General features: G+C 65.2%; 49 protein-coding genes and 2 tRNA genes (2 of these 51 running past the window's edge). 22 read left to right on the top strand and 29 right to left on the bottom strand.

Going from position 1 to position 57,671, the window contains the following annotated elements; translation table 11 throughout:
• On the bottom strand, positions 1-615 hold the 5' portion of the coding sequence (locus tag AB3X99_RS14645; protein WP_368617316.1) for a pyridoxamine 5'-phosphate oxidase family protein. It extends 75 nt beyond the left edge of the window; 615 of the gene's 690 nt are visible here — the first part of the coding sequence; its start codon is at positions 613-615; the stop codon falls past the left edge of the window.
• A gap of 185 nt (positions 616-800) precedes the next feature.
• On the opposite strand from AB3X99_RS14645, the gene AB3X99_RS14640 reads away from it, so the two are divergent.
• Together AB3X99_RS14640 and AB3X99_RS14635 are read left to right on the top strand one after the other, a co-directional pair.
• Positions 801-876, top strand: a tRNA-Asn gene (locus AB3X99_RS14640).
• Between the two features lie 5 nt (positions 877-881).
• A tRNA-Gly gene (locus AB3X99_RS14635) sits at positions 882-957 on the top strand.
• 27 nt (positions 958-984) lie between these two features.
• Here AB3X99_RS14635 and AB3X99_RS14630 read toward each other — a convergent pair.
• A complete protein-coding gene (locus AB3X99_RS14630) occupies positions 985-1,188 on the bottom strand; it encodes an ATP-binding protein (protein WP_368617315.1) in 204 nt (67 codons plus the stop codon).
• 149 nt (positions 1,189-1,337) lie between these two features.
• Between AB3X99_RS14630 and AB3X99_RS14625 the strand changes: the two genes are divergently transcribed.
• The 6 genes from AB3X99_RS14625 to AB3X99_RS14600 all read left to right on the top strand — a co-directional run bounded on the left by AB3X99_RS14625 (position 1,338) and on the right by AB3X99_RS14600 (position 7,231).
• On the top strand, positions 1,338-2,411 hold the full coding sequence (locus tag AB3X99_RS14625) for a catalase family peroxidase (protein ID WP_069268880.1): 1,074 nt from the start codon (positions 1,338-1,340) through the stop codon (positions 2,409-2,411).
• Between the two features lie 182 nt (positions 2,412-2,593).
• Positions 2,594-3,139 (top strand): RNA polymerase sigma factor, encoded by a 546-nt coding sequence (locus AB3X99_RS14620; protein WP_069268879.1) that lies wholly within the window; start codon positions 2,594-2,596, stop codon positions 3,137-3,139.
• Complete coding sequence (locus AB3X99_RS14615; RefSeq protein ID WP_368617314.1) at positions 3,136-4,068, top strand: anti-sigma factor; 933 nt, start codon at positions 3,136-3,138, stop codon at positions 4,066-4,068. The genes AB3X99_RS14620 and AB3X99_RS14615 overlap by 4 nt, the downstream gene beginning before the upstream one ends.
• Before the next feature lie 72 nt (positions 4,069-4,140).
• On the top strand, positions 4,141-4,977 hold the full coding sequence (locus tag AB3X99_RS14610; RefSeq protein ID WP_368617313.1) for a hypothetical protein: 837 nt from the start codon (positions 4,141-4,143) through the stop codon (positions 4,975-4,977).
• A gap of 19 nt (positions 4,978-4,996) precedes the next feature.
• Complete coding sequence (locus AB3X99_RS14605; RefSeq protein ID WP_368617312.1) at positions 4,997-5,890, top strand: DUF3365 domain-containing protein; 894 nt, start codon at positions 4,997-4,999, stop codon at positions 5,888-5,890.
• Between the two features lie 3 nt (positions 5,891-5,893).
• Positions 5,894-7,231 carry a serine/threonine-protein kinase gene (locus tag AB3X99_RS14600; RefSeq protein ID WP_368617311.1) on the top strand — a complete coding sequence of 446 codons (1,338 nt, stop codon included), beginning with the start codon at positions 5,894-5,896 and terminating at the stop codon, positions 7,229-7,231.
• Here AB3X99_RS14600 and tagF read toward each other — a convergent pair.
• The 15 genes from tagF to AB3X99_RS14525 all read right to left on the bottom strand — a co-directional run bounded on the left by tagF (position 7,228) and on the right by AB3X99_RS14525 (position 27,571).
• Positions 7,228-7,788 (bottom strand): type VI secretion system-associated protein TagF, encoded by a 561-nt coding sequence (gene tagF / locus AB3X99_RS14595; protein ID WP_368617310.1) that lies wholly within the window; start codon positions 7,786-7,788, stop codon positions 7,228-7,230. The genes AB3X99_RS14600 and tagF overlap by 4 nt on opposite strands.
• On the bottom strand, positions 7,785-11,309 hold the full coding sequence (gene tssM, locus AB3X99_RS14590; protein ID WP_368617309.1) for a type VI secretion system membrane subunit TssM: 3,525 nt from the start codon (positions 11,307-11,309) through the stop codon (positions 7,785-7,787). The genes tagF and tssM overlap by 4 nt, the downstream gene beginning before the upstream one ends.
• Positions 11,306-12,658: a type VI secretion system protein TssL, long form gene (gene tssL, locus AB3X99_RS14585; protein ID WP_368617308.1), complete on the bottom strand. Its 1,353-nt coding sequence runs from the start codon at positions 12,656-12,658 to the stop codon at positions 11,306-11,308. Before tssL ends, tssM begins: the two co-directional genes overlap by 4 nt.
• Before the next feature lie 25 nt (positions 12,659-12,683).
• Positions 12,684-14,006 carry a type VI secretion system baseplate subunit TssK gene (gene tssK / locus AB3X99_RS14580; protein WP_368617307.1) on the bottom strand — a complete coding sequence of 441 codons (1,323 nt, stop codon included), beginning with the start codon at positions 14,004-14,006 and terminating at the stop codon, positions 12,684-12,686.
• 8 nt (positions 14,007-14,014) lie between these two features.
• Positions 14,015-15,376 carry a type VI secretion system-associated FHA domain protein TagH gene (gene tagH, locus AB3X99_RS14575; RefSeq protein ID WP_368617306.1) on the bottom strand — a complete coding sequence of 454 codons (1,362 nt, stop codon included), beginning with the start codon at positions 15,374-15,376 and terminating at the stop codon, positions 14,015-14,017.
• Positions 15,373-17,358 (bottom strand): type VI secretion system Vgr family protein, encoded by a 1,986-nt coding sequence (locus tag AB3X99_RS14570; RefSeq protein WP_368617305.1) that lies wholly within the window; start codon positions 17,356-17,358, stop codon positions 15,373-15,375. The genes tagH and AB3X99_RS14570 overlap by 4 nt, the downstream gene beginning before the upstream one ends.
• Positions 17,345-19,948, bottom strand: coding sequence for a type VI secretion system ATPase TssH (gene tssH / locus AB3X99_RS14565; protein ID WP_368617304.1), 2,604 nt, complete (start codon positions 19,946-19,948; stop codon positions 17,345-17,347). Before tssH ends, AB3X99_RS14570 begins: the two co-directional genes overlap by 14 nt.
• Before the next feature lie 4 nt (positions 19,949-19,952).
• On the bottom strand, positions 19,953-20,969 hold the full coding sequence (tssG, locus tag AB3X99_RS14560; protein ID WP_368617303.1) for a type VI secretion system baseplate subunit TssG: 1,017 nt from the start codon (positions 20,967-20,969) through the stop codon (positions 19,953-19,955).
• A complete protein-coding gene (gene tssF, locus AB3X99_RS14555; RefSeq protein WP_368617302.1) occupies positions 20,954-22,804 on the bottom strand; it encodes a type VI secretion system baseplate subunit TssF in 1,851 nt (616 codons plus the stop codon). The genes tssG and tssF overlap by 16 nt, the downstream gene beginning before the upstream one ends.
• On the bottom strand, positions 22,801-23,310 hold the full coding sequence (gene tssE / locus AB3X99_RS14550; protein WP_069268865.1) for a type VI secretion system baseplate subunit TssE: 510 nt from the start codon (positions 23,308-23,310) through the stop codon (positions 22,801-22,803). The genes tssF and tssE overlap by 4 nt, the downstream gene beginning before the upstream one ends.
• 6 nt (positions 23,311-23,316) lie before the next feature.
• On the bottom strand, positions 23,317-23,808 hold the full coding sequence (locus AB3X99_RS14545) for a type VI secretion system tube protein Hcp (protein WP_069268864.1): 492 nt from the start codon (positions 23,806-23,808) through the stop codon (positions 23,317-23,319).
• A 50-nt stretch (positions 23,809-23,858) separates the two neighbouring features.
• Positions 23,859-25,373, bottom strand: coding sequence for a type VI secretion system contractile sheath large subunit (gene tssC, locus AB3X99_RS14540; protein WP_368617301.1), 1,515 nt, complete (start codon positions 25,371-25,373; stop codon positions 23,859-23,861).
• Between the two features lie 10 nt (positions 25,374-25,383).
• Positions 25,384-25,899, bottom strand: coding sequence for a type VI secretion system contractile sheath small subunit (gene tssB / locus AB3X99_RS14535; RefSeq protein WP_368606368.1), 516 nt, complete (start codon positions 25,897-25,899; stop codon positions 25,384-25,386).
• Between the two features lie 43 nt (positions 25,900-25,942).
• Entirely contained in the window at positions 25,943-26,986 is a 1,044-nt protein-coding gene (tssA, locus tag AB3X99_RS14530) for a type VI secretion system protein TssA (protein ID WP_368617300.1), read from the bottom strand.
• A gap of 81 nt (positions 26,987-27,067) precedes the next feature.
• Entirely contained in the window at positions 27,068-27,571 is a 504-nt protein-coding gene (locus AB3X99_RS14525) for a DUF3455 domain-containing protein (protein ID WP_368617299.1), read from the bottom strand.
• 184 nt (positions 27,572-27,755) lie between these two features.
• On the opposite strand from AB3X99_RS14525, the gene AB3X99_RS14520 reads away from it, so the two are divergent.
• Positions 27,756-28,442: a hypothetical protein gene (locus AB3X99_RS14520; protein WP_368617298.1), complete on the top strand. Its 687-nt coding sequence runs from the start codon at positions 27,756-27,758 to the stop codon at positions 28,440-28,442.
• A gap of 30 nt (positions 28,443-28,472) precedes the next feature.
• Here AB3X99_RS14520 and AB3X99_RS14515 read toward each other — a convergent pair whose 3' ends face one another.
• From AB3X99_RS14515 to hpnJ, 4 genes are all read right to left on the bottom strand, one after another.
• On the bottom strand, positions 28,473-29,360 hold the full coding sequence (locus AB3X99_RS14515) for a YopT-type cysteine protease domain-containing protein (protein WP_368617297.1): 888 nt from the start codon (positions 29,358-29,360) through the stop codon (positions 28,473-28,475).
• A 77-nt stretch (positions 29,361-29,437) separates the two neighbouring features.
• Entirely contained in the window at positions 29,438-30,448 is a 1,011-nt protein-coding gene (locus tag AB3X99_RS14510) for a lysylphosphatidylglycerol synthase domain-containing protein (RefSeq protein WP_069268857.1), read from the bottom strand.
• Between the two features lie 59 nt (positions 30,449-30,507).
• A complete protein-coding gene (gene hpnI, locus AB3X99_RS14505; RefSeq protein ID WP_368606401.1) occupies positions 30,508-31,683 on the bottom strand; it encodes a bacteriohopanetetrol glucosamine biosynthesis glycosyltransferase HpnI in 1,176 nt (391 codons plus the stop codon).
• 89 nt (positions 31,684-31,772) lie between these two features.
• Entirely contained in the window at positions 31,773-33,194 is a 1,422-nt protein-coding gene (hpnJ, locus tag AB3X99_RS14500) for a hopanoid biosynthesis associated radical SAM protein HpnJ (RefSeq protein ID WP_342945568.1), read from the bottom strand.
• 689 nt (positions 33,195-33,883) lie between these two features.
• Here hpnJ and AB3X99_RS14495 point away from each other — a divergent pair.
• Positions 33,884-35,074 (top strand): glycosyltransferase family 4 protein, encoded by a 1,191-nt coding sequence (locus tag AB3X99_RS14495; RefSeq protein WP_069269081.1) that lies wholly within the window; start codon positions 33,884-33,886, stop codon positions 35,072-35,074.
• 36 nt (positions 35,075-35,110) lie between these two features.
• Here AB3X99_RS14495 and AB3X99_RS14490 read toward each other — a convergent pair whose 3' ends face one another.
• Both AB3X99_RS14490 and AB3X99_RS14485 read right to left on the bottom strand, forming a co-directional pair.
• Positions 35,111-36,112 carry a GNAT family N-acetyltransferase gene (locus AB3X99_RS14490; protein WP_342947478.1) on the bottom strand — a complete coding sequence of 334 codons (1,002 nt, stop codon included), beginning with the start codon at positions 36,110-36,112 and terminating at the stop codon, positions 35,111-35,113.
• 502 nt (positions 36,113-36,614) lie between these two features.
• Positions 36,615-37,478: an IclR family transcriptional regulator gene (locus AB3X99_RS14485; RefSeq protein ID WP_069269080.1), complete on the bottom strand. Its 864-nt coding sequence runs from the start codon at positions 37,476-37,478 to the stop codon at positions 36,615-36,617.
• A gap of 321 nt (positions 37,479-37,799) precedes the next feature.
• Here AB3X99_RS14485 and AB3X99_RS14480 point away from each other — a divergent pair, with 321 nt between their 5' ends.
• From AB3X99_RS14480 to AB3X99_RS14435, 10 genes are all read left to right on the top strand, one after another.
• Positions 37,800-38,891: an ABC transporter ATP-binding protein gene (locus AB3X99_RS14480; RefSeq protein ID WP_069269079.1), complete on the top strand. Its 1,092-nt coding sequence runs from the start codon at positions 37,800-37,802 to the stop codon at positions 38,889-38,891.
• Positions 38,884-39,789 (top strand): ABC transporter permease, encoded by a 906-nt coding sequence (locus AB3X99_RS14475; protein WP_368617296.1) that lies wholly within the window; start codon positions 38,884-38,886, stop codon positions 39,787-39,789. Before AB3X99_RS14480 ends, AB3X99_RS14475 begins: the two co-directional genes overlap by 8 nt.
• Before the next feature lie 19 nt (positions 39,790-39,808).
• Positions 39,809-40,603 (top strand): ABC transporter permease, encoded by a 795-nt coding sequence (locus AB3X99_RS14470; RefSeq protein WP_368617295.1) that lies wholly within the window; start codon positions 39,809-39,811, stop codon positions 40,601-40,603.
• A 47-nt stretch (positions 40,604-40,650) separates the two neighbouring features.
• Positions 40,651-40,989, top strand: a complete 339-nt coding sequence (locus AB3X99_RS14465; RefSeq protein WP_342947474.1) for a (2Fe-2S)-binding protein — start codon at positions 40,651-40,653, stop codon at positions 40,987-40,989.
• Positions 40,986-42,422, top strand: a complete 1,437-nt coding sequence (locus AB3X99_RS14460) for an FAD-dependent oxidoreductase (RefSeq protein ID WP_368617294.1) — start codon at positions 40,986-40,988, stop codon at positions 42,420-42,422. The genes AB3X99_RS14465 and AB3X99_RS14460 overlap by 4 nt, the downstream gene beginning before the upstream one ends.
• On the top strand, positions 42,415-43,551 hold the full coding sequence (locus AB3X99_RS14455) for an NAD(P)/FAD-dependent oxidoreductase (protein ID WP_368617293.1): 1,137 nt from the start codon (positions 42,415-42,417) through the stop codon (positions 43,549-43,551). Before AB3X99_RS14460 ends, AB3X99_RS14455 begins: the two co-directional genes overlap by 8 nt.
• A 12-nt stretch (positions 43,552-43,563) precedes the next feature.
• Entirely contained in the window at positions 43,564-44,610 is a 1,047-nt protein-coding gene (locus tag AB3X99_RS14450) for an ABC transporter substrate-binding protein (RefSeq protein WP_368617292.1), read from the top strand.
• An 84-nt stretch (positions 44,611-44,694) separates the two neighbouring features.
• Positions 44,695-46,254 carry an SH3 domain-containing protein gene (locus AB3X99_RS14445; protein ID WP_368617291.1) on the top strand — a complete coding sequence of 520 codons (1,560 nt, stop codon included), beginning with the start codon at positions 44,695-44,697 and terminating at the stop codon, positions 46,252-46,254.
• 166 nt (positions 46,255-46,420) lie between these two features.
• Entirely contained in the window at positions 46,421-46,558 is a 138-nt protein-coding gene (locus tag AB3X99_RS14440) for a hypothetical protein (protein ID WP_176733017.1), read from the top strand.
• Between the two features lie 190 nt (positions 46,559-46,748).
• Positions 46,749-47,822 (top strand): porin, encoded by a 1,074-nt coding sequence (locus tag AB3X99_RS14435; protein ID WP_368617348.1) that lies wholly within the window; start codon positions 46,749-46,751, stop codon positions 47,820-47,822.
• 71 nt (positions 47,823-47,893) lie between these two features.
• Here AB3X99_RS14435 and AB3X99_RS14430 read toward each other — a convergent pair whose 3' ends face one another.
• From AB3X99_RS14430 to AB3X99_RS14410, 5 genes are all read right to left on the bottom strand, one after another.
• Positions 47,894-49,861, bottom strand: coding sequence for a beta-galactosidase (locus AB3X99_RS14430; protein ID WP_368617290.1), 1,968 nt, complete (start codon positions 49,859-49,861; stop codon positions 47,894-47,896).
• A gap of 77 nt (positions 49,862-49,938) precedes the next feature.
• Positions 49,939-50,790 carry a carbohydrate ABC transporter permease gene (locus AB3X99_RS14425; protein ID WP_368617289.1) on the bottom strand — a complete coding sequence of 284 codons (852 nt, stop codon included), beginning with the start codon at positions 50,788-50,790 and terminating at the stop codon, positions 49,939-49,941.
• Between the two features lie 43 nt (positions 50,791-50,833).
• Positions 50,834-51,739, bottom strand: a complete 906-nt coding sequence (locus AB3X99_RS14420) for a carbohydrate ABC transporter permease (RefSeq protein WP_069269069.1) — start codon at positions 51,737-51,739, stop codon at positions 50,834-50,836.
• Between the two features lie 67 nt (positions 51,740-51,806).
• Entirely contained in the window at positions 51,807-53,072 is a 1,266-nt protein-coding gene (locus tag AB3X99_RS14415; protein ID WP_069269068.1) for an ABC transporter substrate-binding protein, read from the bottom strand.
• A gap of 112 nt (positions 53,073-53,184) precedes the next feature.
• Entirely contained in the window at positions 53,185-54,321 is a 1,137-nt protein-coding gene (locus AB3X99_RS14410) for an ABC transporter ATP-binding protein (protein WP_368617288.1), read from the bottom strand.
• 206 nt (positions 54,322-54,527) lie between these two features.
• Here AB3X99_RS14410 and AB3X99_RS14405 point away from each other — a divergent pair, with 206 nt between their 5' ends.
• Positions 54,528-55,553 (top strand): LacI family DNA-binding transcriptional regulator, encoded by a 1,026-nt coding sequence (locus AB3X99_RS14405; protein WP_368617287.1) that lies wholly within the window; start codon positions 54,528-54,530, stop codon positions 55,551-55,553.
• Positions 55,554-55,686: 133 nt separating this feature from the next.
• Positions 55,687-56,844 (top strand): N-methyl-L-tryptophan oxidase, encoded by a 1,158-nt coding sequence (gene solA / locus AB3X99_RS14400; RefSeq protein ID WP_368617286.1) that lies wholly within the window; start codon positions 55,687-55,689, stop codon positions 56,842-56,844.
• A 15-nt stretch (positions 56,845-56,859) separates the two neighbouring features.
• On the opposite strand, the gene AB3X99_RS14395 is transcribed toward solA, so the two are convergent.
• Positions 56,860-57,671, bottom strand: the 3' portion of a protein-coding gene (locus tag AB3X99_RS14395) for a hypothetical protein (RefSeq protein ID WP_368617285.1). The gene runs 259 nt beyond the window's last position; only the last 812 of its 1,071 coding nucleotides appear in the window; its start codon lies off the right edge, out of view; it ends in the stop codon at positions 56,860-56,862.

Genomic DNA, 57,671 nt, shown 5'->3' with positions numbered 1-57,671 from the left:
GGGCGGCAACGGTGCGAGCGTCAACGGCAGCACACCTGCCCAGACCGGCCGATCCATGTCATCCTCGTCGTCCTTCGGGCCGCCCGCGCGGATCTTCGTCACGGACTCCGCGAGCGCAATGCGCATGACCGTGGTCGCTGCCAGTTCCTTGCGATTGCCCGCTCGCACTTCATGCCTGCGGCCCGGCGCGATGTGCTCCATGAAGGCATCGAGCACGGCAGCCTTGTGCTCTTCCGTCACCACCTCGAACACACCGTAAATCACGGCGGAACGATAGTTCATCGAATGGTTGAACGCCGAGCGCGCGAGCACGAGTCCATCGAGATGCGTGACGGTCACGCAAACCTCGGCGCCCTCGGCCGCCAGGCGCAGCATGCGGCTGCCGTTCGAACCGTGAATATAGAGATGATCGCCTTCGCGCCAGCATGCGGTGGGAATGCAATGCACGCCGTGCTCGTCGCTGAAGGCGACGTGGCAGACGTAGGCTTCGTCAAGAATCGCATTCAGCGTCGCCGCATCATAGTGCGCGCGCCGCGCGATCCGGCGCACACGTGTGCGTTGCGAAGGTGCTGCGCTGTCGGCGGCAGGGTCGTTGACGGCATCGGCAAGGGACATCGTTTGGCTTCCTCGATGGTTCGGGTTGAGATGCCGCCTACGATAGACAAGCCGTGGCCCCATGGGTAGATCCAGACTTGCCTGGTGCGGTGGAGCCACAAATCTTCCGCAAGACACCTCATCGAGATTTGTCAGGAAAAAGCTGCAGGATCAAAAAATCTCCTGTACAATCCGGCCTCCTTGATTCCCCGATAGCTCAGTCGGTAGAGCGCCGGACTGTTAATCCGTAGGTCCCTGGTTCGAGCCCAGGTCGGGGAGCCAGAGATGCGGGAGTAGCTCAGTTGGTAGAGCGCAACCTTGCCAAGGTTGAGGTCGCGAGTTCGAGACTCGTCTCCCGCTCCAGCATCCATTAAGGCCATCCGCCTGCGATCAGCACCGCGTCCAAGCGCGCGTGCCCCTGCCTCGAGGCAGCGAAAACCGGAAGCACGCCCCTTTCCCCTCCAGCGAAGTCGCTTCGATCTGTCCGCCGTGCGCCTCGACAATCGACTTGCAGATCGACAGTCCCATCCCCATGCCCGCGTCTTTGGTAGTCGCGAGCGAGTCGATCAGATGGGTGCGCGACCTTCGCGGCACCGATACATAGGAATACCTTCGTCGTTCAGTGCACACTGAATAGCCGCAAGCGGATTACCATAACGGCCTCGCCGCACGACGGCAACGCACGAGATTCATAGAGGGCCTTTCGATGCATCAGCGGCTGTATGAGGCCCCTGCGCTGATTTATGTCCCGTCTTTCGCTTTCGCAACTTCTTGTCCGGTACGCATTCATTGCGTTCACGCTAGCGGCATTTGCCGCGGCGTTCGCATGGACCGCGGGCTGGATACACTGGCCCGGCGCCCAGGCCGCGCTCACGCCTGACCGGCTCATCGACGTCTTCGAACGCACAGCCGGCAAGCATCCCGGATTTCGCCGCAATCATGCGAAAGGCATCTGCGTGAGCGGCTATTTCGACAGCAACGGCAACGGCACGGCGCTTTCTCGCGCGAGCGTATTCGAGCGCGGACGCACGCCGTTGATTGGTCGCTTCTCCGCGCCCGGCGGCAATCCTGCTGAAGACGACGCGGACACGACCGTGCGCAGCTTTGCGCTGCGCTTCGCGATGCGCGACGGCGAGCAATGGCGCACTGGCATGAATTCCGCGCCCGTATTCGCGGTGCGCACGCCGCAAGCGGTTTACGAACTGCAAGAGGCAATGGAGCACGACACGCTCACAGGCCGTCCCGACCCCGCGAGACTCGACGCGTTCTTTGCGAGCCACCCCGAAACTCGCGCACTGCGCGACTGGCTCGCCGCGCATGCGCCGTCCTCCGCGTTCTATAACGCGAGCTATTACAGCATCGATGCGTTTCGCTTCACTGACGCAAGCGGCAACATGCGATTCGTGCGCTGGAGTGTCGTGCCCGATACGCCTTACGCGGCGCTGGACACCCGGAACTCGAATGCGAGAGACCCCGACTTTCTCGCGCACGACCTGAAAGTGCAATTGAAGTCGGCTCCCGTGCGCTGGCACCTCATGCTGACGCCCGCGGGCGCGGGCGACCCGGTGGACGATGCCACCCGGACCTGGCCCGCCGAACGCGAGCAGCACCGCGTCGATGCGGGTACCATCGTCATCGAGCATGCACAGTCGCAGATCGACGGCCCCTGCCGCGACATCAATTTCGACCCAACGGTGCTGCCGGTGGGCATTGCGCCCTCGGACGACCCGCTGCTCGCCGCGCGCGCGGCCGCTTACGCGGTGTCGTTCGACCGCCGCACGAGCGAAGAAGCGCACGCCCGCGTCAAAGCCCGCTGAAGGCGGCGCAAACGCAACCCAAACGCAACCCAAACGAAAGCATGGAATAAAGTCCAACGGCCAGGTGTTTCGTTTCTAGTTCACCAAAATGGCCCGAGCCGCGCGCCCTTGACCAGACGGTCGCACACGACCGCAGCGCACGCCAGTCCGGATTGAACGGGGATCGTGGAGAAAACCCTTCGATGAGCGGTACAGACTTACCGGGCATGCTACCCGCCATGATTCCGCGGCTGTGGGCGTTTGCGCTGCGCCTGTCCGGGGACCAGCACGACGCCGAAGACCTCGTGCAACGCGCCTGCCTGCGCGGGCTCGAACGCGCTCATCAGCTTCGACCCGACACGGCTCCCCTGAGCTGGATGTACTCCATCATGCATTCCACATGGATCAACGAACTTCGAGCCCGCAGCGTGCGCAAGCGCGCGAGCTTCGAATGGGACGACGATTTCCTCGAAAATCTCCCCGATCCCGTCGATAACGGCCCCGAAACGCAACTCATGCACAGCCAGATCATCGAGGCAGTCGAGCGCCTGCCCGAAGCCCAGCGTGTGGTGATGCTACTCGTCGCGGTCGAAGGCATGACGTACCAGCAGGCCGCCGACGTGCTCAAGGTACCCATCGGCACCGTGATGAGCCGGCTCTCGCGAGCGCGGCAATCGGTCGGCGCCATGTTCAGCGGTGCAGCGCCCAAGGCGCCGCCCGCCCCGCAGCAGAAGGACTCACTCGCATGATTGCCGACGACGCACAGTTACTCGCCTATGTGGACGGCCGCCTGTCGCCGGACGAGCGCGCCGCGATCGAAGCGCAGTTGCGCGAGTCCGCCGAGGCGCGCAAGAAGCTTACGCTGCTGCGCACCTCGCAGGTCGATTTCGCCGGCGCCTTCGCTCAGCAAACGCTGCCGCCCGTGCCCGAATCGCTGCGCATTGCCATCGAGGATAGGGTGCGCGCACAAACCGCACAAACCGGGCAACCCGCGCAACCGTCTTCGAGCGCAAACGACGCGGCGATACCAGCCGCGGAACAACACCCCCCCGCGCCCGTGAGATCGCGCCTGCGCCGCGTGCCGGTCTGGCTCGCGGCGGCCTGCGTGGCGGGCGCGTTCCTGGCCGGCCAGTTCGTGCGCTTCGATGCGCTGTTCGGGCCTGCGGGCCAGGGCTCCGGCGCCTCGCAACTCGCGAGCGCATCGGACCTGTCGCCGTGGGTGAAGGCGGCGGTCGGCTACCAGAAGCTCTATACGCGGGAGACCGTCGCCTACCGGCAGGACGATCCGGCGCTCGCCGCCAGGGTCGTCGACGACATCCGCCGCGACGACCGTCTCGCGCTGCGCGTGCCCGACCTGAGCAGCGCAGGGCTCACCTTCAAGTCGGTGCAGCGCCTGCGCTTTCACGACAAGCCGCTCGTGCAGATCGTTTATCTGCCGCGCAGCGGGCCGCCCATCGCGTTGTGCGTGATGAAGGACGCGCGCCCGGACGAAGCGGTCGCCTCGCGCACCGTCGATTCGATGGGCGTCACCACATGGCGGCAGAACGAGCTGACTTACGCGCTCATAGGCCAGCCGGGCGATGTCGATCTCGCCGCGCTCGGCAAGCGCATCTCCAACCTCGATACGGCCGCGCTATTCAGCGAGGCGCAGGAAGCCGTACCGCCGCATAACGGATAAGCGCCAAGGCAGGCGCGGAATAATTTCGCCGCCGGGCTGTTGTGTTGAGGAACCCTCGATCAATGGCTCGGCATGATTCATCGTTTGCACCTCTGGGCAGCGGGCATCGTCATCGCGGCGGCGCTTGCATCGCCCGCGCACGCCGCCTGGCGGCTCGCGAGCAGCGATGCACCCATCGGCGTCGTGCGCGGCGCGAGCGTGACTTCGGCAGCGGCGGGCGACACCTTGCGCGACGGCGATCTACTCGAATCGCGTGATGGCGTTGCGCATCTGCAGGACGAGCACGGCACGCTCGTCGCGCTCGGTCCGCGAACTCGCGCGATGCTCATGGCCGACGCCCATGTGGCCTTGCTCAGCGGCTGGCTGAAGATCGCGGCTGCCGCGTGCGCAAGCGCGCCTTGTGCCCAGGTGCGCGTGGACACGGAAGCCGGATCGCTCGATATTGGAGCGAGCGCGGCGGCGATCATCGCAGCGCCCGATAACACGCAAACGGTCAGCGTATTCAGCGAAACCGGCACGCAGACATTAGCGGCTAAGCCGCCCACGTCGCTACCAAACGGCCGTTTCGCGAGCATCGACAGCACGGGCCGTGTGCAAATATCGGCGCGCCCCACCGACGCTTTCGTCACGACCATGCCGGTCGCGTTTCGCGACGCCTTGCAGCCGCTCGCCGTCGCCAGGCCCGCACACATTGCGCCGCCCTCGCACGCCGCGACTTACGGCGACGTCGCGCGGTGGCTGGACAGCAAGCTGCCCGCGCGCAAGAGCTTTCCCGCACGCTTTCGCTCGCGTCTGACCGATCGTGCATTTCGCCACGATGTTCAAGCGCATCTGAATACCCTGCCCGACTGGCGCGCCTTGCTCTATCCGCCAGCGCGCCCGGGCGTTCACAACGTGCGCTATCCCTAAGGCTCGATCCTTCACTGCCATGAAGCCCGGACTCTCGCTCAGCGTCAAATTCAACCTGGTATTCCTGATCATCTTCGCGATCGCGCTGGTGGTCATCGGCGTGGTCTCCGACCGTCTGCTGCAAAAGCAGGCGCTCGAAGAAACCGCGCACGACGCCAATATCCTCGCGAGCGCCGCATCGTCGATGCAGAGCTACACCGCGGCGCACGTCACGCCGTTGCTCGCCACGCAAATCAAGTACAGCTTCGTGCCCGAATCGATCCCCGCGTTTTCGGCTATCGAGATGCTCAAACTGCTGGGAAAGGACTTCCCGAACTTCTCGTACAACGCCACGATGCTCAACCCGACCAATCCGCGCGACCGCCCGACCGACTGGGAGACCGACGTCATCCGGCATCTGCACGATCATCCGGAACTCAAGGAACTGACCGGCCAGCGCGACGCGCCAGGCGGCCGTTCGTTCTTCCTCGCGCGGCCCAGCAGCATTACCGACACTGCCTGCATGCAGTGCCATAGCACGCCGAACGCCGCGCCCGCGACGATGATCGAGAAGTACGGCACCTCGAACGGCTTCGGCTGGGCCATGAACGAGGTGATCGGCGCGGAGTTCGTGTCCGTGCCGATGGCGCAGCCCATTGCGCGCGGGCGCGCCGTCTGGCGCACGTTCATGCTTTCGCTCACCGCCGTGTTTGCGGTCGTGCTGATCGTCATGAACGTGATGATGCACGTGCTGATCACGCGTCCCATTCGTGCGCTGTCACGCGCCGCCGACGAAATGAGCCTCGGCAAGCTCGACGCGACCACGCTGCCAACGGGCGGATCGGACGAAATCGCCTCGCTTGCGGTGTCCTTCGGACGCATGCAGACCAGCCTCATCGAAGCGTTCCGCATTCTCGACGAAGAGCAGACGTAAGCGATGTCCCACTCCGCCGACATCCCCGCGACCTTCGACCGCTATGTGATCGAGCGCGTACTCGGGCGCGGCGCAATGGGCGTGGTGTATCTGGCGTTCGACCCGCGCATCGAGCGCAAGGTGGCGCTCAAGACTATTCAGCGGCCTGCGGGCGGCGAAGCGGATCACGAACTCACCGCGCGCTTTCTGAACGAAGCGCGCGCCGCGGGACGTCTCGCCCATCCGCACATCGTTGCGGTGTACGACTATGGCGAAACGGGCGGCACCGCCTTCATCACGATGGAATATGTGCGCGGCGAAACCCTCGCTGCGCATCTCGCGCAGCACGCGCGCGTCGGCACGCAGATGAATCCGCTGGCCGCCCTGCGCTGGTTCGCGCAGTTGCTCGACGCACTCGACTACGCGCACGGCGCAGGCATCGTTCACCGCGACGTCAAGCCCGCCAATCTGCTGATCTCGCCACGCGGCGAATGCAAGGTCGCGGACTTCGGCATCGCGCAGCTCGACACGTCCAGGCTCACGCAAACCGGCACGCTGCTCGGCACGCCGAGCTATATGTCGCCGGAGCAGTTCACCGGCGACGCTGTCGACGCACGCTCCGATCTCTTTAGCGCGGCAGTCGTGCTCTATGAAATGCTCACCGGCATATGCCCGTTCACGGGAACGGCGGGCGCCGTGATGCACAAGATTCTCGATGAGATGCCGCCTCCCCCTTCGGCGCTCGTGCCCGGCCTGCCTGCCTACGTTGACGAACTGGTGATGAAGGGCATGGAGAAGCGCCCGCAAGGGCGCTACGCCGGTGCGCGCGAATGGCGCGATGCGCTGCTCGCGGCACTCGCTGCCGATGTCCATGAGGATGCCGAACGAACCGTGCTTGTGCAGGCGGCCCTCGAAGCGCCACTCCCCACGCCGCCAACGCAGACCCAGCTCGACCCCGAACTCGTCGCGCATCTGGAGAAGCGCCTGGCGAGCCATGTCGGGCCCGTGGCGTCGCTGCTGGTACGGCGAGCGTGCGTAGGGGCGACGAACATCGATACGCTGCGCGAACGCCTGAGCGCCCACTTGCCCAACGACGATGCGCGACGCGACTTCGATTCGCTATTGATTCCGGTAGGCGCGGGCGCGCCCCGCACGATCGGCCCGCAGACAGTCAGCGCCGAAAGCGTGAACGAAGCCGCCTCGCGCCTCTCGACGCTGCTGGGCCCCATCGCCCGTATCGTGGCGCGCCGCGCCGCCGATCGCGCCACCGATCTGCGCACTTTCCACACGCAACTGCTCGACGCGGTGCCGGAGCCGCACCGCGAAACGCTGCGTCGCGAATGGGATGTGGACAGCAACTAGCGTGCGATGTCGTACGCTTCGAGCAGGTCCAGGAACAAGCTCGGATCGAGCGCACCCTCGTGCCGATGCATCGCACTGTCTTCCTGAGTCCACCACAGGCTGGCGCCCTCGCACGATGCCAGTGTGACTGGCTGCTCGTGCAGCGTAGCAAGTTTCGACTCGAACGCCGTGAGCGAAAACGAAGGCGCCAGCGTCGAGAGGGCAAGCGCACATGCCTCGACGTGCCAGCGCGAATCGACGGCACGCGCTGCGCCTTCGATTTGCCGCGCGATCACGAATGGAAAATAGCGCCCCACGGCGTCGATGCCTGGCATGAGCACGCCGGTGCACGCGTAGTCGTCGATCACGGAGGGCGGAGCCGAAAAGCGCCACACGGGCATCTCCAGATAGCGCTCGAGCCAGCCTCCGGCATGGCGTTCGCGCGCGGCCAGCAGACCGCGTTGCAACCACGCGTCCCAACGGCCGACGAAAGCCGCGGAAAGGCCGCGTCCGACGAAATCGCCATGCGTGCGGACCTTGCCGTAAAAACCGGCGTCGATTCGAGATGCTGCGTTCATAGCGAGGCCGGGCAACGAAAGCCAGTGAGCACGCCCGCGCGCAACGGATTCTCCACGCTGCCGGCAACGAGCGCGAGCTTGACCTTGCCGTCGTCGAACGTCGCATTGAAATGATCGGCCTGTCCAGCCTGCTCGATACGCGCGGTGTCGAGCAGATGGAACAGCGCCCAGGGTCCGTCCGCGCGAGGCGGCGTCGTCATCGCGGGATCGAGTTCGACATGCGCCTGCCCCGTGCCCTTCCCGCTCGGCCACTGGAAGGCGGCGGTGGCGTTGGGCGCATCGCTCGTCGCGCTCAGTTGGGTGCCGTCGACATCGAGCACGAAGCGCTTCAGCGAAGGATCGAGCGAAACCACCTTCGCCGAGAAATGCACGGACACGTCGTGGCCGCCGTCGCGAAACAAAGCATCCCGCAACGTCGCCGCACGCTGGAACGCCACCGGCACGTCGTCGGACATGCCGAGGGCTTTCGCTTCGGGCCGCCACTTCCACACCGCGCCGGACGTATCCACCCGATTCTGCAGATTCTTCTGGAAGAACGCGTCGATCAAGCCGCCGGGCGCCAGCACGCGCGCGAAGTCGTCGGGCGCGGCGTCGCGCGTCGAAGTCCTCACGAGCGGGTAACGGCCGTCGAGCGCCTGCTTGCACGCGGGCGCGACGGTCGTGGCCCAAAGCGTTTGCAATTGCGCGCGCTGGCCCTGGATCTGCACGGTATCGGCGTCGCCCGCTACGCCTTGCAGCACCGCCGCGAGCGGCGCGGGCGCGTTCTGCGAGAGCAGCTTCAGGCGGTCGAGCGGGCCCGTGGCGGGCGGCGGCAGCGACTGCCTGCGCGCCGTGTCTTCCGCCTGCAGGGTCGCTGCGGCGTCCTTGAGCGCGTTGATGTATTCGTCCAGCGCCGCGCCGGCTAGATCGTGCAGCGCCTGAAAATGCGTATCGACGGGTGTCGGCGCGGCAGGCTGCTCCGCTCCCGCGCCGATGCGCTTTTCGAGCGCGTCGAGCTTGCCGGGCGCGGCGGCAGGCGGCGTGAAGGTCGTTTCACGCGCGACGGCCTGAATCAGCGCGCGCAACGGCGAAGTCGCCGAGCCGAGCAGGTTCGCGATGCGCGCGCCCTGATCCGGCGCGCTGAACGGCACGACGGCGATATCGGCAAGCAGCGCGTCCCACTGGCGCATCGCCTCCTCGCTGTAGAGCCGCGTGAGCGCCGCGCGCAATGCGTCGGTGCTTTGCGCATCCGTATGCGTCTGGCCCGCGCCGAGCACCCAGTCGTCCTTCGACAGATTGGCGAGCGCCTCTTCGCGCAAGCGCACGAACGCGTCGAAGCCCGCACGCGTATAGGCGCCCTCTATGCCTTGCGTGAGCGGCGCGCCGCTCCGTCTCACGAACACGATCTGCCCGCTCGGCCCCGCCGCTTTCGCCACGGTGAAATCCGGCAGGCGCAGCTGCGCGAGTTGCTGATCGATACGGCCGTTCAGGCGCTGCGCGAGCGGCACGCGATTGAGCACGGCGCGCGCCTGCGCGATGAGGTTCTGATCGAGCGGCAAGTTCGAATCGAACTCGCCACGCCGGAACAGCGCCTGCAAATGCTGCTCGATGTCCGCGCGCTGCGCGTCGCTCGCATCTTTCATCGAACCCGTTCGCCAGGTACGCAGCGCCCAGACCTGCAGCGCGTCCGGGTCGAAATGCGTCGGGTCGCCCAGCATCAGGTACGCGCGCAGGGCTTCATAGAGCGTGGCCGGGTCTTCCGTGTTGCCGCGGCGAAGCTCGTCCTCCATGCGTTGCACGACGATCGGCAGCAAGGTCTGCCGCAGCAGGCGCTGATACAGGCGCTGCGCTTCCAGGCCGAGCTTCCGGCGCTGATCGAGACCCAGGCCCGCCCACCACGGCGTGTCACGCGAAGCACGCTCCGCTTCGCCGCCGGGCAAATCGCGCGCGGCGTCGAGCAGCGGCAGGACCGCAAGCGGACTGTCGCCCGCACTGGTTTTCTTCGCAAGCTCGGCGAGCGCCGCGATCTGCTGACGGCTTTCATCGACGAAGCGGCGATTTGCGCGATCGCTCGCGATCAGGACGATCAGTCCAGCCGCCAGCAACACGGCGATGCCTGCGATTGCGGCCTGCTGAAAGCGCGTGCGCCTCCGCACCGCGCGCGGGTCGCTCCCCGCGATGCCCTGTTCGGCGAAGATCACGTCGCGCAGCAGCCGCTTGACGAAATACGCACGGCCGCTCGAGGCGTCCGCCATCACGACCTCGCGGCTCAAGCCGAGCGATGCGGCCATCGCGCTCATCATGCGGTCGAGTGGACGTCCGCTCTGCGTGCCGCTCGTGAAGTACACGCCGCGCAGCGACGGCGCGCGTGCGAAACGAGACTCGCCGAATGCCTCTTCGAGAAACCGCCGCAACGCGCGCTCGATGCCCGCGAACTGCTGCGGGAAGGCATAGATCAGCGCGCGCCGCCGCGGGTCGGTTTCCTGCTGCATGCGTTGCAGCACGCGGCCTTGCAGTTGCGCGTGCAGCAAGCCGAACTCTTCGGAGAACCGCGCGAGCGGCGCACTGCCTTCGCCCGCCTCGTTCTCCGATGCGAGCGGAAACGTCATACCCCACACCTGCTCGCGCTCGTCGCGCCCAAAGTCGTCGAAATACTCGGAGAAGCCTGCAAGCATGTCGGTTTTCGTCACGACGACATACACCGGCAGATGCACACCGAGTTGCTGGTTCAGTTCGGAAAGGCGCTCGCGGATTGCGGCGGCATAGGTGGCGCGCGCGGCGTCGGACTGTTGCAGCAGATCGGCGGCCGAAACCACGGCCATCACGCCGTCGAGCGGACGGCGCGGCCGGTACTTGCGCAGCAGCCCGAGAAAGCCGAGCCATGCGCCGCGATCGGCCTGCTCGTGGCTGTCCTGCGTGGTGAAGCGGCCGGCAGTGTCGAGCAGCACGGCGTGGTCCGTGAACCACCAGTCGCAGTTGCGTGTGCCGCCCACGCCGCCCACCGCCTGCGCGCCGAGCCGGTCCGCGAGCGGGAAGCGCAGCCCCGAATGCGCGAGTGCGGTCGTCTTGCCCGCGCCCGGCGCGCCGACGAAGAGATACCACGGCAAGTCGTAGAGCGATTCGTGGCGGGGCGCGAGCCACGCGAACATGCGCCGTATGCCGCGCGCACCGCCTGCTGGTGCGCGCGACTCGCGCAGTGTCTTCAGCGCCGCTTCGAAGCGCGTGCGCAATGCCGCGACGTCGGCGTCGGCGGACTTGCGCGCGGGGTCCGGTGCGTGTTTCGCGGGGTCGAGCGCATCAGCAACGAGGCGCTGCACGAACGTCGAACTGGCGATGCGTGTCTTTGCAAACCGGACGCCCCAATATAGCGCCCAGCACGCGAGGATGAGCGCAATCACGCTCCAGCGCCTGGCGCTGCTCTCGAACGGCGCCGTGCCGTTGAACGCCACGAGCGGCCCTTCGAACCAGACCAGCGCACAAAGCGCGAGTACACCCGCAAACGTGACGACAGCGGGCCTTTTGAACCCCTGGATCCACTTCATGGCGCGGCTCCCGGGGCAAGAATGGCGATCGTCACGCGGCGGTTGCGCGCGCGGCCCGTCGCGGTATCGTTCGATGCGACCGGCTCGGTATCGCCGCGGCCTTCGGCGCTCACGCGCGCAGGGTCCGCGAGATGCGCGGCGAGAATCGCGCGCACCGTCTCCGCGCGCGCCTGCGAGAGTGCGACGTTCGAGGGAAAGCGCGCCGACACGATGCGCTGATCGTCCGTGTGCCCGATCACGACGACATTGCCCGGCTTGTCCGCCAGCGCCTCGCCGATGCGCTGCACGAGCGGCACAAAATGCGGGTCGAGTTCGGCACTCCCGGATGCGAAGATTTGCGTGCCTTCGGCGCTGTTGTTGATGGTCACGGTTGTGCGGTCCCCCGATTCGCCCACCGTGACCAACCCTTGCGCGATCTCCGGCGCGAGAAAGCCATCGAGCGCCGACGCGAATTTCGGCGCGGCCTGCATCTTTGCCGCGAGTACGGGCGCAGGCGCCACGCGAATGCCGCGCATCGCCTCGAACACCGGGTCGGAGAACGCGTTGATGCGCAGCCCGAGCACGAGGCTCGTCGCCATCAACACGAGGGCCGCCAGCGCCAGCGCGACCCACAGCGGCACGAAACCCAGCGTGCGTTCGCGCGCGTGCTCCGCGGGTTGCCAGTGCGGCGACAGCGCGCGCTCGACCGGGCCGCGTTGCGCGCGGATCATCTGTTCAAGGCGTTCGCGAATCTCGTCGAGCTGCCGCTTGCCGCCTTCCATGAGCCGGTAGCGCCCGTCGAAGCCAAGCGCGAGCATCACATAGATCAGTTCGAGCAGGTCGATATCGGCAGCGGGGGTTTGCGCGAGCCGCTGCAACATGACGAAAAGCCGCTCGCCGCCGGAGGCCTCGTTGTGAAACGTCACGAGCAGGCTCCTGCGGCCCCAGACCCCTGCACCCCACGGCGTCGCCGCAATGGCCTCGTCGATGAAGGTGCACAGGCAATAGCGTGCCGGGCCGAGCTGCGTGTCGGGCACGCCGAACGCTCGGCCGTCGGCCTCGAAGCGACGCACCATCTGGATCAGTTGCGCGCGCAGCGCGTCGAGATCCGGATGGCTCGGCAGGCGGCGCAGCGGGAGCGCGAGTTCCAGCAGCGGATTGGCCGCCCGCAGCAGCGGGTTGCGCCCGGCGGCCGAGGCATCGAGCGGCGTGAGTGCCGGCTCGGCGGCTTGCGGCTTGGGCTGCGGCGTGGCCTGCGCTTCGGCGCCGCCTGTGCGTTCGCGCTTGCGCCCCGGCATCGGCATGCGGATCGTGCGCGCCGCGTCGAGATAGTCCGCGTCGTCGAGCGGCGCGTTTGTGCTATCGGTCATGGAAAGAGGTCCTCCACGCATGACTTCAATGACGGATGGCCCAGAGTTCCATCGTGAGCCCGGGAAACTCGCCCGCCACGTGCAGCGCCATGCCCGCCGAAGCGGCAAGCGTTGCCCACGCTTCGTCGTGGTCGTCGAGTTCGAAATAGCTGTAGCCCGCGTGGAACGGCAACTGGCGCGGCGCGACCGCCAGCGCGCGCAACGCGATGCCAGGCAGCTGCAGGTTCACGAGATCGCGGATCTTTTCGATGCTGCCGATCTTCACCTGGCTTGTGAACGCGGAAATCAGCGTGCCGGCCGGCACCTGCGCCCGCACCGCGAGGACGAAGGTCGCGCCGGCAAAGAGCGTGCGGTCCGCAACGCGCGCCACCCGCAATCCATACTTGCGTTCTTCGAGCGCAATCGCCACGACCTGTGGATCGGCGACGCGCGACAGCGCCAGCCGCAGCGCATCGATCACGGGTTCGAAGGTCTCCTTCAGCCGGTCGTGCCGGTATGCTGCGAACGTCGGTGGCCGCCGCCCAGTCTGGCTGAACGTAGCAAGCTCGCCCGCCAGCGCGATGCACGACTGATAGAACGCTTCGGGATGCAAACCATCCATGGCATTGAAGTGAGTGACGAGCGGCTGCGCGCGATTGACGATCTGCAGCAGCAGGAAATCGGCGATTTCGGCCATACCCGCGCCGTCGGGCTGGGCGAGACGTCCGGCGAGCGCTTCGCCGCGCTGCTGAAGCAGGCCGCCCAGCTCGGTCGAGAAGCGCGCGAGGCGCCCCGCCACGCGATAGTCGAGGCACGGCGCGCAATAGTCGTCGTCGAGCACGACGCGGCCGTCGCTGCGGCGCTCGATCACGTGCGCCACGCCCGCGCATGCATGCGCGTTGGCAACCTCGGGCGCGAGCGCGAGGCGCAGGCGCAGCTTGCCGATCTGCAGCAACGTGCTGGGCGCGTCGGCGTCGTTGCTGTCGTGCACTTCGAAGTCCCCAGCGCCGTAACGCGCGAGGTCGTCGCCGCCCGATTCGGACGCGCCGGCGCGGCGAACCGGCAGCGCGAGCATGACGGTCACGTTCGCGGCGTTTTCCGGGATGTCGAGCGGCTCGGGCAGATCGTCGTCTGCGGGCAGGTTGAACGGCGTGCCGTCGGGCAACACGCCTGCCGCCGCGCGCAACGCCAGTTTGCCGAGCTTGAGCAGCGCCTCGTCGATCTCCAGCGTCGTAAAGCCCCAGCCATAGGCGCGCAGGCCTTCCACGCGGCCCGCGAGCAGCGCCTCGACGTGCCGGTCGTGCTGCTGGAGATGCTGCGGCTGAAGGAACATGCCCTCCGACCAGATGACTTTGTTGTTCCAGTACATGCTGTGACTCAATCCTTGGGAAATTGCAACGCGTCGAGCTGCGCCTGATAGGCCCGGCCGAACGGTTCGCCGAAGCGCTGCTGGAAATCGTCGCCCGCGTCGCGCGACACGTGCTCCCACGTCTTCACGAAGCGCAGCCACAGGCGCGCCCGGCGATTGCCGACGAGCGCCTCGAGGCCGGAGGGCGCGTCGAGCGAGCCCTCGATCGCGTCTGGGTCGAGGCGCGCCATGGCGTCGTCGAACGCGGCGCGCATGCCGGCGACGAGTGCGAGTTCGTGCGCCTGGATATCGCGGTACGCGGCGCGCAAGGCTTCGTCCGGCGCGAGATAGCCGCGACCGCGCGCGCCGAGCATTTGCGTCAAGGCGCGGTCTGCGTCGGGAAAGAATTTGAGCGGGTTGTTGTCGCGCGCCTCGATCATCGTCATCGCCATGCGGGCCTCGCGGCGCGCCATCGCGCGCGAGCGCAGCACGCTCATCGTGCCCTGCGTGGCTTCGCGCAACAGCGCGCCGGCGAGGCGCGCGACGTCCGGCGCGCTCAGGTGGGCGACATCGGTGGACGCGATGCCGAGACCCTCCAGCAGTGCGTCCAGCACTGCCGAATCGTCCGCGCGAGGGGCTGCGGGGCGGGTCTCCGGTGCCGCCGCGCGCGCCGCGTCCAACCGGTGCGCCGGTATGGCAGTCACGGCTTTTTCTGGCGAGACGTGCTCGAAACTGCGTGACGGCGCGGCCGGTTCGCGCTCCGCCGGCGCGGGGGCGTCGCGTAACGGGTCGGCGGAGCCCAGCACGTCCATTAGCGCCTGATTCGCTTCGCCGCCGAAATGGCCCGGTTCGCGCAGTAATGGCGTCGCGGCGAGCGGGTCGGGCGTGAACGGCGTTTCGTCGCGCACAGGCTGCGGCGCAGCGCAAGCGCGGGGCGCGTCCCAGTCGTCGGGGATGAGCGGCGCGCTCGGCGGCGCCTCGAACTCCGGCGTGCCCGGCAGGCTCGCTGCGGGTAGCCGCGCAGGCGGCGTGGCTTGCGTCATCAGCGTTTGATCGAATGGCGCCCGGCTTTCCTCGTCCTTTTCGATGGAAACCGCAAGCGTATAAGCGCCAATCCGGATCTGGTCGCCATCGGACAACACGGCCTCGTGCGCGCCGTTCAGCGCCTCGCCATTCAGCAGTGTCGGATTGCTTCCGGCATCGATTAGCACATAGATGCCGTCACGGCGCTCGATGCTCGCCTGCATGCGCGAAATACCGCGCTGCGCGTCGCTCAGCACCAGCGTGCTCTCCGGCGCGCGGCCAATCGTTGCGCGATCGTCGATCTCCATCGTGCGTGGCGCGGCGTGCTCACCGGCTTCGCCGCCCTCAACGGTCAGCGTCAATCTCACGGAGCCTCCTGATTGCGAATCTTGCTCGTGCCGTCGTCGGCGTCGCGGGGCGGCGTTGGCGGCGCGGGGGCCACGGAAAGCGACACCGGCGGCACGCCCGGGCCGAGCGGAATCGGGAAGCTCGACATCTCGATCGTTTCCGGACCGATGAGGATGTACGACGCCCCCGCACGCAGCGCGATGGTTGCGCTCGCCTCGATTTCCACCGCCGCGCCCGCCTTGATGTGCACGGCTGCGCCCGCGTCGAGCGAATACACCTCGCCCACGAACTGCTCGTGCGTCGTCATGCTGGCGGCCGAGACGGGGCCAACCACGCGCGACGTGCTGCTGCCCAGTACCGAATCGTTACGTGCGCCGCGCGTCTCGCGAAACTCCTCGCCGCCGATGCACAGATGCCGTTCGCCGGTGACGTTCATCAGCGCGTCGTGCTTGACCCACGTTTCGTGATCGCGCTCGGCGTGAAAGAACATTTGTTCGCCGCCCTTGCGGTCGTCGAGGCGGACTTCGTTGTAGCCATTGCCGCCCTTCGTCGACTGACTCTTGAGCGTGGACACCGCGCTTTGCGCGGGCAGGTCGTACGGCGGCATGTTGGTCGAGTTGTAGACCGCGCCGACGATCACTGGCCGGTCGGGATCGCCTTCGATGAAATCCACCAGCACCTCCTGGCCGATGCGCGGCAGGCACATCGCCCCCCAGCGCCGGTTCGCCCAGCCCTGCGCCACGCGCACCCAGCAGCGATCGAGCCGATCCGCGCCGCCTGCCTGCGAAAGCTGCTCCCAATGGAACTGCACTTTCACGCGCCCGTATTTGTCTGTGAGAATCTCTTCGCCCGGCGGGCCGATCACGACCGCCGTCTGCGGGCCCGCAGTGTGAGGAACGGGCGTGATGCGCGCAGAACGGAACGTGTTGTCGCTGCGAATCGCAGTGAAACGGCAATCGAACATCGGCTGTGTGGGGTCGCTCGTGGATACATAGGCATCCGATACGATTTCGGCCTGATTCTCGATCACGAGATACTGACGGTTCTGCGCGCCACCCGGATGATCGCGCAGCCGGAACAAGCCGCCCGCTGCGATGCCGCGTGAGGTGGCGCGCCCTTCCATCGCGTCGTTCTGCGTTTGATGGATCTCCACGTTGATGCGCGCGAGGCGCTCGCCGTCGCCCGCTTTCAGATGCCCGCTCAGATGTTCCTGCATCAAATAACGCGGCGGATCGTAGGGTGCGCTGCGTGTCGCGCGCGAAACGAGCCCTTCGCTGTTGCTCACCGAGGCCTTTTCGAAGTCGTAGTCGTTGACTTCGTAGCGCCCCGTTTCGAGCGTCGCGCCCGCATGCCAGCGGTAGACGCATTCTTCGTCGGGTTCCGGCGTGTCCCAGCCCTGAAACGGCACCGACTCATAGTGCGCGATGGGCCGATGCTCCGCGCCGGAATCGGCCAGCACGAGCGTATGCTTGCCGCCTGCGTGCTCGAAGAAGTAATGCATGCCTTCGCGCTCCATGAGGCGGCTCACGAAGTCGAAATCCGTTTCGCGGTATTGCACGCAATGGTCGAGCGCCGGGTAGCTCGCCGTACATGCGTTGCGAAAGTCGATGTCGCACGACTCCAGCACTTGCGCAACGATTTGCGGTGCCGTGCGCTGATGAAAGAAGCGCCGGTGCGAGGCGCGCGTGAGCAGCCACAGGCGCGGATGCACGACCGCCTCATAGCGCGCCATGCGGTTTTTCGTGGTGTCGCCGGGTGCGAGCAGACGCAGCGTCGTGACGATGCCGTTGAACTCGCGCGACCCGCCCGCTGGATAATCGAGCGTCACAGAAAGGTTCTGCCCGAGCACCGCGCCCGGGTCGATATCGTTGTGAAGGCTCAGGAACGCGATCTCGAAGCGGCTCAGACGTCCCAGCGCCTCGCTCGCCGACATGCGCAGAAACACTACGTCGTCGCCGAGCGCCGCACAGGTCATACGCACATGGCGACTAGTCGAAGGCATAGCTGAACTCCTCGTCCTCGACGCTCACATGCACACGCGCAAGCGTCTTTCCGTCCATCACGCGCGAAAGGAACGCCGTGCTGATGTGCGGCAGCACGCTGTTGGTGAGGATCGCGTCGATCATGCGGCCGCCGCTTTCCATGCGCGTGCAACGCTGTGCGATCTGCGTCACCACGGTCTCGTCATAGGTGAACGGCACGCCGTGCGTGAGCGTCACACGTTCGGCCACGCGGCCGAGTTGCAGCCGGATGATGGCGCTCAGCATCTCATTGGAGAGCGGGTAATACGGAATGGTCACCATGCGTCCGAGCAACGCGGCCGGGAAAGTCTCCAGCAATTGCGTGTGGAGCTCGCGTTCAATCACCTCCATCGGTGGGCTCGTTCGTGGATCGCGGCACAACTGCGCAATGCATTCGGTGCCCGCATTGGTCGTGAGCAGAATGAGCGTATTGCGGAAATCGATGGAACGGCCTTCGCTGTCGTCCATCCGGCCTTTGTCGAAGACCTGGAAAAACAGCTCGTGCACGTCGGGATGCGCCTTCTCCACTTCGTCGAGCAGCACGACGCTGTGCGGCCGCCGGCGCACCGCTTCGGTCAGCACGCCGCCTTCGCCGAAGCCCACGTAGCCCGGCGGCGCGCCCTTGAGCAGCGACACCGTGTGCGCTTCCTGATACTCGCTCATGTTGATGGCAATGAGGTTTTGCTCGCCGCCATAGAGTGCCTCGGCAAGCGCGAGCGCCGTCTCGGTCTTGCCCACGCCCGAGGTGCCCGCGAGCAGAAACACGCCAACCGGCTTATTCGGATCGTCGAGGCCTGCGCGCGAAGTCTGCACGCGCCGCGCGATCATTTGCGTGGCATGCTGCTGGCCGATGATGCGGCGGTCGAGCACCTCGTTCAGCCGCAATACATTGCCGATCTCGTTCTTCAGCATGTTGAGCACGGGCACGCCGGTCCAGTCCTGCACGACCGCGGCCACGGCATGACGGTCCACGCCCGGCAGCACGAGCGGCGCGTCGCCCTGATGCTCGGCGAGCTGCGCCTGGCGTTCGCGCAACGCGGCAAGATCGGCGTCCGGGGCGCCTTCCCGCAGCGCCTGGCGGCGCGCGAGGATGTCTTCGACCATCTCGCGCTCCACCTTCCAGCGCGCGTGCAGATCGGCAAGGCGCGCGGTCTCGGTTTGCAATGCCGCCGCCGCGGCTTCGCGACGTGTCGCCGTATCGACGCCGATCGCCGCCTCGCGCTCGATCACCTCCAGCTCCGTGTTGAGCGCATCGATGCGCCGTTGCGCGTCGTCGACGGCCGGCGGCGTGGCGTGCTGGCTCACCGCAACGCGTGCGCACGCGGTATCGAGCAGGCTCACCGACTTGTCCGGCAACTGCCGTGCGGGCAGATAGCGATGCGAGAGCTTCACCGCCGCCTCGATCGCCTCGTCGAGCACCTGCACGCCGTGATGCGTTTCCAGCGCGGCAGCGAGTCCCCGCATCATCGTCACGGCACGAGCCTCCTCGGGCTCGTGGACCTGCACGACCTGAAAGCGCCGCGTGAGCGCCGGATCTTTCTCGATGTGCCTGCGGTACTCCGACCACGTCGTTGCTGCGATGGTGCGCACACTCCCGCGTGCAAGCGCGGGCTTGAGCAGATTCGCCGCGTCGCCGGTGCCCGCCGCGCCGCCCGCGCCGATCAGCGTGTGCGCCTCGTCGATGAAGAGGATGATGGGATGGAACGCCGCTTGCACGGCTTCCAGCACCTGACGCAACCGCGCTTCGAATTCGCCTTTCACGCCCGCTCCGGCCTGCAGCAGTGCGACGTCGAGCGCCCGCAGGCTCACGTCGCGCAGCGCGGGCGGCACGTCGCCCGCCGCGATGCGCAGTGCGAGGCCTTCGACCACGGCCGTCTTGCCCACGCCCGCCTCGCCGGTGAGGATCGGATTGTTCTGCCTGCGCCGCATGAGGATGTCGACGACCTGGCGAATCTCCGCATCGCGGCCCACCACGGGATCGAGCCGGCCTTCACGCGCCTGGACCGTGAGATCGACGGTGAAGCGCTGCAAGGCGTCGTCGGTGCGATGCGGCGTGTCGGGCTCCTGCGTCACGACAGGCGCCTGCGTCGATGCTTCCGGCGAACCGTCGAGCACATCGGCGAAGTTGGCAACGAGGTCATCCAGCTTCACGCGATCGAACTCGCGCGAAATACCGCGCAATGCGTTGCGCAGCACGGGCGTCTGCAACACGCCGACGAGCACATGCGCGCTGCGCACCTTCTGCGCGTCGAAGAGCAGCGAAGCATAGACCCAGCCGCGCTCCACGGCCTCTTCCAGCTGCGATGAAATATCGCTGACCGAGGCCGCCCCGCGCGGCAGTCGGTCGAGCGCATCGGTCAGATCGCGCGCGAGCGCCGCGGGTTCGATGCGGGCGTGCCCGATGACGCGGTGCAGATCCGAATCGGGCAACTGCAGCATCTGATGCAGCCAGTGCGCAAGCTCGACATACGCATTGCCGCGCAATCGGCAGAACGTGGTCGCACTCTCCATCGCGCCGAAGCTGAGCGTATCGAGTTTGCCGAACATGACGGCGCGGCTGATGTCTGCCATTGCACTAGTCCTTTGCATGAGATGGGATCAACGGACGAAGCTCGAGTTGCGTCGCGTCGGCCGTGGCGGCGCGCGCGTGCAGCCAGGTCGTGTAGCCGAGGCGCTGCTTGCGCCCCAATGCGAGACGCGGCACCTCTGCGCGCCGCAATTGCAGGTTCACGTCCCATTCGAATGGGTCGCGCAGGTATAGACGCACCCAGTCGGCGAGCCGCGCGAGGCTCGTACCGCCCGGCAGGAAGCGCTCGTAATCGCTCAGCGAAAGCGGTCCGAGCACGACGCGGAACTTGTGCTGCCGATCGAACACGCGGCCCCCAAGCATCGTGCCGACACCCATGAGGGCGTTTTCATCGCGCGCGCCGAGGTGCGTCAGCGCAGCTGCGGGCAGCTTCATCCAGTGCCCCACGTTCTGCACGACTTCCACTGGCAAGCCAAAAAAGCGCGACAGCACGATCCGCAAACCCGCTGCGTGGCGCGTGGGCCCCGCGAGCAGCCCCGCGAAATGCAGCTTGGCGAAATCGGGGACGCTGTCGCGGTTGCGCAGCGCCGCTTCGTTGAGCCCGAACACGGTGCCCACGTATGCGGAGAATCGATCGTTGTCGTCGCGATCGAGACTGACCACCGGCTGCGCCGTGGCCCACGCGCGATAGAACAACGAGGCCATGCGGTGATGAAACACGTCGAGAAAGCGCGCGAAAGTCGGATCGCCCGCGTTACGCGCGCAATGACGCACGTATTCGGTCAGATGCGTGGGCATCGGGCCATTCGGGCCGAGCAGACCGAAGAAGTTCACGGCGAGCTTCGGCGCGGCGTCCTGCTTGCTGGCGAAATGGCGTAACGCAGTCGGAAAGAAGATCAATTCGGGTTCCTGACCGAATCGCACTGCGTCGTCACGCGGGCGCAGCGAAGCGCCCACGCGCGGCAACCCGCTATGCGCACATTCCACCAGCCGCACGGCCTGAAAGAAGTCGAAGCGGTTCGCCTCGGCAGAGAAGCGCTCGAATAGCATCACAGCGTCCGGCATTGCCCGCTCCCCGGCGCCCAGCGCATGATTTCACCGCGTGTGGTCGAAGACACGCAGGTTTCCGTAAACGAATTCATCGACACGTATTGCTCGAAGAAGCGCGCGAGCACCGCGCCGAACAGAAACGCGCTCGCACCTTCGAAACCGCTCTCGTCGAGCAGCACATCGAGCGCGAGGCCGCGGCCGAACACGATCGGCCCGCGCGACGGCAAGCGGCGCGTGACTGCGCGCGAGCCGATGGAGCGCAGACCTTCGATCTGCCGCGCGGCCGCGCCGTCGCCTTCGGGCGCGTAGAGCGCGAGCAAGTCGCGCATGGCGCGCGCGCCGCTCCCGTCCGCGTCGTCCACGAGCGACGCATAGTTGAGCGACAGGTGACTCAAGAGACGCCACGCCACCGGCCCTTGCGCATAGGACGGCAATGGGCGGCTCGGCCCGGCGACACAGCGCACGCCCGCTACCGGCGCTTCCAGCTCCAGGGTGAAGTCGGTTTCGCCGCGCCCGAGCGGCAACGTCAGCGTGAGGTCGCGGTTGGTGCACAGCACGCTCACGCCGAGTTGATGCAGATCGCCGGGATACGGCGCTTCGTGCGTATCCACCAGGGCGATCCAGGTTTCGCTGCCCGAATACGACGAACGCGTGCCGCGCTCCTGCTCGCGGGCGGATGGCAGACGTTTCTCGCGCCGCACCTGATAAAACGCCGTGTCGGGTTCGCCTGCGCCCAGATCGCGCATTCGGTAGAACGGCTGAAATTCGATCGGCGCACCGCCGCCCGAGCGATGGCCCGTCACGCTTTGCACGCGATAGACCTCGAAGTCGCGCGGACGCGTGCGGTCCGCCACCACATGATGTTCGAACTGCTCACCCGTCACCGCGATGCGATCGGCGCGGCGCGCAAAGAGATTGATGGCGGGCGTGCAATGCAGCGCGAAGTTTTCGTGGTCGACCCGTTGTTCGAGTGTGGTATCGCCCTTCGAAAGCAGTACCACAAGCTCGATTTCGTCGCTTTCGCAACGAGCGAAATGCGAGCGCAATCCATCGATGCCGATGAACATGAAGCGCTGGGAAAATGCGAAATACTCTTGCAGCAGCCGATAGCCGGGAAACGATTGATCGCTCACGGGCAGCAGGGCTTCTTCGTCGGAGAAGCCGAGCGGGCGCAGCGACGAAGGCGACAGCACGCCACCGGATGTCGCGATGCCAAGCGTCGAGCCGACCAGCAGTTCATAAAGTTTCGCCGCCGCGCCGTCGCTGCCGCGCAGGTAGATGGGCAGATGATCGATCGTCAGATCGCCGATGGTGCGCTCGCCGAGCGCGCGCAACTTGAGGCGCAAGCCTGCCTTCACGCCGCGCGGCACGGCGGCGACGCCGGGCAGCGCGCCGGTGTGAGTGAAAAGCCGCGCCTCCACCAGTTCGAGCGGAGACAAAGTCAGCGCGTGCGCCGTGCGGAACTCGCAGCGCGTCGCACGTTCGCCGTCGAACCGACCCTGCAGGGCCGTACCGCGTGGCACGGCAACGCCGTCCGCCAGTGCGGGGTGAGTCTTGTCGGGCTGCAGTTGCACGACCGTCATCGCGGGCGTCGGCGCGAGATAGTGCGGATACACCAGTTCGGCGAGATGCTGCGTGAAGCGCGGAAACTCTGCATCGATTTTCATCTGCACGCGCGCGGCCAGAAAGCCGAACCCTTCGAGCAAACGTTCCACATAGGGATCGGCGCAGTCGAAACCTTCGAGGCCCAGCCGTCCCGCGATCTTCGGAAACGCCTTGGCGAACTCGCCACCCATCTCGCGAACGTGCTGCAATTCGCGGCTGTAGTACTGGAGGAAGTCGGGGTTCATCTGGGCGTCACCTCTTCGTACACGTTTGCCTTGCCGGCTTCCAGATCGAGTTCCGTGCGCAAATAAAGCCGCTCGGGTACAGGGTGCGCATGGAGATCGCCTTCGACGATGAACGCCAGCGCGTTGTGTGCGATATCCACCCCACCGGACTCAATGGCGCGCACGCGCAGGGTGCCGCGCACGATGCGCGGCTCGAATGCGCCGATCGCCTCGGCAATCAGTCGTTCGATCCGACTCAGTTCCACGTCCGACGCGCTCTTGCCCGCCAGCTCCGCGAACCCGAAGTTGAGCACCGAGTCGGCCACGCACGGATAGCGCGCGATCTCCTGGGCCGACGCGATGCCCCGCGCATTGAGGAGCCAACCGATATCGCGCATGACGCTCAGGCGCTGCGCGCGCGCCGAGCTGGCGCGATGCTCGCGGACTTCGCTCGTGGCTTCGGGCGCGTGGTCGGTCAGCCGCTCCAGCAGCGAGGGCTGCACACGCTCCGCGTTTCTCGTGCGCATGTCCGCTTACGCCGTTGCGCTGGCCGGAATGTTCCACTTGCACTCGACTACGCCGCCGAGCGCCGAGCCAGTGGTCGGATCCTGCTGCTGGTAGGTCACGTGGAATTTCTCGAAGTTGAGCGTCACCGTTTCGGTGAAGCGGTCTTCGCCGTCCGATCCGCCTGTCGCGTAGTTCGTGACGAGCACTTTTTCCAGATCGATCGTGTAGTACTCCAACGGTTTGGTGCCGCCCGCCTTGCGCACGGTGAGTTTTCCGGTGGGGAAGTGCTTGCCCGTCACGCAGGCGGTCATGATGGCCGGCGTGGCGTGGTCCGTGTACTTGGTGATCGAGAGATCGTGCACATCGACCTTGCCGCCGCCACCGCCCGTGCCGAGGTGCATCGTGCCGGACTGGTCCATGCTCCAGCTCCACGAGAGCACGTCGATTTCGTCCTTGTGAGTCTGATCCAGCGACTCGCCCGTGACCGTGCCAAGTTTCAGAAAAATATCGACTGCCATTTGGATTCCTTATTGATCAGGTTCGTACAGGTTTGAAAAACCGCCGCGGCTCAAGCCGCTTTGGTCGACGGCAGCCGGGAAACGAGCCGCAACGAGACGGTCAGGCCTTCGAGCTGATAATGCGGACGCAGGTAGAACTTCGACGTGTAGTAGCCCGGATTGCCCTCCACTTCCTCGACCACGACTTCCGCGGCCGCGAGCGGCCGGCGCGACTTGGTCTCTTCCGACGAGTTGGCCGGGTCGCCGTCCACATACTGAAGAATCCAGTCCTGCAACCAGCGCTGCATGTCGTCCTTCTCCTTGAAGCTGCCGAGCTTGTCGCGCGCAATGCACTTGAGGTAGTGCGCGAAACGGCTGCAGGCGAACAGATAAGGCAGGCGCGCGGCGAGGTTGGCGTTCGCCGTGGCGTCCGGGTCTTCGTATTCGATCGGCTTGTTGAGCGACTGCGCGCCGATGAATGCCGCAATATCCGAATTCTTCTTGTGGACGAGCGGCATGAAACCGTTCTTCGCCAGTTCGGCTTCGCGGCGGTCGCTGATGGCGATTTCCGTCGGGCACTTCATGTCGACGCCGCCGTCGTCGGTCGGAAACGCGTGGACCGGCAGATCCTCCACCACCCCGCCCGACTCGATGCCGCGAATGCGCGAGCACCATCCCCACGTCTTGAACGAGCGATTGATGTTCACGGCCATCGCGTAGGCCGCATTGGCCCACGCGTATTTCGACGCGTCCGCGCCCGCGGTGTCTTCCTCGAAATCGAATTCGTCCACGGGGCTCGTTTTCGCGCCATAGGGCGTGCGCGCGAGAAAGCGCGGCATGGCGAGGCCGATATAGCGCGAGTCTTCGGAATCGCGCAGCGAGCGCCATGCGGCGTGCTCGGGCGTCTGGAAGATCTTCGTGAGATCGCGCGGATTCGCCAGCTCCTGCCACGAGTCCATCAGCATGACGGCGGGGTCCGCGCCCGCAATGAACGGCGCGTGCGCGGCAGCGGAAATCTTGCCCATCTGCGTGAGGAAATCGACGTCGGGGCCGCTGTTGTCGAAGTAGTAATCGGCCACCAATGCGCCGTAAGGCTCACCGCCGAACTGGCCGTATTCTTCCTCGTAAAGCCGCTTGAAGAGCGGGCTCTGGTCCCACGCCACGCCCTTATACTTGCGCAGCGACCGGTGCAGGTCGGCCTTCGAAATGTTCATCACGCGCAGTTTGAGGCTCTCGTCGCTCTCGGTGTTGGTGACGAGGTAGTGGAGCCCCCGCCACGCGCTTTCGAGCTGCTGGAACGGCGCTGCATGCAGGATGACGTTGATCTGCGCGCTCAGCTTTTCGTCGATGCGCGCGATCAGCGCTTCGATGGTCGCGAGCGCATCGTCGGACACGCGGTGCGTGTCGAGCAGCGCCTGCTCCGCGAGCGTGCGCACGGCGCTTTCCACCGCTTCGCGCGCTTTCTCCGTGCGCGGGCGGAACGCCTTCTGCAAGAGCTGTTGAAACTCGCCGGATGGGCTCGCCGCGTCGGCTTCCTGCCTTTCCGGCTGCGCGAACGCGGTTGGATCGAGTTGAGTGTCTGCCATCTTGGGTCCTTTATTCGGAGTCGGGCTCGCCCTGGGGGTTCGGCGCGGCGGCAAGCGCATTCATCAGCGCAGGGTCTTCGAGCAAGCGGGCGACGAGCTTTTCCGCGTCGGTCTTGCCGTCCATATAGGTCAGCAGGTTCTGCAACTGGCTGCGCGTTTCGAGCAGCCTCGCGAGCGGCTCGACGTTGCGCGCGATCGCGGCGGGCTCGAAGTCGTCCATGCTCGCGAAAGTCATGTCCACGCCGATCTTGCCCTCGCCGGTCAACGTGTTGTCGACCTGCATCGCCACACGCGGCTTCATGGAGCGCAGCCGTTCGTCGAAGTTGTCGATGTCGATCTCCAGAAACTTACGTTCCGCAACGGACGGCAGCGCTTCCTGCGGCTGCCCCGAGAGATCGGACAGCACGCCCATCACGAAAGGCAAGTTGACCTTCCTTTCCGAGCCGTACACTTCCACGTCGTACTCGATCTGCACGCGCGGCGCCCGATTGCGCGCAATGAACTTCTGACTGCTCTCCTTGGCCATTTGACCGTTCTCCTGGTTGAACTGCGTTGCAGTGCGGCTTAGATCATTCCGCCGGCATTTCGACGGCAGCGGTACCGATCACCTGGGTAAGTTGCGCGAGTCCTTCCGGCGCGAGGTCCTTCAAAAGATCGACAAAGGACTTCTCGACGAGGCCGCGCGCCCTTTCGAGCAGCAACGGCACCGGGCTCGCAGGTTCGTGTTGCGCGTACCAGGCGCAGATCCGCTGCAGCGTGGCGGCCACGTCGGCGCGGCTGCCTATCGTGCTGGATGATGCGGTGCCGGTGGCGGCTGCTGGCGACGCGACACCGGGCTCGTCCGCTTGATGCATTTGCGCCTCGCCCGGGTGCACGCCCGTCGCGAGCAGCGACGATGCGCGCTCCAGCAACGCCTTCAACGAAGCAAAATCGAGCGATTGGGTAGCGCCTACGCGTTCGGCAAGCGTCGCTTCGATTGCGCGGACGCTGGCGTACGCGGCATCGAACGCCCTCTTCGCGCTGCGCGCGGCATCGGGCGACACGGCGATCGACGCTTCGATTGCCGTGAGGCTCATCATCGTGTGCCCTTCTGGCGCGACGGCTTCGCCATTCGCATACGACCACTCGCGCAGCGTGACCGGAGAACGGCCTTGCAGCAGCGGGCTATCCATGAGACCGGCGAGCACGCCGCCGGCCGCCGTCCACGCGGCAAGCGCGTTGATGCGGGCCGTCGCGTCGTCGCCGTCGCTGGCGTCGAGTTGCGGGTGCACGTGCTCCCAATGGCGCTCCAGCAGCGCGGCGGTCAAGACGAGGCCGTCCGCGAGACCGGTAATGCCCTCGCGAACCCAGCGCGCTCGCGCTAGATGCATCACCACGCGAAGGTCTCGCGTGCGGGCCATCAATGCGGTGCCAAGCGCATCGGCGGCTTCCCAGTCGGGCGCAACGGCGGCCACGAGCGTGTCTCCGTACTCGGCTTCGGGACGTCCGCTGACCGCTTCCTCGAGTTCGCGAAATTGCGCGTCATATTCGAGGTCCGGGCCGCACGGCTGCGCTTGCGTGAGAGGTTCGAGCCACTCGGTCCAGTCCTGATGCGTGATGAATTCGATGATCATGGCGCTTTGACTGTTTTAAATTCGCATTCCGAATTAATTGCGGTGTCTCTTTCCAGAGAGACCGTTCTATGATCTGTCTTTTTACTTATAAAAGATGTAAGTCGCGATATAGGGCGAGCTACCCGTCTCGTGCTCGACTGTGCACGGCGCGGCCGGCTTCACACCGCCCACCGTCCTGACCCGCTGCACGTAGCGCACGGCTGCGAGCATGCCCGGTGATCCGGCGGAGTGCGCCTCGAGCAGCAGTTGCGGCACGCTGCCGGGCGTCCCGCTGGGTTCCTGCGCGACGACCTTTCCCTCGATGCGGCTGCCATCGTGCGCCTGCCACGACGGGCCGGCCGAATGCTCGATCACCTCGGCGCCGTGCGCGTCGTAGAGCGTGGCGCGCGGCTGCCGGAACACCCAGTCGAGCGTGTGATCCGCACCGTACTCGCAGGCGTAGATCTGCACCCCCGCTGCGGTCGTTTTCAGGAACGGCTGTACGCCCGGCACATCGATCGATTCGGCTTGCGCGGAAGCCCCACTCATCATCGAAATCAGCCCAGCCCCAATCGCAATATGCTTCCCGCGTGAGAGGTGATTCATGGAGAAGCTCCTTTAGCCCAGCGGGTCGATCCAGTTCGATCCGCTCTTCCACAACAGCCCGGCGAGGAGAACTATTCCATTTGTTTTTTGCAGCCTGTCGCCGTGCATGAGAGGGAATATCTGGAAACGTTCAGCTGTTATGGCTGCATCCCGAATTGCACAAAGGTGAGCCATGAAAGCCCGCATGACGATCTCCAATCTTGCTGTGCCCGTCGAACGGATCAAACCCATTGGCGGACGCTCTTCCACTGCCACCGCCGGTCATCAATTCGACCTGACGTTTCGCGCTGAGGTCAAGGCGCCCATGCTCGGCAAGCTCATGGCCGATGACATCGAATGCCCCCAACTGGAGTGGAACGAGTGCATCGAATGGTTCAGGTTCGACACCGTGATGCAGCAATGGGAGTTCGAAGGCAAAGTCGAGAGAAACATGTATGCGCACAATCGGGAGTCGAATACCTTCAGGAACTGGCACAAGTCGCGCTATACGATCGCGACCGATGTGACCAATCATCCGCCCGCTGCGCTCATGGCCATGAAGCGCGAGGAGGATGCAAAGAAGTGGATCGCGCGCAATGGCTTCAGCTGGAATCTCCACATACGGGATGTTCCCCAAATGGGCGTCCTTGGCGGGTCGGGCGGCGGGGGTGGCTTGAGCCTCGTCACCGGGGATACGCGTCGCCGCGTCATCTATTTCGATCTGGGCTTCAAGGGGCAGCGGGAGCGCGCACGGCTAGTACAGATCCTGGAGACAAAGCAGGGTCGGCTCACGATTCATCACCTGATTCGCGGCGACATCGAGAAGAAGACCGTGGATGAACTCTCGAATCTCGAGCGTTGGCGCTTTCAGTTGCGCACGAGTCACGGTTAATGCCCTTCGGGCTCCGCGTTCTTTCAGGCGTTAGCCTTCCGTGGGAGCAGTGCCGGCTTTCTTGGGGGTGGTGCGGGTAAAAACTGAATACCAGCGGTGTTCATCTTTCGTCTTCCAGTTTTTCGGAGTGGGCACGCCCTTATCGTCTTTGTCCTTCGTGTAGACATCGAGCCACGCCTGCACGAATCCCAGAAGGTGTTTCTCGTACGGACGAGATATCTCGTACACGCCGGCGTTCGGGTCGAAAAAATAGAGCGTGCCTCCCCGGCTCTTGTAAAACGCAACGGCGTGCCCGGGACCACCGGCCTCTTGCTTCAAATCGAGCACGATTGCATTGCCCTTGGGCAACTGCTCCGCGGCTCCGGCAATCGTGGCGTCGTCCAAGCGCTCGGCTACGAAACTCTCCTGGGGGCGGCTTGTGCCAACATTCTGCGCGACATGCTTTACCTTGCGCGTTTTTTCTTCTGGCGTATATCCGCCCGGATCGAGCTCGAGTTCAGCGACCAACCGGTCAGTGGTCTTGTAGCGGTTGTAAGTTTCCTGATTCTTCGCGCCCTCCAGCATGGTCGCTTCGTTGCGCGCCGCGCTCTTTCTGCCGCGTGGTTGCCCGGGTTCCTTGCCGATGAGTTTCCCCAGCGTGGAATCCGTGGGCGGGGAGATGCCGTTGCGAATGCGCGAAAGGGGATTGAGTGGATTTGAAAAATGCTTGACGGCCGAATTGCGCAGGGGACCATCAGGACGAAGCAGCCCGTTCGAGGTCGACAACTTCTCCTTGACCCAATTCAACACGACGCCCATGCACGCCCCGCCATCCATATCTGTCCCGTAGGTCTGCCTGACCTGACGATATGAATCGGCCTGAACGAATTTGTATTCGCGGTGAGCGTGCTTGTTCAGCGCGCTGAAATCCCTTGCCATGTCGAGTCCTTTCGGGCGATTGCCGACAATAGAGCAATGTGAAGCGACCTGTCTTCAATAACAGGTCACTTCCGGGATTATTCCGTGCGGGCGCGCGTGGCGGTACCTTCTGTGCGGCGTCGTGACGGCCAGCCATACTCGGCCGCCTGCCAGGCAAGCAGGCCTGGCAAATAGAACATCAGATCGCGCACGCGTCTTGCGCCCGCGAGCGCAAGGCATGTCGGCGCATCGAACCCCAGCAGTCCGCCAATCACGACGAAGCCGCCCTCCTGCACACCAAGGCCGGCCGGCACCAGAAACGCGATGCTGCTCAGCATCTGGATCAGGGCCTCGATCACGAACGCCTGCACGAAGGTCGCGTCGGTGCCGAGCACGCGCAACGCGATCCAGATTTCGAGCGCGTAACCGAGGCATTGCAGCGTCTGCCAGACGAGCACGTAGCGTACGATCACGCCGGTCTGCCGCCAGATCAGCTTGAGAGATAAATCGACGCGCGCGGACTTGCCCACGAGATCGACGACCTTGCCGCTCGTCACGCGGTTGAGCGTGCGTGCCGCGCGCTCGAACGGCCGAGCGTGCTGCACGAGTGCGAACAGCACCAGCAGCGGGATGAAGCCCGCGAGGCCCCATGCGAGCCGCCCCACGATCCGCGCGGTGTCGGAAGAGGAATGTTCGAGCAGGTAGCCGGCTGCGAGCAACGCAAAGAGCACCTGGCTGATCAGCGTGAGTTGCATGTCGGCGATGAGGCTCGCCACCGCCGTGGCCGGCCGTACGCCCGCACGGCCAAGCAGCCGGAACGAGACGAGTTCCCCGCCCACGCGCGCCACCGGCAGCAAGCCGTTGATCGATTCGCGGATCCACACGAGTTTGAGCATCGTCGCGAACGACGGCCGCTGCGCCGCGCGAATCAGGCTGCGCCAGTCCCATGCATTCGCGCACATCGGCATGATATGCACGGCCGCCGCCAGCACGAGGCCCATGCCCGCCCCGCGCAACAGTTGCAGCACCGCTGCGGGATGCTCGCGCCATACGAGCCACACGGCGATCGCAAGACCGACCAGGGCGGCGATACGTCCCATGTGCTTCATCTGCGGGTGCTCTCTAGTGGATGCTCCCGTCTCATTGTGCCCCCCATCTACTGTGACGCTCAGGTCTCGTGGACTGGCGAAAGCATGCCATTCCTGTCGACGCGAAAGCGCGTGCCGCGCCAAACGACGCCAGACGAACAAAAGCTCGCGACATAGATCGCGAACTGGACCATTTCCCAAAGGGGTAAGCATAACAGTCCGCTGGACTTGTCGCCGGTCGCGCGATCGGTCCGCCAGATCAGCCACGCGCGCGCGCACAGCGCCACGGCAGCCAATATCCACGCGGGCGCCGCGCCGCCGGACAAGGCCACGGCAAGCATGGCGAGCGCGAACGGATGCATCAGCACGGCGCCCAGATGCCCCGAGCGGTCCGCCGCGCGAACAGTGCGGCTCCAGCGCAATTCGTGCGCAAAGAGCTTGGCGAACGTATTCTCCACACACGCGTGCCGCACGAGAATGGGCGGGATGGACACTTCCGCACCGGCGCGGCGCACGGCTTCACCGATCGCGTGGTCTTCGGCGAGGTGATGCGCGAATTGCGCCAGACCGCCAATGCGGTCGAGCATTTCACGCGTCATGGCGATGGACTGGCCAAAGCACGGCCGCGCGCGCCCGATGGCGAGCCCCGTGACGACGCCGGGCAAGAAATGATAGTTGGTCAAGGCCGACGCGACGCGCGGCCAGAATCCGGGCGCGCACAGGCCCCGATAAACCGCGCTCACGAGGCCGACGCCCGGTTGCTGCAGCGCCCCGACCACCTGGCGCAGATAGTTCTTGTCGACGAGCACGTCGCTATCGGCGAAGCACAGCACGTCGTGCTCGGCCTGTTCGAGCATGTTCACGAGATTCGCGATTTTGCGGTTGGGACCGTATAGGCGCGAATCGGCGACGACCGTGATGTGCGCATCGGGATAACGTGTGCGTAGCCGCTCGATCGCATTGAGCGCTTCGTCACGCGCGTCGTGAACACCGAACAGATACTGGACTTCTCCAGGATAGTCCTGCTCGAAAAAGCTGGCGAGGTGCTCCTCGAGGTGCCATTCGTCGCCGTGCAGCGGCTTGGCGAGCGTGATGGCCGGGAAGTGCTGCGGCGTCGCCACCTCGCGCGCGAAGAAACGACCGACCAGCGCGCTCGCCGTGCAGGTATAGATAATGCCGACCACGGCGCAAAGACCGCTTAGGACCGCGAGCGATTCGAAGAGCAGGTGCGAAAAGCCAGGCAATTCGGCACGCATGACTTCGATTGCAGCAGAAGCGACCGCAAGCACCGTCACGGCCATCGCAACGATGGCGCCGGTTCGCCCCGTCGCATGCGAGCGGTCCATCATGCCTCGTGTGCGCGCAGGAAGCGGAAGAACTCCACGCCTTCGCGCAGACGCCGCTTCATCATGTCCCAGCTCGTGAGCATCTCGCGCACGATCTCCCAGATCTTCGACGGCCGGAAATAGAACTGGCGATAGAACTGTTCGAGGTGGTGATAGATCTCGTCGCGCGACAGATGTGAATAGCCGATCGCCGCCAGTTGCACGCCTTCCTTGCTCACCAGGTTGATGGTCTTGTTCTCTTCCATCCAGCCGTTTTCCACGGCCTGCTTGTACAGCGTCGTGCCCGGATAGGGCGCCGCCAGCGACACCTGAATCGTATGCGGATTGATTTCCTTCGCGTACTCGATCGTCTTCTTGATCGTGTCCTGCGTCTCGCCCGGCAGCCCCAGAATGAAGGTGCCGTGCACCTTGATGCCGAGCGTCTTGCAGTCGGCGCTGAAGCGGCGCGCGAAGTCCGTGCGCACGCCCTTCTTGATGTTCACGAGAATCTGGTCATCGCCCGATTCGAAGCCCACGAGCAACAGACGCAGGCCGTTTTCCTTCATGATCTTGAGCGTCTTGTACGGCACGTTCGCCTTCGCGTTGCACGACCACGTCATGCCGAGCTTGCCCAGACCGATGGCGATCGCTTCGGCGCGCGGCAGGTCGTCGGTGAAGGTGTCGTCGTCGAACATGAGCTCCTTGACTTCCGGCATGTTCTCGCGGATCCACTTCGCTTCCTCGAGCACGTTCTCGACCGAGCGCGTGCGGTAGACGTGGCCGCTCACGGTCTGCGGCCACAGGCAGAACGTGCAGCGCGACTTGCAGCCCCGGCCCGTGTAGATCGACACGTACGGGTAGTTCAGGTAGCCGATGAAGTAATTCTCGATCTTCAGGTCGCGCTTGTAGATCGGCGCGACGAACGGCAGCGAGTCCATGTCTTCCAGCACCGGACGCCCCGGGTTGTGCTCGATCGAGCCGTCCTTCGCGCGCCACGAAATGCCCTTGACCTCGGCCAGCGGCATGCCTTCGGCGATTTCCTTGCAGGTGAAGTCGAATTCCTCGCGGCAGACGAAATCGATCGCCTCGCTCGCCGTGAGCGAATTGTGCGGATCGACCTGCACCTTCGCGCCCACCAGACCGATGACGATCGACGGCTTGCGCTTCTTGAGGTCTTCGCAGAAGAGCGCGTCGGTCGGGAACGACGGCGTGCTCGTGTGGATGATGACGAGGTCGTATGCGGCTGCAATCTTCAGCGTTTCTTCCACGCCCAGACCGTCGGCCGGTGCGTCGAGCACGCGGCTGTCGGGCACGAGGGCCGCGGGCTGCGCGAGCCAGGTGGGATACCAGAACGAGCGGATCTCGCGCTTTGCCTGGTAGCGCGAGCCCGCGCCACCGTCGAAGCCGTCATACGACGGGGCCTGCAGAAACAGCGTTTTCATATTCCTTGATTGTCCGCGCAGTATGGTGAAACCCGGTTAGCCATCTTCGATCCAGCGCCGCGCAATTCCCTAGAAATGCATTACGCAAAACCTTCGATTGCCATTCCGGTTCGCATGTTTGTTATCGAATTGAAGGACTAAGCGCCACGGGTCAACCCTAGGATATTAAGCCGAAAATCTGATGCTGACCTTAAGCGCTTTCCCTTCTGCCAACGTATTGAAACATGCCAAACCTCCAGTGTGACGCATTGATATGACAGTTTTCATCGCCCCGCACCGATTGATGTCGGTTGTGATGACAATCGGTTACAAGCCATGCGCAAACCCGCCCTCTGGCATCCGGAAATCGCTCCAATCGGCCCGACCTACGCAAGTCATGTGCCATTTCGTGCAAGCGCCTTGCGTATTCCTCGGAAGGATTGACCCGCAAGGTTTCATCTGCTTTGCATCGCCTCCGCCATATCGGACAAGTTTTCGCTGATCACCGACATCACGTAAAAACGCCTCACACAATCGGGTTACGATGCAGCAAACGGCGCGACTGCGGGTCCCCGCCGCGATTATGCGAGCGGTTCGGCGCAGCCAACGCTGCCCGGCAGGTCTGGACGACTGTCCGGGATTTCATGCAGACCAGGCACCCGTGGTGCGCTGCCTGCTCAACCAAGCGCCACCGCGAGCCGTCATTGTCCATGCGTATCCTCTTCGTCATCGGCAACCTGGGCGACTATCACGTCCCTCGCTACGAGGCACTCGTCAGCGCGGCCTCCAGTCGCGGCCACCAGGTGGCGCTGCTCGAGGTCTTTGCGCGCTCGGGCGTCTACGGCTTTCCTCAGGAACGCCGCGCGGCATTCTTCGCGAACCGCCCGCGCATGGCGGAAACGCTGGTCGAGAACGGCGCCGACAGCGATGGTCTCGGCGCGCGCGACACCGCGCGCCTGATTGCGAAGGTGCGCAACTTCGAGCCCGACGTGGTCATCACGCTCGGCTACAACACCGGCTATTCGGCGGTGCTCTGTTTCCTCAGACATCTCACGCGCCGCTTCAAGCTCATCTACATGTCGGATTCGAAGGCCGACGACGGACTGCGCCAGCGCACCAAGGAGCGGCTCAAGCGCTTTATCGTGAGCCGCTTCGACGGGGCGCTCGTCGCGGGCGAGAAGCATCGCCGTTACGCGCAATCGCTTGGCATACCGAAGGAGCGTTCCCGCATTGGTTTCGATGTGATCGACGTCGACTATTTTTCGGATCTCGCGCAGGCCGCGAGCGTCAACCCCGAGGCCGTGCGATCGCGCTTCGGCCTGCCGCAGCGCTATGTGCTGTGCGTAAGCCGCTTCGTCGCGCGCAAGAACGTCGACGTGCTGATCGACGCCTACCGCAAATCCGGGGTGTACAACGAAAATATCGGCCTCGTTCTGGTGGGTCAGGGTCCGCTCGAAGCGCAGCTGCGCGCGCGCATCGATTCGCTCGGCCTGACGTCTCATGTGACGATACTCAACTCACTCGCCAACCAGGAAATGCCGAATCTCTACGCGCTCGCGGAATTCGTCGTCCTCGCGAGCGAATTCGATCAATGGGGCCTGTGCGTGAACGAAGCGTTCGCGGCCGGGTGCCCTGCCATCGTCACGCGCACATGCGGCGTGGCTGGCGAAGTGGTGATCGACGGCGTGAACGGTTTTGTGGTCGAACCGCGCGACGTCTCGACATTAGCGCAGCGTATCGGCGAGCTGGGCGGCGAGCCCGCGCTGCGCGAACGCTTCGCTGCCGGCGCGCAAAGCACGATCCGGCGCTGGACCCCGTTGCTCTTCGCCTCGAGCGCGCTGGAACTTGCCGAGGTCACGACCCGTCGCGCAAGCGATCCCGCGCGGCACGAACTCGTGTAGCGTACGATATCGCTCGCCACACGACGCCCCCGCCGTCTATAGATTGGGGGCGAACACGCGCCCGGGCGCAATTTTCCGTTTAAGCGTACGCATCAGCAAATACACCGTGCCGTGGCGCTCGACGCCCAGCCGCTGCGTGAGCGTCGCGCCGAATCCGTTGAGGAAGTTGAATGTCGACGGGCTCGAAAAGCCGTCGAAGTCGAACGTGAGCCTGCGCTCCAGCGCGCGGCCAATGCCGCTCCACAGCAGCAGGCTGATCGAGCCGCTATGCGCGTCCTGCGCGCGCGATGACAACAGGTAATACATTGCCTGATGGTCCCAGACAAGGCCGACCGCCGCCACGAGCTTCCCGCCTTGCCCATAGGCGCCGAGCAGCATCCCGGCCTTGCGCTCGACGAACGCGTTGACGAGGTCGCGCATGACCGCATCCCCATAAGCGTTGGTACGCGAACGCGCCGCGAGATTCGCGTCGTAGAACGCGATGAACTCGGCGGGCTCGATATCCGGCACGACGGTCAATTCACGGGAGGCGCTGCGGATCACGTTGCGTGTCTTGCTGTTCAGACGCTTCCATGCTTCGTCGGCCGACGTGTTCCGGTCGATGCGAAACGTGTAGCGCGCCGTCACCGTAAAGCCATGCAGCGCGAACGCGAGGGCGTCGTCGATGCGCGGGTCGAGCACCTGAAAAAAGCTGTCGCAGTCGGGCAATTGCTCGATCAGCTTGCCGGTGACGTCGAGTTCATGATGCAGTTGGCGAGCCTCGCTGCCCGTCACGGACTTGATGACCGGCCCGAGCGTTCGCGTGAGCGGCGGCAGGTGCGAGACACGCCACAGTCGCGTGCGTTGCATCGCGTACGGCATCTCGCCAATGACCTCGTCGTCCTGCTTCACCACCGCAAGCTTCCAGTCGCCTTGCGTGGCGATGTCGAGCCACCAGCGCTCATGAAAGATCGAAGGCGCCGCGCGTACCGGCACCGGCGTAACAGTAGCAGCCGGTGCCTCGAAAACGGGCAACGTCCGGTCGTTTATGGTCGTCATCGATCACCGGTATATTCTGACTGCAAGCGCCGCGGGATCACACATGCGCTCCACCTCCCCCAGCACCCACGCTCCTCAATGACTTCTCGTCGACGTGGCAACGGCATGTACTCAATGTGACAGTTCACGTGGCGGGTGGTTTTGTCCCTTCCGGGTCCTGCAAGACTACATGCGAAACCACGCTTCGGGCGCTCCTGTTTTCGTTTCCGGGGTCACCTGCTCGCGCCGCCATGGATTGCGACGCTCCATGGCGGCGAACTGCCATTTCGTACGTCGCCTTCAGTCTACGAATAGCCACCTGCCTATTTACGCCAAAACCAAGACGCATGCGGATAGGTTATCCCCCTGGTCAATTTTCGTCCGATCATACTGTTCGATTTCGCAATGCAGCAATGCACGGACCTGGTAAACGTTTGCACACCGATTGCTCAACGAGAACGATTCGCGATCAGGTAATTTAGTTAGGAATGCGTTCGACTAGATCAATACCCGCCGTCATCGCTCAAGCCAATGGTTGCGTCGACATCGCTCGCGTGAGCCCGTGCATGGGGCGGCGCACCGCCACATCGAACGGGTTCGTTTGCGGCCCGATGATTTCGGCCTGCCGCTTGAGCAGTTCTACGATCGTCGGCAACCGGTCTTCCGTGAGACGAGCAGCCAGCGTGCCCACGCTCAATGCGCCCACGGCGCAGCCGTTCTGGTCCAGAATCGGCACAGCCACGCCCGCCATGCCCTCGAGCACGCCGGTGTTGCGCCCCGCGTAGCCGAGCTTGCGCACGCGCTCGATCTCCGTGCGCAAATACACCTCGTCCAGCACGCCGTAACTGCGCAAGCGCGGCACGTTGAACCGGATGATTTCTTCGCGCTCGGCCTCGGGCTGGAACGCAAGAATGGCAAGACTGCCCTGGCCGACGCCCAGCGCTACACGCCCGCCGATATCGCCCGTGAACGAGCGGATCGGAAACGGGCCTTCACACATGTCGAGGCACACCGCGTCGAAGCTACTCTTCACGAGCAGGAAAATGGTGTCGCCAAGGCTTGCGCACAGGCGCAGCAATGCAGGCCGGCATAGCGTGCGCATTCCGCTGGGATTACCCGCCTGCGCCGCGAGCGCAAAAAAATCCACGCTCAGCCGATAGCGCCTCGTGCCTTCGTCCTGCTCGACCACGCCTTCGGCGATCAGCCCCTGCAGCAGTCGATGCACAGTAGCCTGGGTCAGGCCCACGGCCTTGGCGAGCGCGGTCACGCGACTGCCTTCCGCCTGACTTGCCCCCAGCGCGCGGATCACCGCAAATGCGCGCTGCAACACGCCCGCGCCGCGTGCGTCGTCGGCCGGCGTTCCACTTTTCTCTTCCCCTGACGTCATAACGATCTCGGTTGATTCCATAGAGCGGAATATCCGCCAAAAGCTGGCTGAATTGGCGCGCGGCCCAACAGATTGGACCACCAAACGTCATCGTGCTTGCATCCGGGCCTGTTCAGGGATTTCCCGAAGTTCACCGGACGAAACGATCGGCCAGCAAGCCGCATCCACATTCCATCAAACGGAATATAAGTCAGATTCCTATCGCTCGATGGAATTTTAAATTGACGACTAAAAATTTGGCTAGCTACAGTCGGTTCAACGCCCTGCACCTTGATTCGCCCAGCGGGTGCCGGCGCAACCCAAGCACTGGAAGGCCACACCATGTCGTTCCTCACCCTGACCGATGTATCGAAATCGTTCGGCGACCTGCAGGCGGTCGCGGGCGTCAATTTGTCGGTGGAAAAAGGCGAGTTCGTCTCACTGCTCGGCCCCTCGGGCTGCGGAAAGACCACGACGCTGCAGATGATCGCCGGCTTCGTGGAAACCACACGCGGGCGCATCACGCTCGACGGGCGTGACATCACGCAGATGCCGCCGAACAAGCGCGGCCTCGGCATCGTATTCCAGAGCTATGCGCTCTTTCCGCACATGAGCGTGGAGCAGAACGTGAGCTTCGGCCTCGAAATGCGCGGTGTGGATAAAGCCGAGCGTCGGGACCGCACTCGCGAGGCGCTCGCGCTCGTGCGCCTCGACGCCTACGCGCAGCGTTTTCCGCGCGAGCTTTCGGGCGGCCAGCGCCAGCGCGTGGCAATTGCGCGCGCCATTGTGATCGCGCCGCCCGTGCTGCTGCTCGACGAGCCGATGTCCAATCTCGACGCCAAACTGCGCGAAGACATGCAGTTCGAACTGCGCGCCATTCAGCGCAAGATCGGCACGACCACGCTGATGGTCACGCACGATCAGTCGGAAGCACTGTCGATCAGCGACCGCGTGGTCGTGATGGAAAGCGGCCGCATCACCCAGGTCGACACGCCTTATCGCGCGTACGAGCGGCCCGAAAACGACTTCGTCTCGCAGTTCATCGGCAAGGCCAACATGCTCGCGGGCCGCATCGTCGCGCGCGAAGGCGATACGATCCGCGTGGATCTCGGCCACGATCTCGCCGAAACGGGCTCGACGGCGCAACTCCCCGAACGCGGCCGCGCGGTGGGTGTCGGCGACGCGATCACGCTGTGCATCCGCCCCGAAAAGCTCAAGCTCTGCGCGAGCGGTTCGGGCCGGCTCGCCGGGCGCGTGACGAGCCGCTTCTTCCTCGGCAGCCAGTGGCTCTACCGGCTCGACAGCCGCGCGGGCGAAATGCTCGTGTGCTGCCAGAACGAGGGCAACGAGCCGCTTGCCGAAGGCGACCAGGTGGGCATCGACTGGCATAGCGACGCGATCCGCTTCATCCATCGGGAGGGCGCCCGTGTCTAGCACGCTCCGCGCTTCGCAGCCAGCTCCGCACGCCACGGTGCGCGCGGGCTGGCAGGCTTACATGCCACTCTGGCTCATGAGCGCGCCCGCGCTGCTACTGTTCGCCGCGCTCGTGCTCGTGCCGCTCGCCATGACCTTCGCGCTCACGTTCTACCGCTTCGATCCGATGAGCGGCCCCATCGCCGCATTCGATCTGCACAACTACGTAGAAGTGCTGGGCTCGTCGTACTTTCACACGACCTTCCTGCGCACCTTCGGCATTGCCGCGCTCACCACGCTGCTGTGCGTCGTGATCGGCACGCCGGAGGCGTACATCCTCTCGCGCATGCGCGACCCATGGCGCTCGCTCTTCCTGCTCGTGATCCTCGCGCCGCTGCTGGTTTCCGTGGTGGTGCGCGCGTTCGGCTGGAGCATGCTGCTCAACATGAACGGTCTCGTGAACCAGTTCTTCGCTCTGTTCGGCGCGGGCCCCTTCAAGCTCGAATACACGACCTTCGCGATCGTCATTGCGCTCGTGCACGTGATGCTGCCGTTCATGGCGATTCCCGTGTGGACCGCGCTGCAAAGGCTCGATCCGCAAACCCGGAACGCGGCGCTGTCGCTGATGGCGTCGCCTTTCACCACCCTGCGCCGCATCGTGCTGCCGCAACTCATGCCGGGCATTCTCTCGGGCAGCCTCATGGTGTTCGGCCTGTCGGCGAGCGCCTTCGCGATTCCTGGCCTGCTGGGCGGCCGGCGCCTGAAGGTGGCGGCCACCGCCGTGTACGACCAGTTCCTCAGCTCGATGAACTGGCCGCTCGGCGCGACCATCGCCGTGCTGCTGCTCGTCGCCAATCTCGTGGTGATGCTCACCTACTACCGCGTGCTCGAACGGCGCTACGCGCGCAGCATGGGCTAAGGCCCCAGGACACAACATCATGCGCAAAAACGGACCGCTCGCCCTCACGTTCCATAGCTTCGTCATTCTGTTCGTGCTGGCGCCGCTCGTCATCGTCATTCTCGTGGCATTCACGCCCGACGAAACCTTGACGCTCCCCACGCACGGCCTGTCGCTGCGCTGGTTCCGCGCAATCCTCGACTACCCCGACTTCATCACCGCGTTCTTCAACAGCCTCAAGCTCGCGTTCGCCTCGGCCACGCTCTCGCTCGTCATCGCGATGCCCGCGGGACTCGCCATTGGCCGTGCGCGCTTTCCGGGCCGCGGCTTTCTCAACGCGCTGCTGCTTTCGCCGCTCGTGATTCCGGGGCTCGTGCTGGGCATCGCGCTGCTGCGCTTTTTCGCGCTGATCGGCGCGACCGGCTCGTTCGCGTGGCTGATCCTCGCGCATATGATCATCATCACGCCGTTCGTCATGCGGCTCGTGCTCGCCTCGGTGAGCGGCCTCGACCGCAGCATCGAGCATGCAGCCGCGTCGCTCGGCGCGAACGCCTGGACGACCTTCCGCCGCGTCACGCTGCCGATGATCGTGCCCGGCATCACGGGCGGCTGGCTGCTCGCGTTCATCAACAGCTTCGATGAACTGACGATGTCGATCTTCGTGACCTCGCCGCAAACCGTCACGCTGCCCGTGCGCATGTATATGTACGCAACCGAGTCGATCGACCCGATGATGGCCTCCGTTTCCGCGCTCGTCATTTTCATCACGGCGGGTGCGATGTTCCTGCTCGACCGCGTATACGGGCTCAACCGCATTCTGATCGGGCAGCACTGAACGCCGCCCGCCTCTTTCGATTCCTGCTGCCGCGCCACCGACCTTCCATGAGCACCGCCACGCCGCTTCCCCTTGCCCAGTTCGTCCGCGTTGCCGAAACCGCGCGCGCGAGCGTTTCCTTCGTTTTAGACGGCGTCGAAGTCAAGGCGCTCGCGGGGGATACGCTGCTCACCGCGATCCTCACGCATCAGCGGCACGTGCGCCGCAGCGAGTTCAGCACGGAACCGCGCGCGGGCTTCTGCCTGATCGGCGCTTGCCAGGACTGCTGGGTGCGCTGCGAAGACGGCACGCGCCTGCGCGCCTGCTCCACGCCGTTGCGCGAAGGCATGCGTGTGGTGACGCGCACTGGTTCGGATACCAAAATTTATGGCGGAGGTGCGCGATGAGCGCGACCGGGCCCGAGCGCATCGTCATCGTCGGCACAGGACCGGCCGGCATTCGCGCCGCGCAAACGCTCGTGGCCGCGGGACTGCGCCCCACCGTCATCGACGAAAACGCGCGCTGGGGCGGCCAGATTTATCGCCAGCCCGCTGACGGTGCAGGCTTTTCGCGCACGAAAACCGCGCTCTACGGCTTCGAGGCGAAGAAAGCCGATGCGGTCCATCGCACCATGGCCGACCTGCTCCCGAAAATCGACTATCGGCCCGACACGCTGGCCTGGTCGTGCGAGCCGGGCCGGCTCGACACCCTGCGCGCGGGCCGCGAATCGAGCGTGCCGTGGTCGCATCTGATCATCGCGAGCGGCGCCACCGACCGCATCGTGCCGCTGCCCGGCTGGACGTTGCCAGGCGCCTATACACTCGGCGGCGCCCAGGTCGCGCTGAAGGCGCAGGGCTGCGCAATTGGCCAGCGCACCGTGTTCGCCGGCACCGGGCCGCTGCTCTACCTCGTCGCGTATCAGTATGCGAAAGCGGGCGCGCAAGTAGCCGCCGTGCTTGACACGAGCCCGTTTGGGCGCCAGGCCGCCGCCGCGCCGAAGCTGCTCAACCAGCCGGGCACCTTCGCCAGGGGCGTTTATTACGTCGCGTGGCTCAAGGCGCATGGCGTGCGCATGGAGCATGGCGTCGCGCTCGAGGCCATCGAAGGCGACGCGGCGGTGCAATACGTCCGCTGGCGCGCGGCCGACGGCAAGGAGCACGCCATCGCCTGCGATGCGATCGGCCTCGGCTACGGCTTGCGGCCCGAAACCCAGCTCGCCGATCTCGCGGGCTGCCGCTTCGCCTTCGACGACCTCAACCGCTGCTGGCTGCCCGAACGCGATGCGGCGGGCCGCAGCTCTGTGCCGGGCGTCTATCTGGCCGGCGACGGCGCCGGTATCGCAGGCGCCGATGCCGCCGAACTCGCGGGCAGCCGCGCCGCACTCGCGATGCTCGAAGATATCGGCATCGAAGCGCCACAGCACGATGCTGCTTTGCCTGATGTGGCAACGATCGAGAAGCGTCTCGAACGGATCGCGCGCTTTCGCGTGGGCATCGAGCAGGCATTTGCCCCGCCGGCCAACTGCGCCGCCAACTGGCCCGACGACCTGACCATCTGCCGCTGCGAGGAAGTCGATGCCGGCACGCTGCGTAGTTGTATCCGCGACGGTTTCGCCAGCGAGGTCAACCGCCTGAAGGCGCTCACGCGTATCGGCATGGGGCGCTGCCAGGGGCGCATGTGCGGCGAATCCGCCATGGCGCTACTGAGCGTGGAGACCGGCAAGCCGCTGCACGAGGTGGGCCGCTTACGCAGCCAGGCGCCGATCAAGCCGATTCCCATTTCACCGATGCTGTTCGACGACGGCGTGCAAGTCATCGAAGAGGAAGCCCACGATGAGTGACACGCGCCACTTCCAGGTTGTGATTGCGGGTGGCGGGCTCGTCGGCGCATCGGCGGCGCTCGCACTCGCGCGCAAGGGGGTAAGCGTCGGCTTGTTCGAGCGGCGCTTTTGCGGCGCGCAGGCGAGCGGCGTGAACTACGGCGGCGTGCGCACCCACGGACGCAGCGCCGAGCAACTGCCGCTTGCGGTGCGCGCCCGGCGCGTATGGAGCCGCTTGCCCGAACTGATCGGCAGCGACGGCGAATTCGTCGTGTCGGGGCACTTGCGCCTCGCGCGCCGCGACAGCGATCTCGACGCGCTTCACGCGTGGTCCGACATGGCGCGCGATTTCGGCGTGGAGTCGGTCGTCATGAGCGGCGAAGCATTTCGGCGCCGCTACCCGTGGCTCGGCAAAACCGCCATTGGCGGGGCACTTTGCGCGAGCGACGGCCAGGCGAATCCGCGTCTCGTCTCGCCCGGCTTCGCGGTGGCGGCGCGGCGCGCGGGCGCGCACGTGCAGGAGCAGACCGCGCTCGCCGACCTGAGCTTCGACGGCCGGCGTTTCCAGATGCGCGCGGGCCACGAGCGCATCAGCGCGGACTGGCTGATCAACTCGTCGGGCGCCTGGGCCAATACGGTGGCGGGCGCGTTCGGCGAAACCGTGCCGATGAAGCCGATCTACCCGAACATGTGGGTGACGGAGCCGCTGCCGCGCTTTATCCAGCACAACCTGGGCGTCTACGGCGGCGGCGTCTACGCGCGCCAGGTCGAGCGCGGCAACTGCGTGATCGGCGGCGGACGCGGGCACGGCGACGGCGAGTACGCACAGCCGTCCACCGCCACCACGCGCGCCGTCATGCGCGACGCCTGCGCGCTGCTGCCCGGCCTGCGCGACGCGCTGCTCATCCGCACGTGGAGCGGCGTGGAAGGCGAAACACCGGACAGCAACCCGATCATCGGTTTCAGCAACACCACGCCGCGCCTCGTGCACGCTTTCGGCTTTTCCGGCGGCGGCTTCCTGCTGGCGCCGGGCGTAGGCGAAGTCCTCGCCGAACTCGTCACAGAAGGCACGACGAGCACGCCCATCGAGGCGTTCGCTATCGGCCGCTTCACGCAGTCTTGCGTTCATGCCGCTCTCCCAATCAAATAAGGAGTCCCCACGATGAAACTCACACGCACCCTGGCTCCGCTGGCCGCACTCGTTGCCTTGGGCATCCCGCAAGGCGCCTGGTCGCAAACGAAGACAATCTACATCGGCATGAACGGCGGCCCGATGGAGAAAGCCTACACGAGCCAGGTCCTGCCCGACTTCGAGAAGGCCAACAACGTGAAGGTGGTGGTCGTGCCGGGCACGTCGTCCGACGTGCTCGCGAAGCTCCTCGCCAACCGCAACAGCCCGCAGATGCATGTCGCCTTTCTCGACGACGGCGTAATGGCGCGCGCGGTGAGCATGGGCGTGTGCGAGAAACTCGACGATTCGCCGGTGCTCAAGGAGCTGTATCCGTTCGCGCGCATGAAAGGCGACGTGGGCGCGGGCGTGCAGCTCGGCATGACGGGCATTGGCTACAACACGAAGGTGTTCGCCGATAAAGGCTGGGCGCCGCCCACTTCGTGGCTCGATTTCGCCAATCCGAAATACAAGGGCAAGGTAGTGTTCCAGTCGGCTTCGAGCAGCACGTTCGGGCTGCACGGCTTTCTCGCCATCAACCGCCTGATGGGCGGCAGCGAGAGCAATGTCGAGCCGGGCTTCACGAAGTGGGCGAGCACGGTGGGGCCGAACGTCGTCGAATATATTCCGAATTCGGCCAAGCTCTCGGAGATGATCCAGACCGGCGAGGCCGGCATTTTCCCGCTCACGCCCACCGCAGTGGGTGACCTGAAGGACAAGGGCCTGCCCGTGGCCTACGCCAACCCGAAGGAAGGCGCCGTGCTGCTGCTCGTGGACCTGTGCGTGGTGAAGAACAATCCCGACCCGCAGCTCGCGCAAAAGCTCGCGCAGTTCCTGCTGTCGGCGCCCGCACAGAGCAAGGCGGCCTCCGCCGGCAAGCAGATTCCGACCAACCAGAACGCGACCATGCCGCCCGACATGCAAAAGAGCCTGGGCAATCTCGACCAGCTCGTGAAGAAGGTGACGGTGGTGGACTGGGACGTGATCAACGAGCACCGCGCGCAATGGGATTCGCGCTGGAACCGGCAGATCGAGCAGTAATCGTTTGATTTTCGGGCATCAGCGAGGGCGGTGGGCGCGGCGCGTCCTGTATCATCCACGGGTTGTCGAACCGCCCGCTCGCCCATGCGCTCCGCCCTCGATTCTTCGTTTCGCCTTTCCGCTTTTGCCCTGGCTCCGCGCGCCCGCTTCCTCGCCCTGACGCTAGCCGCCGCGTGCGTGCTGCCGGGATGCGCGACCGGCCCGGCCTCGCAGAGTCCTGCCGGGCAGGCGCTCCCGCCCGATACGGTCACGCTGTTCCCGATCGAGCACTACGACCAGAACGTCGATCACTGGATCGATCCGGCCAGCGCCGGTTACGACAAGCCCTACCTTTCGCCCGACGTCCAGCGCGCGCAATTCGATGCGCTCGTCGCGCGCTATTTCGGTGCAGGGCCGAACGATCCCTCGCCCTGGAATCGCGCGTTTGTCGAGCAGCGTGTGTATCGCGACGGCGGCAGCGACATTGCCGCGCTGCAGACGCGCCGCCTCGCATACTTCGACAACACCGGCAAGGAGGCGCGCCGCATTGGCTACGGCATGAATTTCCGGCCGCACACGAAGGCGTGGATCGACGCCATCGAGCGCAACGCCAACGTCAGCCAGTTCGAACAGTCCAGCGGCTTCGATGCCACGCGTCGCGCCATCGCCACGACGGCACTGTACGTGCGCGAGCTGCCCACCGTCGACCCGTCGTTCTATTCACATCGCATAGCAGGCGAAGGCTATCCCTTCGACAACCTGCAGGTGAGCGCCGTGCGGCCGGGCACGCCGCTCTACGTGCTCGGCACGAGCGCAGACGGCGCCTGGCGCTACGTGCAGACGCCGGACGTGCAGGGCTGGGTGCGCAGCGACGGCGTGGCGAGCGTCGATGAAGCCTTCGTTTCGACGTGGCGCGCGGCGGCGCACCACTCGCTCGGCGTCGTGGTCGTGGCCTCCGCCGCGCTGCGCGACGATGGCGGCGTGTTCCGCTTCGACGCGCCTGCCGGCACGCTGCTGCCGCTGCGCCCCGCTTCCGGCGCGAAGCCGGGCGAAGTGCTCGTGCCCGCCCGCGATGTAGACGGCCGCGCGGCGATCCGCACGGCAGTGCTCGATTCGAACGCCATCGTGCCCGCGCCGCTCGCGGCGACGCCGCGCCATCTCGCACAGTTGATGAAGGCGCTGATCGGCCGCCCCTACGGCTGGGGCAATACGAACTTCGACAACGACTGCTCGGCCGAATTGCAGAGCATTTTCGCTGCGTTCGGCGTGTGGCTGCCCCGCCATTCGTCCACGCAAATGAACGCGGGGGCGATGACCGATCTTTCGGCTTCCACGCCCGCGCAACGCCTCGACTGGCTCGTGCAGCACGGCGCGCCCATGCGCACGCTCATCTATATAGGCGGTCACGTGATGCTCTACCTTGGCAACACGGAGCGCGACGGCAAGACGGTGCCGCTCGTCTATCAGGACGTCTGGGGCCTGCGCCCCGCCGAGAACAGCCGCCGCGCCGTGATTGGCGGCTCTGTCATCTTCCCTTTGCTGCTCGCCTACCCCGAAGACCCCAACCTCGAGTCGCTTGCAGGCACGCCGGTTTTCCAGGTCAGCATCCTGGGTGCGCCCGCGGGCAGCGCGCCGCCGCAGGATGAGGAGAATCCGGCGGGGTGAGGCAGGCGCCCGTGTGTCGATTCATGCGCCGGGTGCAACAAATTGATGCGCAAATGTGATCGTTTCTCCCAGGGTGACAGATTCCGCACGGTCGTACAAAAATAGCCCCCATCGAACGTAGCATTCCGTCAACGTTGCACACCTCTCGTCAGGGGAGAAGCGATCGGTGAACGCGCATTCAATCCGGCCCATGCCTAGCCGCAAGCCCACGATGACCACGCGCTCGCCCACGCTGTTCCTGCGCACGCGAGAGGACCCCGGCCGCCGCGCCAGACCGCAGGACTACGCGAAGTACTCCGCGTAGTACGCCGAGCAGCACTCCCAGCATTCCGATTCATGTGGTTCCGCGAGGAACCCCGGCCCCCTTTTGCCTGAAGCTTTATCCGCGGCTTTGCCTGGAGCATGGCCTGAAGCGTGCGCAGCACCTGTCACATCAATCTCAATCCATAAATAACACTAAGGATGACGAAATGTTACAACGCGACAACCTCGGCATGAAATGGCTGGTCCGCTGCCTCGCGGCGGCCGGTTTGATGGGCACAGCGAGTGTCGCGAGCGCGCAGAGCAGCGTCACCCTGTATGGCATCGTCGACGGATCGATCCTGTACACGAGCCATACGCTGAACACGCAGACGGGCCAGAACGCCGGCCATCAGTTCTCCTTCACGGACAGCGGCATGTCCGGCTCGAACTTCGGCATGCGCGGCGCCGAAGACCTGGGCGGCGGGATGCGCGCGGTATTCGCGCTCGAAAGCGGCATTAGCGTGGCGAACGGCCAGTTCGGCAATTCCAACGGCAACTTCTTCGGGCGTCAGGCGTGGATCGGCATGGAAAGCCCCTATGGTACGGTCAAGGCTGGTTTGCAGTACTCACCGTTCTTCCTATCGCTCTACCAGACGGACCCGCGCGGCATGTCGTATTTCGGCAGCGGTCTCGTGAGCTACGTGAACAACGTCTACGTGACCGGGCTCTTCAACAGCAACGCGATTACGTATACGTCCCCGGAAATCGCCGGCATTCAGGCGATGGGCATGTTCGCCATGGGCGGCGCGGCGGGCAACTTCCAGGCGGGACGCCAGTATTCGGCGAGCCTGCGCTATCACATCGCGGGCTTCACGATCACAGGCGCGCTGTATAGCGGCAATGCCGGAGGCAGCGCGGCCACCACGCCAGTGCCGAGCACCATCGAGTTCGTGGGCCGCACGATCGGCGCGAGCTATCGCTTCCCGAACTCGCTCACGATCTCCGCTTCGTACGCACTTTACAAGGTTGCGCAGTCGTTCGACAACAGCGTCTACTCCGGCGGGCTCAGCTATATGATCACGCCCTACCTCGACGTCGACGCCGGTGTCTGGTACACGCGCGACGGCAACGACGGCACCAACCACTCGCTCCTCGCGTCGAGCGGCGTGCAGTTCTTCCTCTCCAAACGCACGACGCTCTATGGCCAGGTGGGCTACGTGAACAACCACGGTCGTATGGACACGGGCTTGTCGATCAACAACGCGCTCTTTGAAGTCTCCGGGTCGACCGTGGGCGCGAGCTTCGGCATCCGGCATCTGTTCTGATGCGCGCGAGTGTTCCGCGGCGCGCGCGTGATGCGACGCGACGCGGAACACTCTCTCGGGTTAGCTGCGGCTCAGCGGGTTTCGCGCCACGCGCACACGTCGCCTCGCGCAAGCTCGCGCGCGCCCAGCACGAACTGGGCCCCGTCGGGGGCCGGCGCCTGAACACGTTGCTCGCCAAAGTTGAAGGCGAAGCACAATCCGCCGCGTCGGCTCACGCGCAAGCCTTCGGGCAAGCGCTGCGTGGCGAGGCCCGCGCCGCGCGCGGCTTCGTCGAGCATGGCGAGATGCAGCTCGCGCGAAAACCACGCAGCGGCGTAACGCACGCGGCCATGCGAGAGCAGCGCAGGCCAGCCGTCTTCGAATTGCGCCTGAACGCGCGTGGCGCCGTTGGCGCGCACGTGATCGCGCCAATGCAATGCCTCGCCCTGCACGCCGGCTAGCGTGACCGCGGGCGCGAGCGTGGGCCGCAGCGATTCGGCCTCGAGCACCTGCAACGGCAGCACGCGCTGCAACACGCCGGGCGGCAGGTCGCCGGGTATGGCGAAGTGCGCGGTCTTCGAGCCGCTGCGCGGCCCGAACACCCACAGGCCGACGCTGCGCTCGATCTGATCGACGAAGGCGTCGTCGATCACGGCCAGCGACGGCACCACCACGAGCCGGTACGCCGAAAGATCCGCGTGCCGCGAGACGATTTCGACATCGAGGCCCAGTTCGCGCAGCGCGCTGTAGTAGTCGAACGCGAGCGTCTGATAGTCGAAGCTCGCGCCGTGGCGCTGGATCTCGAACATCCACTGCGTTTCGTAGTCGAATACGAGCGCCACCTGGGCACGCCCCGCCGGTGCGAGTGTGCGCAACACGTCGCTCGCCGCGATCTCCCGCGCGGCCTGCTCCACCTCGCGGCCGCCGGGAGACAGCTCGTTATTCGGCAGATTGAGGCCCGAATGCATCTGCTCCTGCGCATACGGGCATTGCCGCCAGCGGAAGTACGAAACGAGTTCGGCGCCGTGCGCGAACGCTTCATAGGCCCACAGGCGCACCATGCCCGGCGCGGGCACCGGATTCCACGGCGCCCAGTTCACCGGTCCTGCCTGCTGCTCCATCACCCAGAAACGTCCGCCACCGATCGTGCGGTAACGGTCGTGGTCGAACGAGGAGACGTCTGGGTGCGCGGTGCGCGCGTAGCGAGCCTTCTGCGCTTCCGGCAACGCGATCACTTCGGTGCGCGCGATCGGATAGCTGTCCCACGTCGCCACGTCGATGGCCTTATCCGCCGCGAACTGGTAGTGATCGAAGGTCGTGAAAAAACCCATGAAGTTGTGCAATACGTCGGCGTTCGGCGCGTGGCGGCGCAGCACGTCTGCCTGCTCGCGATGAAAGCTCGCGACTTCAACCGACATGTAGCGGCGAAAATCCAGATGATGCGCCGGGTTGGCGTCGGTCGGCGTGCGCACGGGCAAGCCCACCGCTTCGAACGACGGGTACTCCATGCTCCAGAACACGTTGCCCCATGCCTCGTTGAGCGCCTCGATCGTGTCGTAGCGCTTCGCGAGCCACGTCTGGAAGCGGCGCTGCGCGGCACTCGACCAGCTCGGCACGGTGTCGTGGCAGCCCAGCTCGTTGTCGGTCTGCCATGCGACCACAGCCGGATGCGCGCCGTAGCGCTGCGCCATCGCCTCCGTAATGCGCACGCAATGGGCGCGATAAGCCTCGCTCGCAATGTCGTAGTGGCGGCGCGAGCCGTAGTTCCAGGGCGTGCCGTCGGCGCGCACGGGAAGCATCTCGGGCGTCGCGGCGACGAGCCACTTCGGCGGCGAGGCCGTGGGCGTGCCGAGCACGATCTTCAGGCCACGAGCCGCGAGCGTTTCGATCGCATCGTCGAGCCAGGCCCACTCATACACGCCGGCGCGCGGCTCCATGCGGCTCCAGGCGAATTCGCCAATGCGCACGTGGGTAATGCCGAATTCGGCCATGCGGCGCGCGTCGTCGGCCCACATCGTTTGCGGCCATTGTTCGGGGTAGTAGCAGACACCGATTTGCATGAGTGACAATCCGCCTCGGAATAACGTCGGGAATACGAATGAAATAAAAAAGGGCCTTCGGCTGCGGCCGGGCTCTCTCAGCCCTTGCTCGCGCCGAAGGTAAGCCCCGCGACAAAGTGTTTCTGCATGGCGAAGAACATCAGCACCGAAGGCAGCGCCGCAAGCACCGAGCCCGCCGCCACGAGGTTCCACGCCGTGGTCCACTGCCCCTTGAGCGCGGCTACGCCCACCGTGATCGGCGCGGCGTCGTCGCCCTGGGTGAGACACAGCGCCCAGAAGTAGTCGTTCCAGACGAACGTGAAGACGAGAATGCCGAGCGCGGCGAGCGCCGGCCGCACGAGCGGCATGACGATGCGCCAGTAAATGGCCCATTCGCTCGCGCCTTCCACGCGCGCGGCCTCGATCAGTTCGAACGGCAGTTGCTTGATGAAATTGCGCAGGAACAGCGTGCAGAATCCGGTCTGAAACGACACGTGAAAGATGATGAGCGCCCACACGGTGTTGTAGAGCCCTACGCGCAGCGCCATGTCGCGCACCGGGATCATGAGGATCTGGATCGGCACGAAGTTCCCGGCGACGAAGGCGAACAATACCGCCGTGTTGCCGCGAAAGCGATACGTGGATAGCGCGAAGCCCGCCATCGAAGCCAGCGTAATGGCACCGATCACCGAAGGCACCGTGATCAGCACGCTGTTCGCGAAGTAATGGAGCATCGGTGTTTGCGTGAGCGCCGCCCCGTAGTTTTCCAGCAGCGCGAAGTGCTTCGGCCAGCCCCAGTAGTCGCCCTGCTGCAGTTCCTCGGTAGACCGGATCGAGGTAATGAGCACGGCGAGCATGGGCAGCAGCCAGATGACGAGCGCAATGGGCAACGAGATCTTGTAGAGCGCGCGATTCGCGGGTTTCCAGCGATCGAGGGGAAGCGGATACATGGGCAGCGACTCCGTGAACAGCGACGAAAAATCGACAGGTAAGTCAGCGTTCTTCGCGCAGCATGCGGCGCAAATGGAACACGATATAAACGAGCATGATGGCGAACAGCACGACGGCAATCGCCGCCGAATAGCCTTCGCGGTAGTATTTGATCGCCTGGTCGTACATGAAGTACGCGAGCACCGTGGAGCTGTCGAACGGGCCGCCGCCGCTCATCACGGCGATCAGGTCGAAGCTGCGCAGCGCGCCGATCACCGTGAGCACGATGGCCATGAACGTGGCAGGGCGCAGCTGCGGGAGCACCACGTGCCAGAAGAGCCGCCAGCCCTTCGCCCCTTCCATGCGCGCGGCTTCCACGATCTCGGGGTTGATGCCCGTGAGGCCCGTGAGATACAGGATCATGCAGAACGGTGTTTGCGGCCAGAGTGCGGCGAAGATAATGCCGAACGTCACGAGCTTCGGGTCGCCCAATACGGGTATGCCATGGCCGACGATCATCTTGAGCAGACCGAAGGTCGGATCGTAGAACCACGAGAACACGAGACCGACCACCACGCCCGAGAGCACGAACGGCGCGAAGAACAGCGACTTCACCGCGCGTATGCCGCGCACGTGCTGGTTCAGATAGAGCGCGAACACGAGACCGAGCGGCGGCGCGAGCAGGAAGAACACAAGCCACAGCAGATTGTTCTTGAGCGCGGTATAGAACGTGTCGGTCTGGAACAGTTCGACGTAGTTCGCGAGCCCGACAAACGTTTTCGCGGTCATCCCGTCCCAGTTATAGAAGCTGAGCGTGATGCTGCTGAAGATCGGGTAGACCACGCACAGCGCAAAGAGCGCGCAGCCCGGCAGCAGGAAAAACAGCGCGGCGCGATTCTGTTGCCGCCGCACAGTAGAGACGCGACGCGGCCGCGCCGCCCCAATGGGGCGCGCCAAGGTATCGGACATGGTGAAGTCTCGCCGGTGATCGAAGAAGGTACGGCCGGCGGCGCAATGCGCCGGCCGCACCGCGGCTTTACTTGTGGTAGATGCGCTGGCGCGTCGTTTCGAGGCGCGCGAGCAGCGTATCGAGCTGCGACGGGTCGCTGTAGAACTGCTGCATGGCCTTCATGCCTTCGTCGGCCATTTCCTTCTGCATGTCGCGGTCGTAGAACTGCGCAATGCCGCCGCGCGTGCTCGCGAGCGTCTGGAAGCCCACCTTGGAGATGGGATCGTCAGGCTCGGCTGCCTTGTTGTTCGAAGGCAGCTGGCCCCAGCCGTGCGCGAGTTCGGCGTTGATCGCGGGCGTTTCCATGAAGGCGAGCAGACGGCGCGCATCGGCCTTGTTCTTGGCCTTTGCAGGAATGAGCAGTACGTTCACGGGACCGTCTTCGGCCGTCGGCACGTTGGCGTCGATGACCGGGAAGCGGAAGAAGCCCACGTTCTGTTTCATGTTCTCCGGGAAGCTCGCCGAGAAGAACGTGCCCATCAGCATCATCGCCGCCTTGCCGTTGACGAGCACCGGCGCGATCGAATCCACGTCGTAGGAAAGCGCGTTTTCCATGAAGCAATGGTTGTCCATCAGGGTCTTCCACGTCGTGTAGACCTTCTTCACGCGCGGGTCGGTATAGGGAATCTGACCGGCCATCAGCTTCTGGTGGAACTCGTTGCCGTTGATGCGCAGGTCCAGATAGTCGAACCACGCGGCGAGCGTCCAGCTGTCGCGCGCGGCCACGGCAATGGGCTGCACGCCGATGGCGTTGAGCTTCTTGCAGCTTTCCAGCAATTCGTCGAAGGTCTTCGGCTCGGATTTGATCCCGGCCTTGGCGAACAGGTCCTTGCGGTAGAAGAAGCCATAGGCGTCATATCCCAGCGGCGCGGCATACTGCTTGCCGTTCCATGTGGACGCACTCTTCACCGATGCGTACTGGTCGTTCCAGCCGTTTTTGGCCCAGTCCGGGGAGAGGTCTTCCAGCAGGCCGCGCTCGGCGTAATAGGCCATGCGCTCGCCGTCGTGCCACGACACCACATCGGGCGGATCGGTCGCGAGCCAGCCGCCCATCTGCACCTTGTAGGCTTCCTCGGTTATATAGGACACCTTGAGGTCGACGTCGGGATTGGCTTTCTTGAACTGGTCGAAGGCATCTTGCCATGTCGAGCGCTGGTTGGCGCGCGCCGAGACGTTGACGGTCAGCGTCCCGGCGTCGGCGGCCATGCTCGTGAACGCCGTCGCCGCCACGATCGCAACGGCGGCCGAGCCGCGGGCCAGCGAACCGAACGCTTTCAAGCGATTGGAAAACATCTGTTGTCTCCTGTGTCGATCCATCCAACATGCTGTTGGACTGCCTTTGTCGACTGACGGCACCCGCGCCGCCAGACCTGGTGACCCGCTCTACCGGCGGGGTATAACGAAATCAGGCCAGCGCCGGCGCATGCGCTGCCGCGAGCCGGCGCAACGCTGTGCCTTCGGCGTCGAACAGATGGCACGCCTGCGGCGGCACATGCACGCGGATGCGTTCGCCCACACCGATGAGCGAATCGCCCGGCGCTTTGGCGACCAGTGTGCCGGCCGCATGATCCGCATGCAGATAGCTATGTTCGCCCAGGCGCTCGGCGAGCACCGTTGAGCACGCAATCGATTGATCGTCGCCAGTCAGCCGCAGATGTTCGGGCCGCACGCCCAGCGTGACCGGCTGACCGCGCTTCAATGCGCGTCCGTCCACGCAGGCGAGCAGCGTCTGCCCGCCTTCGAGCGTGACGCGCACGCCCTCTTCATCCACCGAGTCGACACTCGCGTCGATGAAGTTCATGCGCGGCGAGCCGATGAACCCGGCCACGAAGCGCGACTTCGGGTGGTGATAGAGATCGAGCGGCGCGCCGCTTTGCGCCACGCTGCCGTGGCGCTCCATGTCGGCGCCCGCGTGCAGCAGCACGATGCGGTCGGCGAGCGTCATCGCCTCGACCTGGTCGTGCGTGACATACACGACGCTCGCATCCGTGAAGCGCTGGTGCAGGCGCGCGATCTCGATGCGCGTATGGCTGCGCAACGCGGCGTCGAGATTGGAGAGCGGCTCGTCGAACAGGAACACGCCCGGCTCGCGCACGATGGCGCGGCCGATGGCGACGCGCTGGCGCTGTCCGCCCGATAGCGCCTTGGGATGCCGGTCGAGCAGCGCCTCTAGTTGCAGGCTGCGCGCGGCGTCGCGCACGCGCCGCTCGATCTCGGCTTTCGGCACCTTGGCGATCTTCAGGCCGAACGCGATGTTGTCGAACACCGTCATGTGCGGAAAGAGCGCGTAGCTCTGGAACACCATCGCCACGCCGCGTTCGGCGGCGGGCACGTCCGTCACCACGCGCGAACCGATGCGCAGTTCGCCTTCGCTCAATTCCTCGAGGCCCGCGATCATGCGCAGCAGCGTGGACTTGCCGCATCCGGAAGGCCCGAGGAACACGCAAAACTCGTGATGCCCGATGTCGAGATCGACATGCCGCACCACCGGCGGATGATCGCCGTAGCGCTTGCCGACGCCCGAGAGCTGTATCGTCGCCATGTTCTCGCCTCGAAATTTAAGCGCTTAAATTTTTATGCAGAAAACTTCCCACAGCCCTTGCGCAGCGGGCATTTAACCGCTTAAATTCGAATCCGGCATAAGCGCGCATTCGTTGTCTCCGTTGATGTTGTGGGAGAAAAGTAGCAAACCCGGCCGCAGCATTGCAACATCTGAATCATCTTCCCTGAATGTGGGAAAGGTCCGACATGGTCACCTTGTCAGAAGTCGCGCGGCGCGCACGCGTCACGGCGGCTACCGTTTCGAATGTGCTGCGCAATCGCGAGAAGGTTCGTCCCGAGACGGCCGAGCGCGTGCTGCAGGCCATCGCCGAACTGGGCTACCGGCCCAACCTCAATGCGCGCGCGCTCGCGCAGGGGCGCTCGTCCACGCTCGCGCTCATGCTCTCGAACATCTCCAACCCGTTCTACCCCGAGTTCGTGCTCGCGGCGGAACGCGCCGCGCGCAAGGCGGGCCACTTCCTGATGGTCTGCAACACCGACGACGACGCGCAAATCGGCCGCGCCTACCTGAACCAGATCGCGGGCACCTTCGCGGACGGCGTGCTCGTGATGAACACCGACATCGCCATGAACGAACTGTGCATCTCGGCCATGCACAACGGCCCCATTCTGCTGGCGATGTGGGAGCACCCCGAGAATCCGCCCGTGCTGCCGTGCGTGGCCGTGGACTTCGCGCGCGCGGGCGCGCTCGCGGCTCACCATCTACTTGAGTTGGGACACCGAAATATTGCCATGCTGATCGGCGACGGCTGCGGCGGCCTGCAGGATGCCCGTTCGGAAGGATTCCGAACGGCCTTGCGCGAAGGCGACGTGAATCCGGCGAACGTGGCGCAGATGCAGGTGCGCGACTCGATCGACTCCGGCTACGCGGCCTGCCAGCAATTGCTCGCGCAGCACCCGCGCGTGAGCGCGATCTTCGCGACCAACGACCTGCTCGCGATCGGTGCGATTCAGGCGCTGGTCAGCATGGGCCGCGCCGTGCCCGACGATGTGTCCGTGATCGGCATCACCGACATTCAGCTCGCCCATCAAATGCGCCCCGCGCTCACCACCGTCGCGATCCAGACCGAGGCCGTGGCCGAGCTGTCGATCCGCAGCCTGATCCGGCTGATCGACGAACCGGACCAGCAGCCGCCCATGGTGCTCGGGCCGCCGCCCGAGCTCGTCACGCGCATGTCCACGGGGCCGCGCAAACGGCGCGCCCGGGCCTGACCCTGCGTGTCAGACCTCGCTCGACAGGTGCGGGCGAAGCGCCGACAATGAATGCCCTTTACGGCGCGCCCGTCCGGTTCAGCGGAGCCACGCGCACACACGTTCGCGCGCCGCGGCGCGCACGGGGCACTACATGCAGGATACAAACGCAAGTCATCGACATTTCGACACGCTGATCGTCGGTGCAGGTTCGATCGGCATGGCGGCCGGCTATTATCTGAGCCGCCTCGGCAACAAGGTGCTGCTGCTCGACGCCGGCGATCCACCGCACGATCAGGGTGCGCATCACGGAGCGACGCGCCTCATTCGCCACGCCTATGGCGAAGGCGCCGCCTACGTGCCGCTCGCCTTGCGCGCCCAGCAGCTTTGGGAAGACCTCGAGCAGCAAACGCAGACTGCCCTTTTCGTGCGCACGGGCGTCGTCAATATCGGCTCGCCCGACGAAGCGTTCATGCGCGAGGTGCAGGCGAGCGCCGCCAGCCACGGCATCCCGCTGGAAACGCTCGATGCCGCCACGGCCGGCAAACGCTGGCCCGCGTGGCGACTGCGCCCAGAGCAGATCGCGAACTTCGAACCCGGCGCGGGCGTGCTCTATTGCGAGCGCGCGATCAGCACTTACCGGCAGCTCGCGACCGCGCTCGGCGCAACACTGGGCACGAATACGCGCGTCACGCGCATCGAGTGTCATGGGCGCGAGAGTGTCAACGTCTGGACCGACAGGAACGAAAAGTTCACCGCGCGCGACCTGATCGTGTGCGCCGGCAAATCGACTCGCGATCTGCTCGCGCCGCTGGGCCTCGAGATTCCGGTCACGCGCGTGCGCAAGAGTTTCGCGTGGTTCGAAGGCGAGCCAGGCCTCTTTGCGCCGGAGCGCTTCCCAGGCTTTTTCGTCGCCTCGGAAGTGGGCGGCTATTACGGGTTTCCCGATCTCGACGGCAGCGGCCTGAAGCTGGGCCGCCACGACACCGGCGAGCCCATCGCGGCGGACGCGCCGCTCGCGCCATTCGGCGCCGAGCCGAGCGATCTCGGCGATCTGCAAGCCTTCCTGGAACGCTACTTACCGGGCGCGGGCAAGCTGCGCGTGGGCCGGGCCTGCGAATACGACATGACGCCGGACGAACATTTCATCATCGACCGCGTGCCCACCTGCCCGAACGTGCACATCGCGACCGGCTTTTCCGGACATGGTTTCAAGTTCGCCAGCGCGATCGGCGAGGCGCTAGCGGAGCGGATCACGCAAGGCGAAAGCCGCATCGACCTTGCGATGTTCGCGCGCAAGCGCTTCGCGTAGCGAGCCAGCTCAAGCCTAGTTCGCGGGAATCGTCACGACCGGCGCCTTGCTGCTCGTCTCGGCTTCCGCGAGCGCCATGAGGTTCTGCAGGACCGTGAACGCATATTTCGAGTCGAAGTCGGCGCGCTCGACCCAATAAGCCGTGCCGTCGTAGTCGATCGCGACATAAGCGTCCGCGGGCGCCTTCGGCCCCTGGTGCACGATGATGATCGGCCGCGTTTCGCCCCCAATCAGCCCGACGGTCGGTTTCGTCGCGCCGCTCTGCACCTGGGCGTCCGGCACCTGCACCTGCGCGCCGATATTCGTGAGGATGCCGAGTACCGAGCGCGTCACCATGGGAATGCGATTGCCGCCCTGCGCGGAGGGTCCATAGACGATCTCGTACGTGCGCGTGTCCGCCGCAAGATGGAGCAGTTCACGCACGCGCGCCAGGTCCGCCGAAACTTGCGGCGACTGCGCGCTGTTCGTCGCGCCAAGTGCGAGGAACACCGTGTTCTTGCCGTTCTCGCTGCGCGACTCCACGTTCAGCTCGCCCGCCAGTTGCAGGCGCCGCAGCGCCTGGAGCAACTGGAAGAAACCCGCCGAGCCCGCGCTGCCCTCCCCGCCTAGCGCGCTGCCGTTCTGCAGCCCGCCGATCGATTGGGCGCCGATACGCAGCAGCAGATCGACCGGCATGCCGCCTTCGGCGAGCGGCATCATGAGTTCCGGCGCGAGCGGCCGGATGTACGCCGAAGCGAACGCTTCGCCCGTAGTTGGCGTGAACGTGAAAGTCGGGCGATTCGACCAGGAGATATTACCGGTCGCAAGCGCATAGTCCGGCTGCGCGC

This window comes from Paraburkholderia sp. BR10882 (assembly GCF_040948855.1).
GTDB classification, from domain to species: domain Bacteria; phylum Pseudomonadota; class Gammaproteobacteria; order Burkholderiales; family Burkholderiaceae; genus Paraburkholderia; species Paraburkholderia nodosa_A.
Note: the sequence above shows the minus strand (reverse complement) of the source record. Positions and strands in the feature narration are given on the sequence as shown.

Bases quoted from the DNA above. Each gene is read 5' to 3' on its own strand.
- AB3X99_RS14625 (WP_069268880.1), top strand. From the start codon at position 1,338: ATGTCCCGTCTTTCGCTTTCGCAACTTCTTGTCCGGTACGCATTCATT.
- AB3X99_RS14620 (WP_069268879.1), top strand. From the start codon at position 2,594: ATGAGCGGTACAGACTTACCGGGCATGCTACCCGCCATGATTCCGCGG.
- AB3X99_RS14615 (WP_368617314.1), top strand. From the start codon at position 3,136: ATGATTGCCGACGACGCACAGTTACTCGCCTATGTGGACGGCCGCCTG.
- AB3X99_RS14610 (WP_368617313.1), top strand. From the start codon at position 4,141: ATGATTCATCGTTTGCACCTCTGGGCAGCGGGCATCGTCATCGCGGCG.
- AB3X99_RS14605 (WP_368617312.1), top strand. From the start codon at position 4,997: ATGAAGCCCGGACTCTCGCTCAGCGTCAAATTCAACCTGGTATTCCTG.
- AB3X99_RS14600 (WP_368617311.1), top strand. From the start codon at position 5,894: ATGTCCCACTCCGCCGACATCCCCGCGACCTTCGACCGCTATGTGATC.
- tagF (WP_368617310.1), bottom strand. From the start codon at position 7,788: ATGAACGCAGCATCTCGAATCGACGCCGGTTTTTACGGCAAGGTCCGC.
- tssM (WP_368617309.1), bottom strand. From the start codon at position 11,309: ATGAAGTGGATCCAGGGGTTCAAAAGGCCCGCTGTCGTCACGTTTGCG.
- tssL (WP_368617308.1), bottom strand. From the start codon at position 12,658: ATGACCGATAGCACAAACGCGCCGCTCGACGACGCGGACTATCTCGAC.
- tssK (WP_368617307.1), bottom strand. From the start codon at position 14,006: ATGTACTGGAACAACAAAGTCATCTGGTCGGAGGGCATGTTCCTTCAG.
- AB3X99_RS14570 (WP_368617305.1), bottom strand. From the start codon at position 17,358: ATGCCTTCGACTAGTCGCCATGTGCGTATGACCTGTGCGGCGCTCGGC.
- tssH (WP_368617304.1), bottom strand. From the start codon at position 19,948: ATGGCAGACATCAGCCGCGCCGTCATGTTCGGCAAACTCGATACGCTC.
- tssG (WP_368617303.1), bottom strand. From the start codon at position 20,969: ATGCCGGACGCTGTGATGCTATTCGAGCGCTTCTCTGCCGAGGCGAAC.
- tssF (WP_368617302.1), bottom strand. From the start codon at position 22,804: ATGAACCCCGACTTCCTCCAGTACTACAGCCGCGAATTGCAGCACGTT.
- tssE (WP_069268865.1), bottom strand. From the start codon at position 23,310: ATGCGCACGAGAAACGCGGAGCGTGTGCAGCCCTCGCTGCTGGAGCGG.
- AB3X99_RS14545 (WP_069268864.1), bottom strand. From the start codon at position 23,808: ATGGCAGTCGATATTTTTCTGAAACTTGGCACGGTCACGGGCGAGTCG.
- tssC (WP_368617301.1), bottom strand. From the start codon at position 25,373: ATGGCAGACACTCAACTCGATCCAACCGCGTTCGCGCAGCCGGAAAGG.
- tssB (WP_368606368.1), bottom strand. From the start codon at position 25,899: ATGGCCAAGGAGAGCAGTCAGAAGTTCATTGCGCGCAATCGGGCGCCG.
- tssA (WP_368617300.1), bottom strand. From the start codon at position 26,986: ATGATCATCGAATTCATCACGCATCAGGACTGGACCGAGTGGCTCGAA.
- AB3X99_RS14525 (WP_368617299.1), bottom strand. From the start codon at position 27,571: ATGAATCACCTCTCACGCGGGAAGCATATTGCGATTGGGGCTGGGCTG.
- AB3X99_RS14520 (WP_368617298.1), top strand. From the start codon at position 27,756: ATGACGATCTCCAATCTTGCTGTGCCCGTCGAACGGATCAAACCCATT.
- AB3X99_RS14515 (WP_368617297.1), bottom strand. From the start codon at position 29,360: ATGGCAAGGGATTTCAGCGCGCTGAACAAGCACGCTCACCGCGAATAC.
- AB3X99_RS14510 (WP_069268857.1), bottom strand. From the start codon at position 30,448: ATGAAGCACATGGGACGTATCGCCGCCCTGGTCGGTCTTGCGATCGCC.
- hpnI (WP_368606401.1), bottom strand. From the start codon at position 31,683: ATGCGTGCCGAATTGCCTGGCTTTTCGCACCTGCTCTTCGAATCGCTC.
- hpnJ (WP_342945568.1), bottom strand. From the start codon at position 33,194: ATGAAAACGCTGTTTCTGCAGGCCCCGTCGTATGACGGCTTCGACGGT.
- AB3X99_RS14495 (WP_069269081.1), top strand. From the start codon at position 33,884: ATGCGTATCCTCTTCGTCATCGGCAACCTGGGCGACTATCACGTCCCT.
- AB3X99_RS14490 (WP_342947478.1), bottom strand. From the start codon at position 36,112: ATGACGACCATAAACGACCGGACGTTGCCCGTTTTCGAGGCACCGGCT.
- AB3X99_RS14485 (WP_069269080.1), bottom strand. From the start codon at position 37,478: ATGACGTCAGGGGAAGAGAAAAGTGGAACGCCGGCCGACGACGCACGC.
- AB3X99_RS14480 (WP_069269079.1), top strand. From the start codon at position 37,800: ATGTCGTTCCTCACCCTGACCGATGTATCGAAATCGTTCGGCGACCTG.
- AB3X99_RS14470 (WP_368617295.1), top strand. From the start codon at position 39,809: ATGCGCAAAAACGGACCGCTCGCCCTCACGTTCCATAGCTTCGTCATT.
- AB3X99_RS14465 (WP_342947474.1), top strand. From the start codon at position 40,651: ATGAGCACCGCCACGCCGCTTCCCCTTGCCCAGTTCGTCCGCGTTGCC.
- AB3X99_RS14460 (WP_368617294.1), top strand. From the start codon at position 40,986: ATGAGCGCGACCGGGCCCGAGCGCATCGTCATCGTCGGCACAGGACCG.
- AB3X99_RS14455 (WP_368617293.1), top strand. From the start codon at position 42,415: ATGAGTGACACGCGCCACTTCCAGGTTGTGATTGCGGGTGGCGGGCTC.
- AB3X99_RS14450 (WP_368617292.1), top strand. From the start codon at position 43,564: ATGAAACTCACACGCACCCTGGCTCCGCTGGCCGCACTCGTTGCCTTG.
- AB3X99_RS14445 (WP_368617291.1), top strand. From the start codon at position 44,695: ATGCGCTCCGCCCTCGATTCTTCGTTTCGCCTTTCCGCTTTTGCCCTG.
- AB3X99_RS14435 (WP_368617348.1), top strand. From the start codon at position 46,749: ATGAAATGGCTGGTCCGCTGCCTCGCGGCGGCCGGTTTGATGGGCACA.
- AB3X99_RS14430 (WP_368617290.1), bottom strand. From the start codon at position 49,861: ATGCAAATCGGTGTCTGCTACTACCCCGAACAATGGCCGCAAACGATG.
- AB3X99_RS14425 (WP_368617289.1), bottom strand. From the start codon at position 50,790: ATGTATCCGCTTCCCCTCGATCGCTGGAAACCCGCGAATCGCGCGCTC.
- AB3X99_RS14420 (WP_069269069.1), bottom strand. From the start codon at position 51,739: ATGTCCGATACCTTGGCGCGCCCCATTGGGGCGGCGCGGCCGCGTCGC.
- AB3X99_RS14415 (WP_069269068.1), bottom strand. From the start codon at position 53,072: ATGTTTTCCAATCGCTTGAAAGCGTTCGGTTCGCTGGCCCGCGGCTCG.
- AB3X99_RS14410 (WP_368617288.1), bottom strand. From the start codon at position 54,321: ATGGCGACGATACAGCTCTCGGGCGTCGGCAAGCGCTACGGCGATCAT.
- AB3X99_RS14405 (WP_368617287.1), top strand. From the start codon at position 54,528: ATGGTCACCTTGTCAGAAGTCGCGCGGCGCGCACGCGTCACGGCGGCT.
- solA (WP_368617286.1), top strand. From the start codon at position 55,687: ATGCAGGATACAAACGCAAGTCATCGACATTTCGACACGCTGATCGTC.